Raw genomic sequence first — 57,671 nt, 5'->3', positions numbered from 1 at the left:
GGGGCCCCCTACGTCGTCAAGGACGACGGTCTGGCCGCGGGCAAGGGCGTCGTGGTGACCGAGGACCGCGCCGTTGCCGAGCGGCACGCCCGGGAGTGCGGCCGGGTCGTCATCGAGGAGTTCCTGGACGGCCCCGAGGTCTCGCTCTTCGTGCTCACCGACGGCGCGCACGCGCTGCCGCTGCTGCCCGCCCAGGACTTCAAGCGCGCCTACGACGGCGACCACGGCCCCAACACCGGCGGTATGGGCGCCTACGCCCCGGTTCCGTGGGCCCCGGCCGGCCTGGTGGACGAGATCATGGAGTCGGTGGTCCGGCCGACCGTGTCCGAGATGAACCGCCGCGGCATCCGCTACCAGGGACTGCTGTACGTGGGTCTGGCGCTGACCTCCAAGGGTCCGCGCGTGGTGGAGTTCAACGCCCGGTTCGGCGATCCGGAGACCCAGGCGGTGCTGGACCGCCTGGCCACCCCGATCGGCGCGGTACTGCAGGCCACGGACACCGGCGGCCTGGGCGCGATCGGCTCGCTGAACTGGAAGAAGGGCGCGGCAGTCTCTGTCGTGGTCGCGGCCGAGAACTACCCGGGCGACCCGGTCAAGGGCGACCTGATCGGCGGCTTGGAGGCCGCGAACGCCCTCGAGGGCGCCTACGTCCTGCACGCGGGCACCGCCTGGGACGGCGTGCGCGACATCAAGTCCAACGGCGGCCGTGTTCTGAACGTGGTCGGTACCGGGGCGGACCTGCGCCAGGCCCGTGAACGCGCCTACGAGGCCGCGAGCCTGATCGAACTGCGCGGCTCCTTCTACCGCACCGACATCGCCGAACGCGCTGCCGCGGACGTCTGACACCGCGCGGGTCCAACACCGGGGAGTATCACCAGATGAGTGGCTTCGTCACCGTGCCCGAACCCGTCGAGGTTCCGGGGCTCACCCACCTGCACACCGGCAAGGTGCGCGATCTGTACGCGACGGCCTCGGGTGATCTGGTCATGGTGGCCAGTGACCGGGTCTCAGCGTTCGACTGGGTACTGCCCACGGAGATCCCCGGCAAGGGGCGCCTGCTCACCCAGCTGTCCCTGTGGTGGTTCGAGCGCATCGGTGACCTGGTGCCCGGCCACGTCCTCTCCGACGTCCCTCCCGAGGGCTCCCCCGCCGACTGGGCGGGGCGCACGCTCATCTGCCGTCGGCTGGACATGGTGCCGGTGGAGTGCGTGGCCCGCGGCTACCTGGCCGGCTCCGGGCTGGCCGAGTACCGGGTGGACGGCACGGTGTGCGGGGTACCGCTCCCCGACGGCCTGGTCGACGGCTCGGAGCTGCCTGAGCCGGTCTTCACCCCCGCGACCAAGGCCGAGGTGGGCGACCACGACGAGAACGTGCCGTTCGCATTCGTGGCGGAGCGGCACGGTGAGAAGCTCGCGGCGGAACTGCGCGACCTCACGCTCGCCGTGTACCGGCGCGGCCGCGACGTGGCGCGGGAGCGCGGCGTACTTCTGGCCGACACCAAGTTCGAGTTCGGCAGAGACGCCTCCGGCGGCCTGGTCCTGGCCGACGAGGTGTTCACCCCCGACTCCTCCCGCTACTGGCCCGCTGACGAGTGGGTTCCGGGCCGGGCGCAGCCCTCGTTCGACAAGCAGGTACTCAGAGACTGGTTGACCTCTTCGGCGTCGGGGTGGGACCGGGCCGCGGAGACGCCGCCGCCCCAGCTTCCGGACGACGTGGTGGAGCGCACTCTGTCCCGTTACACGGAGATCTACGAGCGTCTGACCGGGAACAAACCCTCCCTGTAAACCAAGTCGCGCAAGTGATTCCGCGCACGAGGTCGCCGATCGGGCCCCGGAAGCACGTATGGTGGTGGAGTCGTATGCAACACCGGAGTAACGGACACCCCTGCGTACGGCCCCTGGTCTCTCCCTCCGGCGCCATGCCTCTTTGGCCGTTTGGCGGGACTCTATCCGCGATCTGCGGGTATACCACTTTCTGGGCCGGCTGGCGCGCGTAGTTGCTATAGAGTCATCGCGAACCGACCGGTTTACTGGCCGTGCAGGTCACACGCAAGTTGGTCGCAACGTTCCAGGGGAATCCCGCGTCTAAACGCACATAGGTGAAACCCGACGAGGGTGACCTTTCTACACATCTGCCTCACGAAGGAGCACATGAGCATGGGCCAGGAGGTTCGTTACCGCGTCCGCGGCGGACGCCCCCTCAGTGGTACGGCGTTCATCCAAGGCGCGAAGAACGCCGTCCTGCCGATGATCGGGGCCGCCCTGCTGGCGGCCAAGGGCCGTACTGTGCTGCGGAACGTCCCGGTCATCGAGGACGTCTACCGCGCACTTGAGCTCGCCGAACACGTGGGCGCGAAGGTGTCATTCCACGAGGCCGAGCGCACCGTCGTCATCGACGCGTCCGGCCTCAACGACCCCGAGCACGCCGTTCTGCCCGCCGACATCGCGGCCCGCTTCCGCGGCTCCGTTCTCTTTGTCCCGGCGCTGATGCACCGCACCGGTCAGGCCCGCATCGAGGGCGTCGGCGGCTGCAACCTCGGCAGCCGCAACCTCGACTTCCACTACCGGGGCTTCGCCCGGCTGGGCGCCAAGGTCACCGAAGACGCCGAGCTCAACCACATCAACGTGGAGGCCAGCGAGCTCCGCGGCGGGCACCTGTACCTGGACACCCCGTCCCACACCGGCACCGAGAACCTCATCATGGCCGCGGTGCTGTCCCCCGGGACCACGGTGATCGAGCACGCGGCCCTCGAGCCCGAGGTCATCGACGTCATCGACTTCCTCACCGCCATGGGCGCGAAGATCAGCGGTGGCGGCACCGGCCTGATCACCGTCGAGGGCGTCGAGGAGCTCACCGCCGTCGAGCACACCATCATGGCCGACCGCATCGACGCCGGTGTGTTCGCGATGACCGTCGCCGCCACCGGTGGCGAGGTCAGCCTGGTGGGCGCCAACCTGGACCACCTGGGTGTGGCCCGCTGGAAACTCGAGCAGATGGGTGTCGGCTTCTCCCAGGAGGGCGCCGTCCTGCACGTCCAGCGGGACCCGTCCGTGCCGCTGCGCCCGATCAACGCGGTCACCTCGCCGTTCCCGGGCTTCGCGACCGACCTGCAGTCACCGCTGATGGCGCTGGCCACCCTCGCCGAGGGTGAGAGCTACATCCACGAGGCCATCTACGACGGCCGCTTCGCGCTGGCCGACGAGCTCAACAAGATGGGCGCCAAGATCGAGGTCGAGGGCACCCGCGCCATCGTGCACGGTTCCACGAACCTGCGCGGCGCCGAGGTGGTCGCGCACGATCTGCGTACCGGTGCGGCCCTGGTTCTCGCCGGACTGGTCGCTGAAGGTGAGACAATCGTGGCGCCCGGTTATCTCGTGGACCGCGGTCACGCTCAGTTCGCATCGCGCCTCGCCGCGCTGGGGGCTGACGTGGAGCGCGTCAGCGTCTCGTAGGGGCTGTAAGCGCAGTTCGAGCCGGGGTGGGGGGCCTCCTCCCACCCGGGCTTTCAGCGTTGATATGGAAAACGATCTTCTTTGGCCCCGCACAATGGGTACGATCTCGGCAATCATGCCGTGACAGAGATCGGGTCGGGAAACCAGTGGGCGCACATAGTGAAGAGCGTGGAATGGTAGCGGGGAGCAACCCGAGGTGAGTGCCCAGCGTACTGGCGATTTGACGATTGGCGTCATAGGTCCCCATGAGATGGTCGAACGGGTCATGCTCATGGGGCCCGGGTCCACAGGACCCCTCAACGCCAGACTGATCGCCGCCGCGTACCGAGATGAGCAAGAGGCGACGGACAAGGTCGTCAGACTGGGTTCGGCGATCGATGCCTACCTTTTCGCCAGCCCAGTCCCTTACGAGTTCGCGCGTAAGGCGGGTGTTCTGACCATGCCCGCGACTTTCGTGCCACTCGGCGGGGCGAGCCTGCACGAGGCCCTGCTCCGAGCGACCCTGGACGAGCGGTACGACCCGACCAGAGCAAGTCTGGACGTACTCGGCCGATCCGACGTGGTGGAGGCCTACTCCGAGGTCGACCTGCCCGTGGACGGTATCCACGTGCACGAGGAACTGACCAACACCGCCCAGCTCACCTCCTTCCACGAAGGGCTGTGGCGGCGCAAGGCCACCAAGATGGCGATCACCTGCGTGCGCGGGGTCGCCGAGCGGTTGGAGGCCATCGGCGTACCGGTGATCCGGCTCCGTCCCACCAACGCGGGTGTGCGCAGCGCACTGCAGACCGCCGGCCTGCTGGGTGCGCACCACCGTTTGGAAGAGGCCCAGCTCGGAGTGGTCGTCGTGGACGTTCCCACGTTGCGCGACTCATCCCGGCGGTCCACACCCCGTTACTGGCGCGAGGAGTTGCGGCTGTCCCTGCACCGCCTGCTGCTCCAGGAGGCGCACCGGATCAACGCGACGGCGCACCGGCTGGACGACCACTCGTTCATGGTGACCGCCACGCGGGGTTCCCTGGTCACCGCGACCGAGGGTTTCCGGCAGCCGCCCTTCGTCGAGCGGATCAAGGCGGAGCTCGGCATCGCGATCGAGGTGGGCATCGGCATGGGCCGGACCACCCAGGACGCGGAGTCGCACGCCCGTGCCGCGCTGAACCGGGCCCAGGCCTCGAGGCAGAGCTTCGCGGTCGACCGTGAGGGCCGTTCGCTGGTTCCGGCGCAGCGTGCCCCTGCCCGGCAGTCTTCCGAGCCCCTGCGCACCAAGGGGCGCGAGACGCTGGTCCGGTTGTCGGAGAAGATCGCCGAGGAGGACGGTCCACTGGTCGTGGACGCGGAGAACGCGGGGCGCATGCTCGGGGTCACCTCCCGGACCGCGCGCCGACTGCTCCGCACACTGGTGGAGGAAGGGCTGGCCTGGCCCCTGCCGCCGAACCGCACCCTCCAGCCGGGCCGTCCGCGTCAGCTCTACCGGCTGATCGTGGAGAAGCTGGACAAGGACGCCGCGGGCAAATAGCCCGCACGCTCAGTGGCCCCGCACGTGCAAAGGCACGGTGCAGGCGCACGGGGCGAAAGCCCGCCCGACGGGGGCGGCCCTGCGCGGGGCCGCCCCCGTCGGCGTGTCGGGACCCCTCCGTCAGCGCCGCTTGGAGTAGGCGGTCGCCACGGACAGGAACACGTCGTTCTCCTCGGGGGTGCCGAGGCTGACCCTGGCACCCTCACCGTCGAACGGGCGCACGGAAACGCCCTTCTCGGCGCACGCGGCGGCGAAGTCCGTGGTGTCCTCATCCACGCGCAGCCACACGAAATTGGACTCGGTGGGGGGAACTGTCCACCCGGAGGCCATGAGGGCGTCACGGACGCGCTCACGCTCCTTTACGGTTGCCGCGACACGCTCCAGGAGCTCCTCCTCGGCGTCAAGGGACGCGATCCCGGCCGCCTGGGCGAGGTGGTTGACCGCGAAGGGCACGAGCGTCTTCTGGGCCGCGGACGCCACGTGCGGGTGGGCGACGACGAAGCCAAGGCGCACGGCGGCCAGACCGTAGGCCTTGGAGAAGGTCCGCAGGACCGCGACGTTGGGGCGGCCGCCGTACAGGTTCAGGCCGTCGGGGACCTCGGGGTCGCGCACGTACTCGCGGTAGGCCTCGTCGAGGACGACGAGCACGTGGTCGGGGACCCGGTCGAGGAAGTCGACGAGCTCCCGCTCCCGGACCGCAGTGCCGGTCGGGTTGTTCGGGTTGCACACGATCACCATGCGCGTCTTGTCGGTGATCGCGGCAAGCATCGCCTCGAGGTCGTGCGTCTCGTCCACCAGCGGCACCCGGACCGACGTGACACCGGAGAGCTCGGCCAGCACCGGGTAGGCCTCGAAGGAGCGCCAGGCGTAGACGACCTCCACACCCGGCTCCCCGACGGCTGCCAGGAGCTGCTGGAGCAGGCCTACGGAACCCGCGCCGAGCGTGACGTGGTCCTCAGGCACCCCCAGGTGTCCGGCCAGCTTGGCGACGAGGTCCGTCGCTCCCGGGTCCGGGTAGCGGTTCAGCTGGGCCGTGGCCTCCGTGATGGCCTCACACACGGACGGGAGCGGGCCGTACGGGCTCTCGTTGGAGGACAGCTTGATGGAGCGCCCGTCGGGTCCGACGACCCTGAGACCGGGCTTGTAGGCGGGGATGGTTTCCAGGACCGCCCTCAGATATGGCGATTTCGACTCCGACACCATTGTCCTTCCTCAATACTTTGTGCTAACCCCGCGACACTCTCAGCAATGAGAGGTCCGGGCCGGTCACCGCTCCAAGCGGAAATATCGCACAAACGAGGAGATACCACCATGCGTTTGCGTCATAGTCCCGCCCGCTCCGCACGAACCGTGGTCCTGCCCGGCGCGATCGCCGCGGCGGCCGCGGTCACGTTGGCCGCCTGCGGCGGTGACGCCCAGGAGCAGAGCGACGACCCCAACGCGGAGGCGGCCGCGCAACTGCACGACGCCCAGCCGCTGAACGTCCAGGACGCGACCCTGCTGCCCGAGAGCAGCGAAGCCGGAACCTATTCCGAGCTTGTCACAGTGGAGTACTCGGAAGAGGTCCGGGCCACCACCGAACTGGACAAACCCGAGTGTGTGGACGCCGCCAACCGCTGGGGCGACCTGGACACCGTGCAGGACGCTCCCGCCTCCGTGGCCGCCTACGAGTGGGAGGAGGGCGCCGTCTCGCACATCCTGGTCGAGCTCGACGAGGACAGCGCCGCCGAAGCCCTGGCGACCGAGCCGCCGGAGACCTGCTCCGAGTACACCGCGACCTACGAGGACGGGAGCAGCTCCGACTACGGCGTCGCCGACCTGGACGTACCGCAGGTCGGCGACGAGTCCCGCGCCTTCACCATCCAGGTGAGCGACGACGACGGCGAGAACAACATGTACACCGTGATGTACCGGAACGGCGGCATGCTGGGCACCACCTCCGTCATGGGCCTGGGCGAGGCCGAGGACTACACGGACATGCTGGTGGAGTTCAGCGAGGCCGCCATCGAGCGCCAGGGACAGATGCTCGACTAGGCGGACGGGGCGCCGGACCGAGCACCGGCCCCGGATTCCCCCGGCAGCTCCTTCGCGAGGGTCCCCGGCTTCGCCCCGCCCCGGCCGTCGGCCTCGTCCAGCTTGGCCGCCTGGCGGGGCCGGGGCAGCCTGCGCGGCGGCCCCTGGAGGTCGAGCGTGGTCACGGCGCCGAAGGAGGCGACCACCGTGCCGCTCTCCCGGTCGAGGAGGACCGCGCGCACCCCGGTGTGCCGAGGCCCGCCGATCCGCACCGCGTAGACCACGTCCACACGGCTGCCGTGGCGCAGGCCGTCGTAACGGAGGAAGCGCCAGCAGCCGTGGCGCCAGGTCTCCTCGGGCTCGGTCCTGAGCATGACCTTGGCGTTGGTGCGCCAGACCTCGCTCCGGCGCAGGCGCCGGAGCGTGCGGCTTTGGGAGACCTCGCGCAGCGCACACGGCTCTCGGGTGCCGGCCCGGGACAGCACCTCGCGCAGTTCGGGACTGAGCAGGGCCAGCAAGAGCAGCTGCGCGACGATGACCGCCCCGTGGACGGGCGTGAGCGCGGCAGCCACCTCCCAGCCCGCGGGCGCGAGCCCGACCGTCGCGGCCGCCGCCACCGCCAGAAGCGAGGCGCGGGCCAGCGTGCGCCAGCCGATCGGTGCCCGGCTCAGCCCGCCGAAGCAACCGCAGCCCGCTTCGGGATCGCGGCGCCGGGCCACCAGCAGTACACCCACGGACCCCGCGAAGAACAGGGCGGTGAGAACACGGGCCGCCTCACCGAGGAGTCCGGTCGCGGTCAGCAACGCCACCGCGAGCGCGGCCTCCAGCAGGCAGGTGGCGAGCGTGGCGGGTCGGCGCAGCCGCTCGGGCAACAGGACGGCGGCTCCCGTGCCCGCGGCCTGCGGGCTGGCCTTCGCCGCCGCTCCCAGTAGGAGCAGGGCGGCCAACAGCGGGAGCTGGACCTCGCGGACCGCTTCGAGGATCTCCGGGAACATCGGTCATCCCTCCTGGTTCGCGACGGTCATGGTCGCGTTGAAACAACCCGCCTCCAGCCGCCCTCCGAGGGCGACGAAGGAGGTCATGGTGAGGGAGGCGAGCCGACCCGCGCTCTGGTTGCCGCAGGACGGACACAGGTCGCACAGCCAGCTGTCGGCTGCAGCGCAGTCGACGACGGGGACGACCGCGGTGTCCCGTGTGCAGTCGTTGCGCAGGCTGAGCGTGGCCCCGGTCGACAGCAGCGCCAGCGGCACGCAGGGGGTACGCCGGTCGCACCGTCCCTCGTGCCCCACCGGGTCGAGGGACGGGTAGGCGGCGCCATGGGCGAGGGCCCGCGGGTCGAGGTGGCTGGCACGCCCCCAAGCGGGGTCGTACCAGGTGGCGATACCGGTGACGGTCGTGGAGTACTGCCTGGTGGGCGGTCGGCTCGGGGTGGAGTTCAGCGGGTAGGGCGGTTGGGTGGTGGCCGGTCGCGCCGCCCAGACCTCGCCCTCCCGCCAGACACCCACCGCGTCGAACAGGTAGCCGGCTTCAAGGCGGGGGTGCCGGACGGCGATACGCCCGGAGGTCCGGTAGGGCAGGACCACGGTCAGTCGGGGGCGGCCGTGCCCGGGGTCGATCCGCACGCTGTCCCCCTCGCGGTCGACGATGACACCGGTGGCGCGGGCGGTCTGGGCCCAGACGCGCTCGGCGACCAGGCGGCCGTCGCGCGAGCACAGCACCACCGCGTCGTCACCGGGCCTGAGCTCAGTCGGAGCGGCCTCTCCGCCGCGCCAGAAGGTGGTGACCCTCTCGTAGAGGAAACGCTCCTCCCCCTGCGGTGTGGCCAGGCAGAGCATGTACGCCGTGGCGTCGACGACCACGCCGCGCGCGACACGGTGGTGGACCGGTGTGGGTTCGGGCGCGGCCTCGGCGCCGAGCACGGCAGCCGTGAACCGCCTGCGTTCCCGCCCTCTGTCCGTCATCAGTGGCATGTCCTTCGCGCCCCCTTGCCGCCCGACTCGTCCGTCAGTGCCCATTGTGACCCGCGCCCACCCGAACGGCCGGTCACACGCCGACCACGCACTCGTTCGTGTCGGTGACATGCCCTGGGCATTACACCTCGCAGACAGTGCACGGCGCGGTTTGTCGGCACGTGGCGCCCATGTTCCTGGGGATTTGCGTTCTCTGTGTGAGAGTGAGGGATAAGGGCGGCCCGGTGCCGCGGACACACAGCAACGGCGTGCGGGTCACCGCCGCACGCCGCGAAGGTCGGTGGTCGACGTGTCGGGAACGACCCGGACCCCCAGGTCCGACGAGTTCAGCCGCTACGTGTCCGAGCGCGGACCGGCCCTGCTGCGCATGGCCCGCTCCCTCACCAACAGCCACGCCGACGCCGAGGACCTCCTCCAGGCCGCGCTGGTCAAGACCTTCCTCGCCTGGGGCCGCATCGCCAACCCCAAGGCCCGCGACGGCTACGTCCGCCGCGCCATGGTCAACACCCAGATCTCCGAGTGGCGCCGCAAGCACCTGGACGTGTACCCCACGGATGAGATCCCCGAGCAGCGCGTGGACGACCCCACGTGGCGGAGTGACCTGGCCGACGTCGTGGGCCGGGCCATCGAACGCCTCCCGGAGCGCCAGCGCACCACCGTGCTGCTGCGCTACTACGACGACCTCACCGAGGCCCAGATCGCCGAGCGGATGGGCGTCACCATCGGCACCGTGAAGAGCGCGCTCTCCCGCGCGGTGGAGAAGCTGCGCACCGACGCCGACATCATCATCGAACGCACCACCACCTGAGCCGCCCCGCCGGTCGACCAGGCCCCGACCGGGCCACCAGGTTTCCCTGGGCCTGTGTGGCACCCGTGTGTTGCGGACAGCGACCGGCCAGCCATGGGCGCGCCCCACCGGCGCTTTGCGCGCGGCCGATTCGTACAGGTATTCGGATCGCGACTATCCCCTCGATTCCGCTCCGCTACTCCATGCCCTGTTCCCCGCCCTGCCGCCACTCCTGCCCGCCGGACCGCGATCCGGTCCGTCCGCAACCGTCGCCCCTTCCCCGCGGCGTCGTGCCCCCGGGTGATGATCGGCACCGCCCGAGCCCGCTCCGACCTCCAGGAGGAACCGCCGTGCGCACCACTCACACCCCCATGGACCGAGGGCCGGAAACTTCCGAGGAAGGGATCGACCTGCCCGAACTCGCCCCACCCAAGTGGCACCGGCACAGCAGCGCTGTAGCCGAGGCCTCCTGGTACCGGATCGCCCGCCGCATGCCGACACTGGTCGGCCAGGCTGCCGCCCTGGCCTGGCGGAGCGGCCCCCGCGACGTCGTGGCCACCGTCCTCTTCAACGTCGGCTCCGGTGCCGCCACCGCCTGGGCGCTGATCACCACCACCTCCGTACTCGCCGAACTCTTCGCGGAGGTGCCCACCCATGACCGGGTAGCCGCGGCGCTCCCCTCCCTGGCACTGCTCGCCCTGGCGCTGGTCGCCCGAGGCGGCTGCGGTGCCCTGGCCGGCCGGGCTCAGGCCCGGCTGGCCCCCAAGGTGGTCCTGGCCGCCGAGCGGCGCCTGCTGCTGGACGCCACCTCAGTAGAGCTGCGGGCCTTCGACGACAGCGACTTCCACGACCACCTGTTCCGCTCCCACACCCGGGGATGCGACGAGGCGGGCGCCCTGGTCCGGCAGACCGCCGACCTGCTCACCGGACTGGTGGGCATCGTCGCCGCGGCCGGGGTCCTGACCGCCCTGCACCCGGTCCTGGTCCCGCTCCTGCTGCTGGCGATGGTGCCCCAGTGGTGGGGTGCGGCTGTCGCCGCGCGGATGCGGTACCGAATGATCCTCGCCTTCACCGAGGGGCGCCGCCGAAAGTACATGCTCGAACAGCTCATGACCGCCCGGGAGAGCGCGGCCGAGGTGCGTTCGTTCACGATGGAGCGCCGCCTGCTCGTCGAGTTCGACCGCATCGCCCACCGTGAGCTGGACATCCACTTGGGGCTGGCCACGCGCCAGTCCGCCGTGCGCCTGGCCGGGGACACCGCGAGCGGGCTCGTGACGGCGGCGGTGTTCGCCGCGCTCGCCGCGCTGCTGGTCCAAGGTGTGGTGCCGATCGCGGTCGCCGGGGCCGCCGTCGTCGCCGTACGGGTGGCCCAGGGCGCGCTGAGCAACGCCCTGTACGCCGTAACCAGCGTGTACGAGTCAGGGCTGTACTTCTCCGACTTCGTCGCCTTCCAGAACGAGGCCCGCACCAGGCTGCCGCGCCCAGGACTGGCGCCCGCCCCAGCGGAGTTCGAACGCATCGAACTGCGGGACCTGACGTTCCGTTACCCCTCCGGGGAGGGACCGGCCCTGGAAAACGTGCACCTCACCCTGCACCGGGGACAGACCGTGGCGCTGGTCGGGGAGAACGGTTCGGGCAAGAGCACGCTGGCCAAGCTGCTGTCCGGGCTGTACACGCCCCAGCACGGCAGCGTGTGCTGGGACGGCACCGACCTGGCCGGGGTGGACGGGGTGAGCCTGCGCGGGCGAATCTCCGTGATTGCCCAGGACCACACGCACTGGCCGCTGACCGCGCGCGGCAACACCGTCATGAGCAGCACCGACTGCCCCGAACGCTTCGCCCGCGCAGCCGGGGCCGCACAGGCCGACAGCGTGGTCGCGAACTTCCGGAACGGCTGGGAGACGCTCCTGGACAAGCGATTCGCCCACGGCGTCGAGCCCTCCGGAGGACAGTGGCAGCGGTTGGCCGCGGCCCGCTCCTTCTACCGGGGTGACGACGGCACCGAGGTCCCCCTGCTCATCGCCGACGAACCCACCGCCGCCATGGACGCCCGCGCCGAGCACGGCTTCTTCGCCTCCGTGCACGCGCATGCCCGCCGTACCGGCGCGACCGTCGTGTTGATCACGCACCGGCTGGCCTCGGTACGGATGGCCGACCACATCGTGGTGCTCGACAAGGGACGTGTGGTCGCCCAGGGCACCCACACGGAGCTGATGTCCGAGGACGGCCTGTACCGGGAACTGTGGGAACTCCAGGCCAGTGCCTACCGGACCCCGCCCGCACCGCGGAAGCGCACCCCCTGACCCCAGGTGGGAGGGGTGGGCACGCGTCCGGCCCCTCCCGTCCAGGACATTCGTTTTGCGCAGTCCCCCCGCGCTCTGTAGGCTGGTCGCAGCCAGGAGGATTCGCCTAGAGGCCTAGGGCGCCGCACTGCTAATGCGGTTGGGGAGCAATCCCCTCGAGGGTTCAAATCCCTCATCCTCCGCGCTCAGACCCGGGACCTGCGCACAGCGCGGGCCCCGGGTCTTTTTGTGCGGGTAGAACGGGCACAGGCGCAGGGTCCCCGGTTCGCTGTCAGGACCGCGGGGTCGTCCCGCCCCCGTCCGGGGGTCCGAGTGTGGCGATGATGGCCGCCGCCTCGGAAAAACCGAAGGCGGCGATGGTCTGGGCCTTCAGCCGGTCCAGGACCGGGTCCGGCTCGGTGCGCACCTCGGCGAAGGTCCCGGGATCGGAGAAGAGCTCCAGGGCGTGGGCGAGAGCGGCGTCCTGTTCGGGGGACAGGTCAGCACCACTCTCCCGGTACCGGGTCACGTGCTCGGTCCACAGCCGGCTACGCACGTCAGGCGACAACTCGGCGAAGATCGCCCGTCGGTAGTCCATGGAATGGGCCGAGAACGCGTCATAGGTCTCGGGCAGGCGATCGCGGTGGGCCTCGATCCACGCCTGGACCTCGCCTCCTTGGCGGCGTGGCTCTTCGGGTCTCTCCGCCATCATCCGCCTCCTCGTGGGAATCGTTCACGTCGGCTTCTACCTACCCGCACTCAGATTCCATGTACGGCGGCCCCGGCTTCCGACCATCCCGGGTTGAGGAGCTGGTAGAGGATGTGGTCCTGCCACTCTCCGGCGATCCTGAGGTACTGGGGCGCAATCCCGTAGGGCGCGAACCCGTTGCGGGTCAGGACCTTCTGCGACCCCGTGTTCCTGATGAGCGTCTCGGCCTGGAGACGGTGGAGCCCCAGCTGTTCGAAGGCGATGTCCTTGGCCTCGGACACGGCACCGCTGGCCAGACCCCGACCGTTGTGCGAACTGCCCACCCAGTAGCCGATACTCGCCGACTGGAAGGCACCCCGGACGATGTTGTTGATGTTGAGCCGACCGACGATCCGCCCGCCCGGCGCCAGGACGGCCAGCGGAACACCGCTGCCGTCCGCGTGACCCCGCAGCGCCCGTTCGAGAAGGGTCGCCTGCCACTCGCCGGTGAAGTAGTTGTCGCTGTGCAGGGGTTCCCACTCCGCGAGGAAGCCGCGGTTCTCCGTCAGTACCTCGGCGATCTCCTCCGCGTCGTCCAGTGTGACCAGCCGTGTGAAAGTCAACCGATGCCCTTTTCCGATGAGGTTGTCCTGCAGAAAGCGGCGGAGCCCACCGCCGCGCGGGCCGAAGACCCCCGGTCGCCCACAGCCACGAGTATCCAGCCCGGAGAGCCGACTAACCGAAGCCGCCCTCCGGGTCGGGGCCGCGCAGGCGCGACACGGCCAGCGGGACCCAGCCGAGCAGGGTGACCCCCGCGCCTACGGCCAGGGCGGTACGCACGTCCCAGACCTCGGCCACGGCACCCGCGTACAGGGCACCGACCGTGACGGCACCGGTCATCAGGAAGCGCATGGTCGCGGTCATCCGGCCCAGCATCCGGTCAGGGGTGAGTCGCTGGCGCAGGGTCGTCTGGATGACGTTGACCGTCCCGATCCCGAACTGGGAGAACGCCCAGACAACGCAGACCGCCCAGAAGTTGGCAGCGGTCAGGAAGGGCACCGCGAGAGCCCCGATACCGGTCGCGGCCGCGGACAGGACGAGAGCCCGGCCGGAACCGAACCGCTTGGTGAGGCGGGTCGAGACCACCGACCCGATGAGGACCCCCGCCGCACCGATCATGAAGAACAGGCCCGCCCGGCCCTCGTTGAGCCCGAGGTCGCTGACGACCAGGACCGGCGCCATGACGATGAGCGGGCTCAGGCCCAGGTTGAGCACCGTCGCGGACAGGGCCATCGGGCGCAGGAGCTCGTGGCCGAACACGTACCTCAGGCCCTCGTTGATCTCCCCGAGGAGGCGGCGGTCACTCGGAGCGGGACGCGGTTCGCGGACCCGGATGGCGGCCGTGGCCAGTGAAGACGCGCACTGGGCCAGGCCGTCGAGCAGGACGACGACGGGCGCGCCCAGGAACTGGACGAGGTATCCGCCCATCCCGCGTCCGGCGAGGATCGACGTGGAGTTCACGCCGGTGAGCGCGGCGTTCGCGGGCATGAGCCGCTCCCTGCCGACGAGGACGGGCAGGAACCCCTGCTGGGCGATCCGGGAGAAGAGTGCTGCGGCCCCGCCCAGGAGGGCGCACACGTAGAGCTGGGTGAGGGTGAGTACGTCCAGCACCCAGGCGAGCGGGATCGACAGCAGGATCAGGCCGTGCAGGAACTGGCTGACGACGATCACCGGCCGGCGCCGGAGGCGGTCGCTCCACACCCCGGCAGGCAGGCCGGTGACCAGGTAGGCGGCGGTGGTGAGGGCGCCCAGGAGACCCACCTGTCCGGGGGTGGCGTCCAAGGTGAGAACCGCGAGCAGCGGCAGCGCCAGGGCTCCGACCTCGGTACCCGTGTCGGCCATGGTCCGGGCGGCGAAGAAGCGGCGGAAGTGGGCGGACGCGAACGGTCCGCGCGTGGGTTCGGGGGCTGTCGTGGTCATACCGGGCATGGTGCGGCGCCGTACGACCGGTGCACCATGGGTTCGGACATGGCCGAACCGGAGGCGCGATGATCGAACTGACCTTCAGCACCGAAGAGATCTCCGGCAGCCGGTTCGCCGTGTCCCCGGTGTGGGAGGTCGTGGCCGCACGCATCCAGCTGACCAGGGCCGCGCCCGACCCGGTGCACCGGGTGTGGGCCGGAGAGGTCACCGACCGCGTGCGGTCCGAGGAAAGGGCATGGCCCCTCTTCGCCGAACTGGTCAGCCCTGGCGCACGGCTCGTGCCAGCCCTGGTGTGTCCGGTGCCCTCGCTCGCCATGCCCGACCTGGCGGTGGACTTGGCGTCGGTGCGCGCCCAGTCCGCGGAGTTCGTGCGCGCCTCACTCGAGTTGGTTCCCAACGCCCGCGGCCCCGAGGTGGACCGGCTGCGGGCCAACCCGGAGGACGGGTTGCGGCGGTTGGCCGACGAGATCGAGGCGTACTGGGAGGTGGCGCTCGCCCCCTACTGGCCCCGCGTGCTCTCGCTGCTGGAGGGCGAGGTGCTGTACCGCGCACGCCGCCTGGCCGAAGGCGGGGTGCGGCACGCGGTCGCCGACCTGGATCCGCGGATCCGCTGGCGGGACGTGACGCTCCGGATCCCGAGCAAGATGGCCGACGGTCCGCGCGACCTGCGAGGCGAGGGCCTGGTGCTGACACCGTCGGTGTTCGTACATCCGGGCGTCTGGCACATCCTGTCGCCGCTCGCCCCGCCGACCGTGCGCTACCCCGCGCGCGGTGTGGGCAACCTGTGGGAACGGCGGACGTCCTCCGTGCCCGAAGCACTGACCGGCGTACTCGGCCGGACCCGGGCGCTGCTGCTGTCGGAACTGGACACCCCCGCGAGCAACGGCGACCTGGTCCGGCGCACCGGGCGGTCGAAGGCCGCCGTGTCGGAGGCGCTAACGGCGCTGCGCCGGGCGGGCGTGGTGAGCGCCCACCGGACCGGCCGTTACGTGCTCTACGCGCGTACCGGCGTCGGGGAGAGCCTGGTCGACGGGGTTCGTCCCGGCCCTTGAACAGCCCGCGTCCCGGCCCGTTCCGAGGGGCGGGCTTTTCGGTGCCGCCCCCTCGGGTAGGGCGGCACCATGATGGAGCGCCTACCCCCGGGACCGGACCTGATCACCCGCCTCCAACTCGACGCGCTGCGGAACCCCAGGCGGGGAGCGATCTACCACGGGGTGCTCACCGGGACGCTCTTCGGCCTGTTCATGGGCATGTTCACGCTGCTCATGGGCCACGCCCGGCCTCTGGAAGCCGTTGTGATCTTCGTGATCATGGGTGTGTTCTTCGGTCTGGCGATGGGTCTCTCGACCCGGATGGGGGGCGGGGTCGAGCAGCATTTCCCGATCGGAACCGACCCTCAGCAGGCCGTGGACGCTTCCGAGCTTCTCCTGCTGGGGCGGCTCGGGAACGACCCGGTGACCAACGAGCTGGCCCGCAAACAGGCCGAGTCGGTACTGGCCTCCCGCGTGAGCCCGTGGATCCTCGTCCCGTTCTTCCTACTGCTCTGGCTCGCCTTGTGCGGCGCGGCGGTGTGGACCTACCTGAATCAGGGACGGGAATTCCCCTTCGCCGTTCTCACGCTGGTGACCGTTCTGATCCCGTTCTCCCTAGCGGCTACCGTCCCCTGGGGTCTCAGGTACCGGCGCCGGGTCCGCGCGTTCCTCGCCGCCGCACGGAATCAGAAGGAGGCCGAGTGAAGCGAGCGTCAGAGCAACCTCCGCAGTACGACCTCCAGACGCGCGCCCTGTTCCACAACGTCCGGCACCCCAGGCGGCACGCCCTCTACCAGGGTGTGGTTGCCGGGGCATTCTTCGCGACCATGATGGGCGTGACCATCTACGGATCGGGGCGCCTGTCCGCAGTGGTCGCGGTTCTGGCGGCTCTAGCCTTGGGCGCGGTCTTCGGGTTCGTCATGGGTTACGTCTTCCGGAGCCAGAACCGGGACATGGCGGTAACTCTGGGGTTCCCGGTCGGCACCCACTCTGAGAGGGCGGTGCGCGCCTACGAACTCCTGCTCCTGGGCCGTCCCGGAGACGACCCCGTGACCAACGAGGTCGCCCGCAAGGGGGCGGAGAAGACCTTGGCCTCACGCAGCGGCGCTTGGTTCACCGTCCCGTTGTGCCTGGTGATCGCCGTCCTGGTCGCCGGGATGGGGGTTCGGCAGTACCTCGACCCCGGGCCCGTGTTCCCCAGTGTCTTCTACTGGGTGCTCAGCGTGCTGCTGGTGGCGGGGGCCGCGATGTCGGTGCCGTTGAACGCCCGCCTACGCCGTCGGGCACGCGGTTTCCTGCGCGGGATGGAGGACCGTGACCGCGCCGGGTGAGGCAAAGAACAGTGCAACCTCGGCGCGCCGATGTTTGGTCCGCCCGGTGAACGGCCAGGTGGGGGGCGAGGACCAACCACAGGGGGAACACCATGGCTCAGGAAACACCGGCACTCCGCGTCTTCGCCTCGCCCGACCGCTACGTGCAGGGCCGGGGCGCGATGGAGCGGCTCGGCGTTCTGGTGGGAAACCTGGGGAAGAAGCCCCTGGTGCTCACCGACGACGTGGTCCGGGACCTTGTCGGCGCCACTCTGGAGCGCTCCTTCGAGGAGGCCGGGGTCGGCCTGGCCTTCGAGCGCTTCGGGGGTGTCCCCACCAAGGCCGAGTCCGAGCGCGTCGCCGAGGTCATCGACCGGAACGGCCACGACGTGATCGTGGGCCTGGGCGGGGGCGCGGCGATCGACGCCGCGAAGGCCGCGGGTGACAACGCCGGGGTGCCGTGGGTGAGCGCAGCGACAGTCGCCTCCACAGACGCGCCCACCTCGGCGCTCTCCGTGGTCTACACGGAGGAGGGAGCCTTCGAGGCTTACCGCTTCTACGACCGCAACCCCGCGCTGGTGGTGGTCGACACCCAGCTGGTCGCGCAGGCACCCGCGAAGTTCCTCGCCGCAGGGGTCGGCGACGCCCTGGCCACCTGGATCGAGGCCCGTGCGCTCCGGGGCACCGACGCCCGAAACATGGTCGACGGACTCCCCACCCGGGCGGGGACCGCCCTGGCCCAGCTTTCCTGGGACATCCTGTGGGAGTCCGCGCTGCCCGCACTGGACGCCGTGGAACGGGACCTGGTGACGCCGGACGTCGAGGCGGTCGTGGAAGCCACCACCCTGCTGTCCGGCCTGGGTTTCGAGTCGGGAGGCCTCGCGGCGGCACACGCGGTGCACGACGGACTCACCGCGGTCGACGAGACCCACCACATGGCGCACGGCGAGAAGGTCAACATCGGTTCGCTCACCCAACTGCTCCTGGAAGGCGCGGCCACCGCGGAGGTGGAGGAGTTCGCCGAGTTCACCGCCCGAGCGGGCCTGCCCACGACGCTCACCGAGGCAGGTTTGGGCGATGCCGACGACGCCCTGCTGGACCGCGTCGTCGAAGCCGCGATGGCCCCGGAGGAAACCATCCACAACCTGCCGTTCGCCCCGTCCCACCGGGACGTACGGGACGCGCTGCGGGCGGTGGAGGGCGTCGGCCGCCGAGTGCGCGAGCGCGCTGGTCTGGGCGGCCCCGAGACCCCCTGAACCCGCACCGGAAACCATTATTTCAACCTTTGAACGGTTCGAATAACAGGACTATTGCGAAAATGAATCGATCGGGAAATCGACGTCGGTGACATTAGTCACGACCAGCCACTCTGAACGCCCTGTGGTTCACATCACTCGGAGTTACGCCGCAAAATGGTCAGGATCCACCAGATCCAACACCATCGATGCAGCTCAACACTCCCGAGCCGCAGCGCAGTAAAGGAGGGCGGCCGTGGCCGCAACCACAGAGAAGCCCCCCGGCCGGGCGATGTCCGCGCTTTTGGCGTCCCTACGAGGGATCGAGCGCGTGGGGAACAAGCTCCCGCACCCCTTCTGGATCTTCGCAATCCTGGCCGCTTTTGTTGTCGTGTTGAGCGCGGTGCTCAACCGGCTGGGTGCCTCCGCCGTTTCCCCGGTCGACGGCGAGAGCATCGAGGTCCAGAGCCTGCTGTCCCCCGAGGGCATCAGGGTGATCTTCGGTGAGGCGGTCACCAACTACGTCAACTTCCCCCCGCTGGGTCTGATCGTGGTCATGATGCTCGGCGTCGTCGTCGCCGAGCAGACCGGGCTCATCAACGCCCTCCTCCGCGGGAGCGTGACCCGTGTCCCGGCGAAGTACATGACCTTCACCGTGGCCATCATGGGGATTCTGGGCAGCATCGCCAGTGACGCCGCCTACGTCGTCCTGATCCCCCTGGCAGCCGTCGTCTTCCAGGCCGTGGGCCGCAGCCCCACACTGGGCATCGTGGTGGCCTTCGTGTCCGTCTCCGCCGGTTGGAACGCCACCCTGGTGGTCGCGCCCACCGACGCCCTGCTGGGCGGCATCACCACCGAAGCCGCCCAGATCATCGACGGTGACGTCGTCGTCACCCCGCTGGCCAACTACTTCTTCAACGCCGCCAGCGCGGTCCTGCTCGCAGTCCTCATCACCCTGATCACCGAGCTCATCCTGCGAAAGCGCACGGAAGGGCTGGACGACGTGTCCACCGGCTCGGACGCCATCGGCGACTTCGAGCTCAAGCCGGAGGAGCGCCGCGGCCTGCGCTGGGCGGGGCTGGTGCTGCTGGGTACCGCGGCCCTGTACGTCCTCGCGCTCGTACCCGAGAACTCCTGGTTCCGCGGTGCGGACGGCACGGTCATCGAATCGCCGCTGGTCTCGGACATCGCCGTGGTCCTCGCCGTGGTGTTCCTGCTCGTGGGCACGGTCTTCGGCATCTCCGTGGGCACCGTGACCAAGGCCGCCGACATCCCGACGTACATGGCCAAGGGCGTGAAGGACCTGGCCCCGGTCCTGGTGCTGTTCTTCGCGGCCTCCCAGTTCCTCGCCTACTTCTCCTGGTCCGGCATGGCCGAGGTCCTGTCCATCCGGGGCGCGGAGTGGCTCGAGTCGCTGAACGTGCCCACGGCGGTTCTGTTCGTGGGCTTCATCCTGATGGCCACGACAATGAACCTGCTCATCACCAGCGGTTCGGCGCAGTGGGCCCTCATCGCCCCCGTGTTCGTACCGATGCTGATGATTCTGGGAGTCAACCCGGAGACCACGCAGGCCATGTACCGCATCGCGGACGCCTCTACCAACATCATCACGCCGATGAGCCCGTACTTCGTGCTGGTCCTGGGCTTCATGCAGCGGTACCGGAAGGACAGCGGTATCGGCACCCTGGTGTCGCTGACCCTGCCCTTCACCGTGACGATCCTTACCGTCTGGACGCTGTTCTTCCTCGGCTGGTACGCGCTGGGTATTCCGCTCGGCCCGGGCGTGCCGATCGGTTAACGGGCGTTCCGGTCCGATCGGACGCCGTACGCACTGAGGGTCCCCGCTCCGAGGAGCGGGGACCCTCACCCGTAGAGCCGAGAAGTCCCGTAGCCCGGGACCCCGTAGGTCCGCGGTAAGTGCGCCTAGTCCAGGCCCTTGCGGGCCAGCAGCGGACCCATGCCGGGCTCGCGGCCGAGGAAGTCGGTGACCGCCTCCATCGGGTCGACGCTGCCGCCCACGGACAGCACCTTCTCCCGGAAGCGGTCCCCGCCCTCGCGGGACAGGCCGCCGTTCTCCTTGAACCACTCGACGCTCTCCGCGTCCAGCACCTGGCTCCACACGTAGGAGTAGTAGCCCGCGCTGTAGTCGTTGGAGAACACGTGCATGAAGTACGTGCTCCGGTAGCGGGGGCGGACCTGCGGGTGCAGGGCACCCACCGCTTCCAGCGCCTTGGCCTCGAAGGACGCGGGGTCCTCCACGGTCTCGCCGGGGGCGAGGCGGTGCCACGACCAGTCGAGCAGCGCCGCGGCGAGGTACTCGAAGGTCGCGAAGCCCTGGTTGAACTGGCTGGCCGCGGTGAGGCGCTCCACCAGGTCGGCGGGTACCGGCTCGCCGGTCTCGTGGTGCTTGGCGTAGTTGGCGAGGATCTCCGGCCAGAGCGCCCACATCTCGTTCACCTGGGAGGGGAACTCGACGAAGTCGCGCGGCACGCTCGTGCCCTGGACCCTCGGGTAGCGCACCGCCGACATCAACCCGTGCAGCGCGTGCCCGAACTCGTGGAACGCCGTCTCGACCTCGTCGAACGTGAGCAGGGCCGGGCCGGAGGCGGGCTTGGTGACGTTCAGGTTGTTCACCACCACCGGCCGCTGGTCCAGGTGGGTGGACTGGTTGACCAGGTTGTGCATCCACGCGCCGCCGCGCTTGGTCGGCCTCGCGTAGGGGTCCAGGAGGAACAGGCCGAGCGGGGTGCCGTCGCCGTCGAACACCTCCCAGGTGCGCACGTCGGCGTGGTGGCCGCGGAGGTCGGTCCGCTCGCTGAACGTGATCCCGTACAGCAGGGTCGCCGCGTGGAAGACACCGTCCTCGATCACCCGGCCGAGCTCGAAGTAGGGGCGCAGGACGCTCTCGTCGAAGTCGTAGCGGGCTTTGCGGACCTGCTCGGTGTAGAAGGGCCAGTCCCACGGCGCGATCTCGTGCCCGGCGTGCTCGGCCAGCGCCTGGGCCTCCTTGTCGACGTTGCGCCGGGCGGGGACGACCAGCTGGGCGAGCCGCTCCTCGACCGCGTCGACGGTCTTCGCGGTCTGGTCGGCGACCTTGTACGCCGCGTGGTCGGCGTAGCCGAGCAGCTTGGCCTGCTCGGCGCGCAGGGTCGCCATGCGGGCGGCGATCTCGAGGTTCTCCGGCGCGCGCTCCGCGCTCAGCTTGTACAGCCGTTCGCGGGTGGAGCGGTTGGTGAGCTGGGCCAGCGCCGGTTGCACCGTGGTGTTCAGTAGCGGCAGGACGTACTGGCCGTCCTTCTCGAGCGCGCTGACCTGGGCCTCGTCCAGGCCGTCGAGTTCCGCGGCGTCGTCGACGACGAGGGAGGCCTCTCGGGTCGCCCGGATGACGTTGATCCCGAAGTCCGTGGCGAGCCCGGCCAGCTCCGCGTTCAACTCCCGTAGCCGGGCCTGCTCCCCGTCGCCGAGGTTGGCGCCCGCCTTGACGAAGTCCGAGCGGTACCGCTCCAGCAACCTGGCTTCCTGCGGGTCATCGGTGGTGACCTGCTGGATACGGGCCCACAGGTCCCGGTTGAGCGAGATGGCGTCCGCGTGCTGCGCGGCGCGGGGGGCGATCTCCTTCTCGAGCTCCTCGATGCCGTCGGTGGCGTCAGAACCGGCCAGGGTGTGGAAGACCGCTTCCATCCGCCGGAGGGTCGCACCGGAGCGCTCCAGCGCCGCGATGGTGTTGTCGAAGGTCGGAGGCTCCGGGTCGCTGGTGATCGCCTCGACCTCGGCGAGCTGCTCGGCCACACCCGCCTCGAAGGCGGGCAGGAAGTGCTCTTCGCGGATCGCGCCGAAGTCGGGGAGCCCATAGGGGAGCTCGCTGGGTGCCAGGAACGGGTTGTCCGTCAAGGGGTCGTGCTCCTCGTGTGTCGGTGGCGGACGTTCGTGCCGTTCTATCCTGTCGCCCGCCACCTGTCACCCGCGTTTGTCCTGCCCCCACACGCGCCGAGGCCGCTCCCGCGGACACCGTGCCGTTCCCCGTGGAATCAGTTCCCGACCACGTGCGGGTCCGGCTCCGGCTCCAGTTCGTCGGCAAGGGGGAGTTCGACGATGGGGACGGTACGGCCGGTGGCCTCACCGTCCCCCTCCGGGCTGTAGGAGAGCTGTCCCCCGCCAGCCCTGACGTCGTGGGCGGTGTTGAGCAGCATCAGCCGCGCACGGACCTCGGCGGGCGTGGGTGTGGCCGCCTGCTCCCCCATCACGTTGGTCATCCGCACGGCGTGCGCGGCGACCGCCACGGCGTCGTGGTTGACCAGTGCGTAGCCGTTGCTGAGCCCGGAGGGCTCCCCTTCGGGGATGTACTCCAGGTAGGCGTCACGGAAGTCCTGGTAGCCGTCCGGCACGGCGTCCGCCTCCGCCTCGGCGGTCTCCCAGCGGGTGTCGATCGCGGAGGCGTACACGAGGGAGATGTCGTTCTCCTCCACCAGCGCCATGGTCTCCTCGTCGTTGAGCACGCTCAGCCCGGTGACGCTGAACAGGATGCGCAGCTCGTCGGCCCAGCAGTTGTTCTGGGCGAGTGCCGCCAGGAACTCGTCGAGGTCGGGGGCGCGCCCGGCGAAGAAGATGGTGTCGACTTCTGAGTTGCAGACGTTCTGGGTCACGTCGTGGAACAGCCCGCTCGCCGGGGCGTCGCCGACGGTGGTCCCGTCGTACTGCTGGGTGGGTGCGTCGATGTGGTCGCCGAGCTGTTCCTGGTAGGCCTCGTTCAGTGTGGAGACGAAGAGGTCGGGTTCGGTCCGGTCGTGGACGACGAGGGCGCGGACCGGGTCGGGCAGGCCTTCGAGGTAGGCGTCGAGCGCCTTGACGTACTCGGTGTTGCTCGGGGCCACGCGGATCACCCCGGGCAGGGCGGGCTCCTCGTCGGTCCCTTCATCGTCCAGGCCGCCGGGTCCGTGGGCCAGGCCGTCGGCGGTGAGCGCCGAGGAGACCATGGGGATTTCGTGCTCGTTCAGGCGGTCCGCGACGTCGCGGGTGGAGTCGATGCTCACCCCCATACCGGTGACGGCGACCAGCGGCCGGTCGTCGTCCTCGGACATGTCGACGAGGTCGTCGACGACGGGTTCCCACTGGTTCTGCTGGCCGCCCGTGTTGGCCAGCACCAGCTGGATCTGCGGGGTCATGTCCGCGAAGGAACGGGTGTGGTTGGCCCGCATCACGGCCGTGTAGGCGCCCTCGAGGGAACGGCGCATCCGTTCGGGGTCCATGGGGCTGACGCTGTCGAAGGTGAGGGTCCCGAGGAAGGCGACGCGGACCACCGGTGTGTCGTCGTCGGACAGGTCGTCGACGCGGGCGTTCTCCTCGGCGATGAGCTCCTGGATGTCGGTGAAGTCCTCGTGGAAGACGTGGGATCCCTCGGTCACGCCGACGCACTGGCCGTCGACCTCGCGAACCCCGCTGCCCGGACCTCCGCAGGTGAACCGGTCCCACAAGGCGACGGTGGTCGCCACGAGGGCGATGACCACCACGCCCGCCACCCCCAGCAACAAGGCTCGTTTCGGATCCCTGCCGCCCGTGTCGGACATCTGCCGTCACCTCTCCTGACTTTCGGCTCAACGACTCATGATGCGCGATTTCCCGCGATATATGACCGCACGAATCATTCGTGACGCAGGCGTTATAGGAACTCCGTTCCCTTTGCTCCTTAAAATCACCGGAATCACTTTTGTTGCCTGAGTTCCCCACGGAGGTTGGGGAACGGCGTACCCCTACCGGCCCCGAAGCGCCCCGTGGTGAGATGAGGGGCGACGCGCGCGGAGGTGGCGATTGGCGGAGAACCCCGGTGTCCCCGGCCCTTGGGGAACCCGTGCCCTCCCGCGGTCGGCCCTTCCACCCGTCGGCACCCCCGACCTGCGCGGTCCATTCCGCTTCGTGTGGTGGCTGATCGCCTCCCAGCCCTGGCGCGTCCTGCGCGGATCCTTCTACGGCACCCTGTGGATGGCCGGTCTGATGATCCCGCCCTACGTGCTCTCCCGCGCCATCGACGACGGGCTGCGCGCGGAGGACGCCCGCTCCCTGTACTTCTGGGCCGGGGTCACCGCTCTCGTGGCCGTACTCACCGCGGCAGTTTCGATCCTGCGGCACCGGACGATGTCCATGGTCCGCATGGACGCCGCACACCGGACCATGCGCGCGGTCACCCGGCACTCCACACTGCTGGGCGCGGCCCTGTCCCGCCGGGTCAGCTCCGGGGAACTCTCCACCGTCCAGGCCGCCGACGTCCTCCTGATCGGCCATATCCTCACGATGACCGGACCCGGGGTCGGCGCGGTCATCGCCTACGCCGGGGTCTCGGTCCTGCTCTTCACCATCTCCCCGCTCCTCGGCGCCATCGTCGTGCTCGGCATCCCGGTTCTGGCGGTCGTCGTCGGACCCCTGATCGGCCGGTTGCACGGCCGTCAACGGACCTACCGCGAGCACCAGGGGCGGACCACGGCCCTGGCCGCGGACATCGTGTCCGGGCTGCGAGTCCTGTGCGGGATCGGCGGCAAGGCGCACTTCGCGGACCGCTACGCGAACCGTTCCGAGGACCTGCTGAGGCAGGGGTACCGGGTCAGCGAGACCACCAGCTGGTTCCAAGCGGTGAGCTCCTGCCTGCCCGTGGTCTTCCTCGGTGCGGTCACCTGGGTGTCCGCCCGCCTCGCCGTGACCGGGCAGATCACCGTCGGCGAGGCCGTCGCCGTCTACGCATACGTAGCGGTCCTCATCGTCCCGGTGTTCTTCTTCATCGAGGGGGCCAGCGCCCTGGTCCAGGGCTTGGTCTCCGTGCGGCGGGTGCTCAGACTGCTCACCCTCGAACCCCCGCTCACCGGCAGCGGCGCGGACCGCCCCGGCCCAGCGGAGGGTTCGGGCCTGACCGAACCGGCCTCAGGGGTGACCGTGCCCGCGGACCGGACCACCGCGCTCGTCGCCGCCCGCGCCGCTGACACCACCGCGGTCGTGGACCGGTTGGGCCGCTACACGGACTCGGACGCCCGCTGGGGCGGGGTCCCGCTGCGGGACGTGGGACTGGCCGAGGTCCGTGACCGGATCCTGGTCTCCGACAACGAGGCTTACCTGTTCGCCGGTTCCCTGCGCGAGGTCCTGGATCCGCACGGGACGCACACCGACACCGAACTCCACACCGCGCTCCACACCTCCGGGGCCGCCGACGTCGTCACGGCGATGCCGGACGGCCTGGACTCGGCGGTGGAACCGCAGGGCCGCAACCTGTCCGGCGGCCAGCGCCAGCGGGTCCGGCTGGCCAGGGCTCTGCTCGCCGAGCCCGAGGTCCTGCTGTTGGTCGAACCCACCTCTGCGGTGGACGCGCACACCGAGTCCACCGTCGCCGAGCGGCTGTACGAGGCGCGGTACGGGCGCACCACCGTGGTCGTGGGCACGTCTCCCCTCCTGCTGGACCGGGTGGACCGGGTGGTCTTCCTCGCGGACGGGGAGGTCGCGGCGGTCGGCACCCACGGTGAACTGCTCACTTCCCGGCCCGACTACCGAGCGCTGGTCTTCCGCGGCGCCGAGGAGGAAGGCGCTCCGGTATGAGCGAACGCCTACCCGTCGCCGACCGGCTCCAGGTACGCCGCGACACCGCCCGCCTGCTGCGCGAGGAGCGCGGCCGGGTGGTCCGGCTGATCCTGCTGACCTGCTTGGCGACCGGCGCCGGGCTGGTCGGCCCCTACCTTCTGGGCCGGATCATCAACATGGTGGAAGACGGCACCGCCGCACTCAGCACGGTGGACCTGCTGGCCGCCGGTGTGGTGGCGGCGGCCTGCGCGCAGCTCCTCCTGACCCGCTACGCCTACCGCGCCATCCACCGCTTCGGCGAGCACGTCCTGCGGCGGCTTCGCGAGGACTTCGTCGGCCGGGTGCTCTCCCTCCCCACCCGGGTGGTGGAGCGCTCGGGCACCGGCGACCTCACCACACGCGTCTCCGCTGACGTGGGAACGGTCGGCACCAGCCTGCGCGGGGCACTGCCCGACATCAGCGTGGCCCTCCTCCAGATCCTGGTGCTGTTGGTCGCCATCAGCTGGCTGAACCCGGTGCTGGGGCTGTGCGCCCTCATCGGGGTACCCCTGGTGTGGCCCGCCCTGCGCTGGTACCTGAGGCGGTCCCGGGAGGCCTACCTGGCGGAGGGGGCCGCGCTCTCGACCGCGCTGGAGGGCGCCACCGCCACCGCCGAGGGCGGCCGCACCGTGGAGGGCCTCGGTATCCAGAAGGACCGCCGGGATGTGACCGACCGGGACGTGGGCGGCCTGTACCGGTCGCGCCGGGGACCCTGCGGCTGCGGTCGGTCCTGTTCCCGATCAGCGAGTCCGTCCTCGTACTGCCCACCTCCCTGGGCCTGCTGGTGGGCGGCCTGATGTACCTGAACGGCGGAATCAGCCTCGGGGTCCTGGTGACCTGCCTGCTGTACGTCCAGCAGCTGGTGGACCCCATGCTGAGCATCACCCAGAGGATCGAGGAGCTCCAGCGCGCCGGGGCCTCGTTCGCCCGGCTGCGGGGCGTGCAGCAGCTGCCGGAGGAGTCCTCGGACACCGCCCGGGCCCCCGAGGACGACCGGATCGAGCTGTCCGGCGTCCGCTACGCCTACGTGCCCGGCCACGACGTGCTGCTCGGCATCGACCTCAGCGTGCAGCCCGGCGAACGGCTCGCGGTGGTGGGTCCGTCCGGCGCGGGCAAGACCACGATCGGCCGCCTGCTGTCCGGTGCGGACGTCCCCGGTTCCGGCCGGGTGCTCCTGGGCGGGGTTCCCGTCGCGGAACTCTCCCCCGAGGTACTGCGCGAGCGGATCGTGCTGGTCAACCAGGAACACCACGTGTTCACCGGGACGCTGCGGGAGAACCTGGCGATCGCCGCCTCGGATGCCGACGACGAACGGCTGCTCGCCGCGCTGGGCACGGTGGGCGCCGACTGGGCCCGGGGTCTGCCCGAAGGGCTGGACGCCCGGGTCGGGTCGGGCGGGGAGGCCCTGGACCCGTCCCGGGCACAACAGGTGGCGCTCGCCCGCGTGGTGCTGTTGGACCCGCACACGGTGGTGCTGGACGAGGCCACTTCGCTGCTGGACCCGAGGACCGCGCGGCAGGCGGAGCGGTCTCTGGCGGCGGTGCTGGAGGGGCGCACCGTGATCGCGATCGCGCACCGCCTGCACACCGCGCACGACGCTGACCGCGTGGCCGTGGTGGAGGACGGGCGCATCACCGAGCTGGGTTCGCACGAGGAGCTGATCGCGGCCGACGGGGCCTACGCCGCCCTGTGGAGCTCCTGGCACGGCACCGGTTAAGGGACGCCCGGCCGGTGGTCACGCGGGGGTGAGGAACTCCAGCCGGTTGCCGTTGTTGTCGTGGGTGTGGAACCGGCGGTAGCCGGGGAAGTTTTCGTCCCAGACGATCTCGTATCCGGCGGCGATCACGCGCTCGGCGAGGACGTCGAGCTCCCGGACGAGGATGCCCGGGTGGGCCTTGCGCTGAGGAGCGAAGTCCTTCTCCACTCCCAGGTGGATCTCCACGGAGTCGGCGCGCACCCACAAGCCACCGCGCGCGGCCAGGACCGGGGGCTTGGGGATCTCGACGAAGCCGAGGACGTCCACGTAGAAGGCCCGGCCGGCGTCCTCTTCACCCGGGGGCATGGAGATCTGGACGTGGTGCAGCCCGAAGCCGAGTCCGGTGGCGGTGTCGGGGGCGGGAGTGGGTGTGGTCATGGGTACCTCTCTCGTGGTTTCGGGGGATCGCTTCTTCGGAGGGGTCTGTGTCAGTCCAGCGCCGCGTTGCCCGCCCGGGCGCGGGCGAACACCTGGCGGAAGGCGGCAATCGCAAGGGTCAGCCAACAGGCTGCGGTCAGGAGCACCCACCCGACGGAGATCAGGACCGCGGCGGCCGGTGCGGCTGCCTCGACGCCACGCACCGCCGCCAGTCCGTGGGTGACCGGCAGGATCTGGGCGGCCCACTGGAGCGGGACCGGCCAGAACTCCACCGGGACCATCGCCCCGCAGATCGCGGTCGTAGACATCACCGCGACCGCGCTGATGACGTTGCGGGCCTCACCGAAGAGCAGCGCGGCCGCGCCGAGCACCAGGGTGAGGCAGTAGGTGCCCAGTACCGTCAGCAACACGATCCCGACCAGCACCGGCACCTGCCACCACGACCAGACGATCCCGAACAGGGGCGGCAGGGCCAGCACGGCGATCGATGTGGTGACCACCGCCGATGCGGGCTTTTGCAGACTGCGCCCGAAGAAGTGCAGCCCGGGCTCGACCGGGGAGGCGGCCAGCAGCCCCATAGTCCCCGCGTGACCGTCCCAGCAGGTGGAGGCCACCGCCATGGTCGTCTCGGTCACGCAGGTCATGATCGCGGCACCGAGAACGATGTACAGGGTGTACTCCGGGTCCGCGACGAGCAGGCCGATGGCGGTGTAGAAGACGACCTGGCACAGGAGCCGGACCAGCCAGCCGAACAGCCAGGTCTTCCACGTGTAGGAGTGGCGGAAGTCGGCCCGGGCGATGACCGCGCTCTGCCCCACCGTGCGCGCGGCCTGGACAGGAGTGATCACTGTTCTTGCCCTTTCAGTCGCGGGACAGGGTGCCCTCGGCACGGGCGCGCCGGAGGAATCGGACCAGGGTGAACGAGCCGAGGGCCAGAGCGGTCGCCCCCAGGGCGAGCACGGCGAACAGTCGCGGGACGAGCGACTCGACCGGTTCGGGCAACAGGGAGTCGCGGAACAGGTCGGCCGCCCAGGACAGGTACAGCACTCGGCTCACCCCTTCCACCCAGCCGGGGTAGAGCGCCACCGGCACCATCACCCCGGCCAGCAGGAACATGGGCATGGACAGGGTGTTCTGCACGATTCTGGCGTTGGGCGCCGCGATGAACAGCGCCGAGAGCGCGGTGGCGGTGGCGGCGGTGCCCAGGGCAGTGGCCACCATGGCCAGCACGAACACCACGGGGTGGTGCAGGGTGATCCAGTGGCCGAACCCCAGTCCGGCCACGGCGATGGCCAGCGCGAACGCGGGCAGCGATATGAGCATCGCACCGCACAGGCGGCCGAAGACCAGCGACGGCAGGGAAGCCGGCGAGGCCACCAGCGGCTCCAAGCGGCCGTTCTCCCGATCCTCGCTGATCATCTCCCCGGAGAACATCAGGGCCGCGGTCCACAGCGACATCAGGGTGGGGGCGACCACGGCGTAGGCGGCCAGGTCCGCACGCCCCGAGTACAGCACCATCGACATCAGGATCGCCGTGGTGAACGGGGTCCCGACCAGGGTGAAGTAGGTGTCCGTACTGCGGGACATCGCCCGGGTCTGGAAACCGAACCCCAGGCTGAAGGAAGTCAGTAGGCGCCTCACGTGTCGACCGCCATCCCCCGTCCGCCGACCAGGTGCAGGTACACCTCTTCCAGGCTCGGGCGGCTGAGGGAGACGTCGCGGACCTCGGCGTCGACCAGGGTGCGCTGCACTGCAAGCGTGGCTTCCGGGGCATCGGTCTCCACCCGTGTCACCCCGCCCTCGGCATCGGTCACCGAGACCACCCCGGGCAGTGCGGCGAGCCGCTCCCGCACCGGCACCGGCACGTCGCGGACGTCCACGCGCTCGTAGGCGGAGACGAGGTCTCCGACGGTCTGCGGGGTCTCGGTCATGACCAAGCCGCCCTGGTCGATGAGGGAGACGCGGTCGCTGAGCGCGGCGGCCTCGGCCATGTCGTGGGTGGTCATGAGGATGGTGGTGCCGTGGCCGCGCAACTCGCCTACCAGGGCCCGGAAGTCGCGGGCGGCCACCGGGTCCATACCGACGGTCGGTTCGTCCAGGATCAGCACGCCGGGGTCGGAGACCAGGCCTCGGGCCAGGTGCAGGCGCTGCTTCATGCCCCGGGAGAAGCCGCCGACCCTCTCCTTGGCCCGGTCGGCCAGGCCCACCCGTTCCAGGAGCTCCTCGACCCGCTTGCGCCGCCGGGCCCTGCCCAGCCCGTACACCGAGGCCCAGAAGTTGAGGTTCTGGCGTGCGGTGAGGCGGTCGTAGGCGCCTTTGTCGCCGCCGAACACGATCCCGAGCGAGCTCTTCACCTTTGCGGTGCGGGTGACCACGTCGTGGCCGAGCACCCGGACCGTGCCCGAGGTGGGGAGCAGGACCGTGGAGATGATCTTGCACAATGTGGTCTTGCCCGCCCCGTTGGGGCCGAGGAGTCCGTGCACCTCGCCCTCGGGGATATCGAGGTCGACGCCGCGCAGGGCCTCCAGATCGTCACCCCCCTTGCGCTGGTAGACGCGTCTGAGGCCGGAGATCTCGAGGGCACTCACGTGCTTGCTCCTCCATGGGGTGGGGTGCGGGGGCCGGGGGCGGGAACGGCAGCGGCCCCATCCTTCCCGTCCCGGCCGACACCCACAACGCGTTTTCGAGTCGCGCCGCGAAGCGTTGTGTCCACCGCCGATCCGGCGAACTGTCCGAGGGAACCGGGACGATGGCTGCTCCCGTCCGCACAGCCTCGCTCAGGAGCACCCCGTGACCGATACCGACGACCTCCGCTGCGCCTGGGCCCGGGACACCTCCGAGCTGATGGCCGCCTACCACGACACGGAATGGGGATGCCCCTCGCACGACGACCGCTACCTGTTCGAGATGCTCGTTCTCGAGGGCGCCCAGGCAGGTCTGTCCTGGTCCACGGTGTTGAACAAACGCGAGAACTACCGGCGGGCCCTGGACGGCTTCGACCTCGAGCGGATCGCCTCCTACGGGCAGACCGAAACGGAGCGGTTGCTCGCCGACCCGGGGATCATCCGCAACCGGCTCAAGATCGCCTCTGCGGTACGCAACGCCCAGGCCTTCCTGCGAGCGTGCGAGGCATTCGGGAGCTTCGATGCGTACCTGTGGGAGTGGGTGGACGGAACACCGGTGGTCGGCCGCTGGAACGAACCCGGGCAGGTACCCGTCACCACCGAGCTCTCGGACCGGCTGAGCCGCGACCTCAAGCGGAGGGGATTCAACTTCGTCGGGAGCACGATCGTCTACTCGTACCTCCAGGCCACCGGGCTGGTCGAGGACCACCTGACGGGCTGCCCCGCCAAGCCCGCCTGAGTACTCTCCGTGGCGAACCGAACCTTCCCGTACACTGTACTGTACAACCTACGAAGGGCAGGACCATGACCTATCTCGTCACCGGGGCGACCGGCACCGTCGGGAGCGAAATCGTCCGTCAACTCGTGGACGCGGGGCATCCCGTACGTGCGCTCACCCGGGACCCGGCACGGGCCCTCGCTCAGGGGAACGTGCCCGACGGCGCGGAAGCGGTCCGCGGTGACCTCACCGACCCCGAATCGGTCCTGCCCCACCTGAAAGGTGTGGTCGGCCTGCACTTGATCACCTTCGGCGGGGACGACTTCGGCCCGCTGGAGACCGGCCCCCGCCTGGCCGAACTGGCCGAGGCCGCGGGCGTGCGCCGGGTGACGGTACTGTCCGACTTCTACGAAGGCGGTGTCCAGGAGGCCCTGCGCACGAGCGACCTCACCTGGACCTTCCTCAACCCGGTCGAGTTCATGGCCAACCTCCGCGACCACTCCGAGGAGGTCCGCACCGAAGGCGTACTGAGGTCAGCGGACGACCACCCGAGCGCCATGGTGCACGAGGCCGACATTGCCGCGGTGGCGGTCACCGCCCTCACCGAGGAGGGCCACGGCGGACAGACGTACCTGATCAGCGGCCCTGAAGCACTCACCCCCACGGAGCAGGCCCAACAGTTGTCCACTGCGACCGGTCAGGAGGTCACCCCGGTCCAGCTCTCCCTCGAGGAGACCGCCCAGCGCATGCGCGCCCAGGGGCACGACGAGGAATACGTGGCCTTCGCCGTGGACCTGGCCGCCAACCCCCCTGAGGTGGGCAGCCAGGTCCAGGACACCGTCGAGCGCGTGACCGGCAGGCCCGGGCGCACCTTCGCCCAGTGGGCCGAGGAGCACGCGGCGGAGTTCCGGCCCGAAGGCTGAGCGGCCCCGGCAGGCACCTGCGGGCACCCTGCTGGCCACGGCAGGTACTCGGTGCGGCATCCCCGGACACCCCCGTGGGCACCGGGTCCACCGCTCCCCGGAACAAGGGCTGTGGCACTCCCGTCGGCCCTGGTGCTTGGCTACGGTGACGCCATGACCACAGACCAGCCGCGCGGAGCGGCAGCCGTCATCACCAACAGCCGCGGCGAGTACCTGCTCCACCTGCGCGACAACATCCCCGGCATCGCCTGGCCCGGACACTGGGGTGTCCTCGCCGGTGGCTGTGAGGAGGGCGAGCCCCCCAGGGAGACCATCGTCCGGGAACTCCAGGAGGAGGCCGGGCTGGCCGTCGACGGACTCACCGAACTGTGCGAGGCCCTCGACAGCCGCGGCTCCGGACAGCTCCTCACCTTCTTCACCGCCACCTGGGACGGCGACGCCCGGGCCCCGCACCTCACCGAAGGCCAGAAGCTCGACTGGGTCGCCCCCGAGCAACTGGGCACTCTGCTGATGCCTGACCTCCTCCGCGAGGTTCTGGAGCACCAAGGCACCAAGCCCCTCTGACCCGGCCTCCTCCAGCGCCCCCGGCTAGGCGCCTCCTCCTGGTGGCTCACGAACCGGCCTCCCCCGCAGACCTCCGGCGGGCCGCACAGTCACCGCCGACCCAACAACCTCGGCTTCCTTCGCCCTCAACCCCTAGCCCCCACCGCCCTTGGCGACCGATCCCCTGACCTGCCCAGACAAGAAATCCCAGAAAACTTTATGCCATAAGGAATCATCGCCCCGGGCCGCGCATTCCCTTATTCGTACGCTGTACTGTACGTAGTACGAACCGGGAGGACCCCCTATGGCACGGGCAACATCCACACCGACACGGGCAACGGCACCCTCACCGACAGCGGTGAGCGCACGGGGGCTCGGCAGGAGGTTCAAGGACAAGTGGGCTCTGCGCGGGTTCGACCTGGAGGTCGGCCGGGGAAGCGTCCACGGCCTGCTCGGACCCAACGGGGCCGGGAAGTCGACGGCCGTCCGCGTACTCACGACCCTGCTCCGGCCCCATGAAGGCGCGGCCGAGGTCGCCGGGCACGACGTGGCCGCCCAGGGACCCCAGGTCCGCTACCGGATCGGGCTGGTCGGCCAGCACGCCGCCGTCGACGAGATCCTCAGCGGACGCCAGAACCTGGAGCTCTTCGGCCGCCTGTACCACCTGGGCGGCCGCGCGGCCGCCCGCAGGGCCGACGAACTCCTGGAGCGCTTCGGCCTGACCGACACCGGCAAGCGGCCGGTCAGCACCTACTCCGGCGGAATGCGCCGCAGGCTCGACCTGGCCGCCGGGATGATCCTCAGCCCGCCCGTCATGTTCCTCGACGAGCCCACGGTCGGCCTCGACCCGCGCGGCCGCGACGAGGTCTGGTCCGCGGTGCGCGGCCTGGTCGGCGGGGGCACCACCGTCCTGCTCACCACCCAGTACCTGGAGGAGGCCGACCAGCTGGCCGACCGCGTCTCGGTGATCGACACCGGCCGGGTGATCGCTGAGGGCACACCCTCGGAGCTCAAGGGCCGGATCGGCGGTGACCGGATCGACGTGGTCCTGCGCGACGAGCACTCCCTGGACGAGGCCGCCGCCCTGGTGGAGAGGGCCACCGGCCACAGCGTCCGGATCGAGAGGAAGGAACGCCTGCTCAGCGCCGAGGTCGACGACCGTGCGGCCGCCCTGACCCGGGCCGTGCGCGCCCTGGACGACAGCCGTGTGGCCGTGGCGGACGTCGTCCTGCGCCAGCCGACCCTCGACGAGGTCTTCCTGCACCTCACCGGCGCCGACCAGTCCACCGGAACGGACCAGCCAACCGCTACCGACCAGTCCCGAGCGACCAAGACGGAGGCAGGCCGATGAACGACGTCCACCACCCCGCGAACGCGACCGGCACCGTCCCGCCCGTTCCGGCGCCACCCGCCGTCTCCGGTCCCTTGGCCCGCCTGGGCTGGGCCGCCGCCGACGGCTGGACCGTCGCCCGGCGCGATGTCACCCACTGGCTGCGCCAGCCCTGGGAACTGCTCTTCGGGCTGCTCTTCCCGGTCCTCATGGTGCTGATGTTCGTCTACCTGCTCGGCGGTGCCATGTCGGTGCCCGGCGGCGGGGACTACACCGAGTACCTCATGCCCGGCATGTTCGCGATGGTCATGGTGTTCGGCCTCGGTGAGACCGCCACCGCCGTGACCACGGACTCCACCCGAGGGGTCACCGACCGGTTCCGTTCGATGCCCATGGCCTCCTCGGCCGTGGTCGTGGGCCGCTGCCTGGCCGATATGCTCCGCTCCACGATCACGCTGGTCATCCTGATCGGTTTCGGGATGCTCGTCGGCTGGCAGTGGCACGGCGGCGCCGCCGCTGCCCTGGCCGGGTTCGGGCTGCTGCTCCTGCTGCGGTTCGCCTTGGTGTGGCTCGGGATCTACGTGGGCCTGCTCATGCGCGGCCAGGGCGGCATCGCCGTCATCCAGACCCTGGAGTTCCCGATCGGGTTCCTGTCCAACGCGTTCGTGGCCACCGCGACCATGCCGGTGTGGCTGGGCACGGTCGCCGATTGGAACCCGATGTCGTCCACCGTGGCGGCAGCACGTGAGCTGTTCGGCAACCCGGCAGTGACCGGCGACAGCTGGATCACGCAGAACGCCCTGCTCATGGCGGTGGTCTGGCCGTTGCTGCTGGTCGCGGTGTTCGCGCCCCTGTCCGTGCACCGGTACCGGAACCTCAGCGGCTGACCTCTGCCCCGCACGCTCCCGCACGCGGCGCGCCCGGCGGTCCGGCCCTCGTCGGCCCGGTCACGGATCGCGTGTGGGAGCGGCGTTCCCCGGGCGTACACTGGCCCGTACGCCCTACGGCCCCAGTACCAGGACGGTCCGATGCCCCCGCAACCCAACAAGAGCGGCGACCCCGCGCGCAGCCTGGCCCTGCTGTGGCGCACCCAGGAACCCTCGAGCCGCCGCCGGGGCAAACCCGGTCTGAGCGTCGACCGGATCGTGCAGGCCGCCACCGAGCTGGCCGACTCCGAAGGGCTCACCGCACTCTCGATGCGCAAGGTGGCCGAAGCACTGGACGTGGGCACGATGTCGCTCTACACCTATGTCCCGGGCAAGGGCGAGCTCATCGACCTGATGGTGGACGCCGCCTACACCGACCTGGACACCGGCGACCGCTCCGGCACCTGGCGGGAACGGCTCCGGCGGATCGCCCACGGCAACCGCAAGCTGTACATCCGCCACCCGTGGATGCTCCAGACCGTCACGGTACGCCTCCTCGGCCCGAACCTCATCGCCAAGTACGAACACGAGCTCTCGGCCGTGGACGGGCTCGGCCTGACCGAGGTCGAGATGGACTCGACGGTCAGCCTGGTCAACGGTTACGTGGAGAGCACGGTCCGAGCGACCTTGGGCGCCGACCAGGTGGCGCGCGAGTCCGGCATGGACGACGAGGAGTGGTGGCGCACCTATGACCCGCTGCTGGCCGCCCTGGTGGACAGCACGCAGTACCCGACCGCCTCCCGTGTGGGTACCGCCGTCGGCCAAGCGCACCAAGCCGTCTACGACCCCGAACACGAGTTCTCGTTCGGCCTTGACCGGGTCCTCGACGGCGTGCAGGTCCTGGTCGACTCCCGCTCCACCGCCTCGGGCTCCGAACCGGACGAGTAGCCTGGAACTTTTCGGGCGGCTGGCGCGCCCCAACAGGCAGACCTACCCCGGGAGCTGTCGCGGATGTTCCTCACCTTCCTGCTCTGTGCCGTCGCCGCCTTCTTCTGCTGGCGCTTCTACGCCCGTCACGCGCGGCAGCGCCGTGCGCTCATCGCGGAGATCGACGAGGTCCGCGGGCGCTTCGAGGAGCCCGGTATGCGGTTGCTCCGCCTGCTCGAGTCCCTGGAACGCGACCTGGTGCTCATCCGCGGCGGGCACGTCGCCGAGGAGGCCGCCGAGATCATCGGGGACGACGAGGTACTGCGCGAGGCCGAGGAACTAGCGAGCCGGCACGCGGAACTCACCAAAGAACTCTCCGAGCACGGGCACAGCCACAGCCGCCGCGACCTGCGGGAGAGGGAGGAGTCCTGGCGGGAGCTGGCGGAGGCCGTCGGGGATTTCCTCCCGCGGCTCCAAGCGGAGGAGGCCCGTCTGGCGGCGGTGATCGCCCGGACGGGGCGCTTGCCCGCGCGAATGCAGGACGCGGACCGCCTCATGGGCGAGGTGGAGGCAGCGGGCGCCGCCGGGGAGGAGCGGGGTTTCGTCGTACACGGAGAGCTCACGGTGCTCTCCGACTCCGCCGAACGCCTCAGGGAGATCCGGTCGCTGGTCGACGGGCGGCGGCTCGTAGCAAGCGAGGAACCGCTCACCGCACTGCTCGGGGACCTCTCCGGCGCCAAGGCGGCGCTGCGCACCCTGGAACAGCGGAGGGAAGCCCTCTCCGAACGCGAGGCCGTCCTTCGGGGGGCGCTCGGGCGCCTGCACCGGCAACGCGACGAGGCTGAGGCGGTCCACCGCACCTTGGTCGCGGACTTCGCCCACGAGATCGGGCAGGACATGGGCGCGCGCATGGCGGCGGGCGCATCCGAGCTGACCGCCGCGGAACGGCACCTGGACGTCCTGGCGGCCGAGTTGAACAGCGCCGACGTGCACGGGGGCGAGGCCGCGGCGGAGGCCGCCGAGGCGGCTCAGGAACGGGCCGAAGAGGCCTTCGCCGCCCCGGCCGAGCGGCGGGACCGGGTCCGGGAGCTCAGCCGGACGCTGCCGGGATACCGGCGCTCCGGCATCGAGCACGCGGGGCGGATCGAGGCCCAGGCGCAGGAGTCCGAGGAGACCCGTCCGATCGTGCCGGTGGCGGTCCTGCTGCGGGAGCAGATGGAACGCTTGGACATGAGCTCGGAGAAGCCCGCCTGGCTCACCCTCGAACTGCGTGTCGCCGAGGTGGGCGCGTCCCTGAACCAGCTGGAGAGCGCCGTGCAGGAGGTGGCGCAGGCTGTGCGCTCCACCCGGGCGGAGCTCCGCCGCAAACTCGCAGCCGCCCGCAGGGTCGGCGACCCGTACGACCCGCGGGCCGAACGGATCGCCGCGGGTGTGACGTCCGTGGTCAGGGCCGCTGCCAAACGCCCCGCTCCCTGATCCGTCGCCTCTGCTGCTCCGCGGCCCCGGTGTCGCGCCCGCCCCGACCGGTGAGGCTGTCGGCGATCCTCTCCCGCTGGGCCAGCTCGTGCTGGTCGTCGTACTTGAACTTGGCGGCGGCCTCCTCCACGTGCAGGACCAGGCCGCGGATCCCGGAGAGCATGCGGCCGTACGGCGGGCCGTCGGGGGTGACGTCGGCGTGGTCGCCGTCGGGCTGGAAGTGGGCGAGCTGCCGCGCGAGCAGGTCGGCCTTGGCCCGGGGTTCGTCGAGGATCTCGGCCCGGCAGGTGAACCGCACCGCCGAGTAGTAGCTGGTGGGAACCCCGTCGCGCGGCTCGGTGCCGGGTTTGGCCCGCCAAGGGCCAGGGATGAAGGCGTAGTCGTCGATCACCGTGAAGGTGACCGGATCGCCGTCTCCGAGTGCCCGCCACACCGGGTTCGGGCGGGCCAGGTGGACGAGGAGGGCACCGGGTACCGGGGCGGCGTGGGTGGGTACGACGACGGGCGGTCCTCCGTCGGCCCCGTTGACGGCGAGCTGTCCGAAGTCCCTGCCCTGGGCGATCCACCCCCGCCACTCCTCGTCGCTGACCGCGGCGTCCCAGGGATGGATGAGCATGACAAAACCTCCCGTATGAATATGCGAAATACTACATACTCTTACGGGAGGTTTCCAGTGGTCATCCCGCCCGAAACAGGGGCGGACACGCGAATCAGGGGCGCAGGGCCGCTGCCTGCCTGGAGAGTTCGGTGATCTCGTCCCAGCGCCCCTCCGCGACCAGGGAGGCGGGGGTCAACCAGCTGCCGCCGACACAGCCCACGTTCGACAGGGCGAGGTAGTCCGCGGCGGACTCGGCGGTGATCCCCCCGGTCGGGCAGAACCGGAGTTGCGGCAGCGGCCCGGTGAGGGACTTCAGGAACTTCGCCCCGCCCGACGCCTCCGCGGGGAAGAACTTGAGCTCCGTCAGGCCCAGCTCCAGAAGAGCCATCGCCTCGGACACCGTGGCCACCCCCGGCAGGGACGGCAGACCGGTGTCGGCCATCGCCCGGGCCAGGTCGGGCGTGCACCCGGGACTGACCAGGAAGCGTGCCCCCGCCTTGGCCGCCGCGTCGGCCTGCTCGCGGTCGACGACGGTTCCCGCGCCCACCACGGCCTCGGGAACCTCCTCGGCGACGCGTTCGATCGCGGACAGGGCCGCCGGGGTCCGCAGGGTCACCTCGATGCCCGGCAGGCCGCCCGCCACCAGGGCGCGGGCGATCGGCACGGCGTGCTCGACGTCGTCGACCACCACAACGGGCATCACCGGGGCAAGGGCGAGGACGTCCTCACCGGTACGGGGGATCGTCGTCATGACTGTCTCCAAAAGGTCGGTCCTGCGGGGGTCGGTGCAGTGCGGGTCGGTACGGGGTGATGGCGGGGGCGCCGCCGACGCGTGGCGTTCGGTGGCGCCCCAAAGGCTCGAGCATCCGGAGAACAGCGCTACGCGCCGAAGACTCCGGCACCGGTCTCGGCCGGGCCGACCGACCCGCGCAGGGCGGCGAACAGCTCGCGCCCGGTACCCGTGGAGGAGTCCACCGTGGGACGGGCGTCCTCGCGGTCGCCGAGGTCGGCCAGGACCTCCAGTGTCCCCCGGACCGCGTCCAAACGGATGGGGTCGCCGTCGCGGACCTTCGCCAGCGGCCCGCCCGCGTCGGCCTCGGGCGAGACGTGGATGGCCGCGGGCACCTTGCCCGAGGCACCGGACATCCGGCCGTCGGTCACCAGCGCGACCTTCTGCCCTTGGTCCTGGAGGACGGCCAGCGGCGGGGTGAGCTTGTGCAGCTCGGGCATGCCGTTGGCGCGCGGCCCTTGGAAGCGCACCACCGCGACGAAGTCGCCGGTCAGCTCACCGGCGGTGAAGGCGGCCTGGAGCTCGGCCTGGTCGCCGAAGACCTTGGCGGGGGCTTCCACCACGTGCCGTTCCGCCGCCACCGCGGACACCTTGATCACGGCGCGCCCGAGGTTGCCCTCGAGCATGCGCAGGCCGCCGTCGGGGGCGAAGGGGTCCTCGACACCGCGCAGCACCGTCTTGTCCGCACTCTCCTCGGGACCGTCCACCCAGGTCAGCACGCCGTCGTCCAGCTGGGGGACCTGGCGGTAGCGGTTCAGGCCGGGGCCGGCGACGGTGCTGACGTCCTCGTGGAGGAGTCCGGCGTCGAGCAGGGTGCCGATGAGGTAGGCCATGCCGCCCACCTCGTGGAACCGGTTCACGTCCGCGGACCCGTTGGGGTACATGCGCGTGAGCAGCGGCACGGCTTCGGAAAGGGCGGCGAAGTCGTCCCAGGTGAGCTGGATGCCGGCGGCGCGGGCGATGGCGACGAGGTGCAGCGTGTGGTTGCTGGAGCCGCCGGTGGCCAGCAGGGCGACCACCGCGTTGACGATCGCCTTCTCGTCGACCTGCTCTCCGACCGGGGTGTGGTGCTCGGTGAGGGCGGTCTGACCGAGGACGCGCCGTCCCGCCTCCTCGGTCAGGGCCTCGCGCAGCGGGGTGCCGGGCTGTTCGAAGCTGGCGCCGGGCAGGTGCAGGCCCATGACCTCCATGAGCATCTGGTTGGAGTTGGCGGTGCCGTAGAAGGTGCAGGTGCCGGGCGAGTGGTAGGACTCGGACTCGGCCTGGAGCAGCTCGCGGCGGTCCACCTTACCCTGCGCGAACTCCTGGCGGACCCGCGCCTTCTCCTTGTTGGGCAGGCCGGAGTGCATGGGGCCGGCGGGCACGAACGCCACGGGCAGGTGGCCGAAGGAGAGCGCGCCGATCAGCAGGCCGGGCACGATCTTGTCGCACACGCCGAGCATGAGGGCGCCGTCGAACATGTCGTGGGACAGGGCCACGGCGGAGGCCATCGCGATGACGTCCCGGCTGAACAGGGAAAGCTCCATGCCGGCGCGGCCTTGGGTGATGCCGTCGCACATGGCGGGCACGCCGCCCGCGAACTGCGCGACGCCGCCAGCCTCGGAGACCGCCTTCTTGATCACCGCCGGGTAGGTCTCCAGCGGCTGGTGGGCGGAGAGCATGTCGTTATAGGCCGAGACGATCGCCAGGTTGGGTGTGACGTCACCGGCCAGGGAGAGCTTGTCGCCCACCCCGCAGGCGGCGAAGCCGTGTGCGAGGTTGGCGCAGCCCAGGGCGGTCCGGGTCGGACCCTCCCCCACCGCCTCGCGGATGCGGGAGAGGTAGGCGGAGCGGGTCTCGGCGCTGCGTTCGGCCAGTCGTCGGGTGACCTCGGCGACGACGGGGTGGGTGCTGCCACCGGAGTTCCTTGCATCCGGGGTTCCGCTGCCGGGGGTACCGGTGTCCGGGGCGCTGGTTCCCGGTGTGCCGTCGGCCGGGTTGCTGGGGGTGTGCGCGGTCATGGCTGCTCCTCTTCGTGCCACGTGCGGCCGGTTCGGCCGATGAGCCGGTGTGCGCCAGCGGGGCCGGCGCTACCGGCGGCATAGGCCTCCGGTGCGGTGCTGAGGCCGTTCCAGGCCTCGATGATCGGGTCCACCCAGCGCCACGCGGCCTCGACCTCGTCGCGGCGCATGAAGAGGGTGGAGTCCCCGGCCAACACGTCCATCAGCAGCCGCTCGTAGGCCTCGGGTGAGCGGGTGGCGAACGTGTCGGCGAAGCTCAGTTCCAGCGGGACCGGACGCAACCGCAGCGCTCCGGCTCCGGGGGTCTTGGTCAGCATGGTGAGGTGTATGCCCTCGTCCGGCTGGAGCCGGATGACGAGGCTGCCCGAGCCGGAGACCGATCCGGATCCGGGGAAGATGGTGTGCGGGACGTCGCGGAAGCGGATGACGATCTCGGAGCGGGCGTGCGACATGCGCTTGCCGGTGCGCAGGTAGAAGGGGACCCCGGCCCACCGCCAGTTGGCGACCTCGGCGCGCAGGGCCACGAACGTCTCGGTGGTGCTCCTCTCCGAACCGCCCGCCTCGTCCAGGTAGCCGGCGACCTCGTCGCCTTGGACCGTTCCACGGGTGTACTGGCCGCGCACGGTCTGTTCCGTGATGCGGTTGTCCGTGATGGGGCGCAGGGACTGGAGGACCTTGAGCTTCTCGTCCCGGACGGCCTCGCGGTCGTAGCTGGCCGGGGGCTCCATGGCGGTGAGGCAGAGCAGCTGCAGCAGGTGGTTCTGGACCATGTCGCGCATGGCCCCCGAGGTGTCGTAGTAGCCCCGACGACCGCCCACGCCCACGGTTTCGGCCGCGGTGATCTGCACGTGGTCGATCCACCGGGAGTTCCACAGGGGTTCGAGGAAGACGTTGGCGAACCGCAGGACGAGCAGGTTCTGCACGGTCTCCTTCCCCAGGTAGTGGTCGATCCGGTAGGTGCGCGACTCGTCGAAGACCGCACCGACCTCGTCGTTGATCGCCTTGGCGGATTCCAGGTCCCGCCCGAGGGGCTTCTCCATGACGACGCGGGACTCCGGGGTGACCAGACCGGCCTCATGGAGTCCTTGGCAGATGGCGCCGGAGATCATCGGCGGCACCGCGAGGTAGAAGACGCGGTCGCGGCCGGGGGTGAGCGCGGCGGCGAGGTCGTCCCAGCCGCCGGTGTTCCCGCCGACGTCCACGGTCACGTGGCTGAGGCGGCCCAGGAAGCGGCGCATGACCTCTGGCTCGGCGACCTGGACGGCGCGGTGGCCGCGGACGGCGGAGTCCGTCTTGTCCCTCAGGTCGGCGTCGGTGAGCCCGTCCCTGGAGACCGTGATCACCCTGGTGCCCCCGTCCAGGTGGCCGTCGCGGTCCAGGAGGTAGAGGGAGGGGAGGAGTTTACGCATGGACAGGTCACCGGTACCGCCGAAGACCACCAGATCGGTGGGGCGGGGCGCGGGCTGCTGCGGCATTCGGTTCGCTCCTGCGGAGTGGAAGAGGTGATGCGCGACGGGGGGCTGCCGAGGACGGGCGGACGGCGCTGCACGCACATGGGACACAGCGGTCCTGGAACACAGCGGTCCTGGGCTCCGGGTCGTTGACCGGAGGGTCATACGGCCCTGTTTCGACCTTAATCCCGCTATGGTAAAAATCCAAGCACACTTCAGAACATTAATTTACATAAGTGAACGGCCTTCGAGGCGCCCAGCTGAGTGAATGGTTCAATGAGGCATGGCCAGAACCCCCGGACGCTTGTCCTCCACAGCCACCAGCGGCCACATCCTGGAGATGATCCGCACCGGCAGCGCCACCAACAGGTCGGAGATCGCCCGCACGACGGGGCTCTCCCGCCCATCAGTCGCCCTGCGGGTCACCGAGCTGATGAACCACGGACTGGTGACCGAGGGAACCCGGGCCGTCTCCAGCGGCGGGCGGCCGCCCACACTCCTGGAGTTCAACGCGTCCTCCGGACTGATCCTCACCGGGGCCCTCGGTATGGCCCGCAGTCAGGCCGCCGTGTGCGACCTCGACGGACGGGTACTCCTGCGCACCCCCGGATCCCCCGACATGGAGCAGGGCCCCGACGCCACGGTTCCCTGGCTGCTGGATACCTGGGCCGAGCAGGTCGCCGAACTGGGCCGTTCACCGGAGGACGTCCGGGGCGTGGGCATCGGCCTGCCGGGCACGGTGGAGTTCCACACCGGGCGGGCCGAGGACCGCCCCTTCCTCGGCAAGTGGGCGGGTGTGGCCCTGGCCCCGATGATCGCCGAGCGCTTCCCCGCCCCCGTGATGGTCGACAACGACGTGAACGTGATGGCGCTGGGCGAGCACATCGCCGGCGGGCACGGGCACACCGACGACATGGTGTTCGTGAAGGTCTCCACCGGGATCGGCGCCGGGCTGGTCTCCGGCGGCAACCTGCTGCGCGGCGCGCTCGGCGCGGCAGGCGAGCTCGGCCACACACCCGTGCGCGACGGGGGCGGACTGCCGTGCCGGTGCGGCAACACGGACTGCCTGGAAGCCGTGGTGGGCGGTCGCCGTCTGCTGATGAGCGCCGCTGAACAGGGCCGGGAGGTCTCGGGGCTCAAGGAGCTGGTGGCGCTGGCCAAGGAGAGCGACCCGGTGGCGGTCACCCTGGTGCGCGGGGCCGGACGCCGCCTGGGTGAGGCCCTGGCGGGCGCCGTCAACCTGCTCAACCCGGAAGTGATCGTGCTCGGCGGCGACTTGTCCGAAGCCTACGACCACCTGGTGGCGGGGGTGCGCGAGGTGATCTTCCAGCAGTGCACCGCCCTGGCCACCCGCCAGCTGCGGATCGTTTCGAGCACCCTCTGGGACGACGCCGGCGTACGCGGCTGCGCGGCCATGGTCAGCGAGGAGATCATGTCACCGGAAGCCGTGAACAAGATCCTGGCCGGCTAGACAGCGGCGCCGAGGGTCACGCGGGCCACGGTGAGCGCTGGGTGGCCGAGGTGGCCGGGGGGAGCGGCCGGGCCCGGTGATCCGCATGGCCGGAGGAGGCCACGGCCCACAAGGACGGGAGCGTTTATCGGCCCCGGGGGCGGGCAAGCGGTACATAAGGGCGAAGTGTCGACAATACCCTCGATCCGCACTGACCTGCGATGGCGCCGTTTCCGCGAGCGCCCTGATTGTCATGACACTTGACAAGAAGTACCGAACTGCCGAATAGTCACGCACCCGAGTACCACCCGTCACCCCCGCACACCCCCGTCACCCCGTGGCCATGACCCGTGCGGTCCACCGCCCGGAAAGGTCTCCCGTGGAAATCGACACCCCCATTGTGTTCGCCCTCTTGCTGGGCGCCGGTATCAGCCTCGTCACCAGCGCTGCTGTCACCGCCCTGCACGCCGCGCAGATCCGCCGCGCCGAGCTACGCTCCACGAACCGCAGCTCCGCACGCAACCTCACCAGCGTCTTCATAGCGGAACGCGACGGCGACGGCGAGACCTCCGACTTCCTGCGCGACGCGGAGATCACGGTCATGTCGATGACCGACCGCAAGACCCGTGAGCGCCTCGCCGGGGTCCTCCGCCTGCTGCGCGAACACGATCTCCCCGAAGTCCAGCAGCTGAGCGGGATCAACGCCGCCACCGCCAAGCGGGTCCTGTGCGACCACGCCCTCGACATCCTCGGTGCGCACCTGCGCTCGGAGCGCCTGCCCGAGGTTCCCTCCGTGATGCGCAAGATGCTGAGCGTGGAGGGCGAGGCCCTGAGCATCCACTCCGGCGAGGCCCCGAAGCCCAGCGCACCGATAGAGAAGAGTTCGGTCACCCAGCGCCCCCGCCACACCGGCACCGGCACCGGCACCGGCACCGGCAAGGGCACCGGCTCCACCACCCGCAAGTCCACCAAGGCCGCCAAACCCGCCCCGAAGCCGTCGGGCAAGAGCGGCGGCCGCACCACCGGCACCGCCACCGAAGAGCCCACGAAGGAGAGCGCCTTCTGGGACGACTGATCCCGAGAAGAGGCGACATCGCTGGATTTTTACACCAGACCGCGCGCCAGCACTGAGAACCCGCGTTTCAGCGGCGGGTCAGAAGTGATTCTTGTGGGCACAGATGAGAAAATCGGGCACGAAAGCCTCAGCAGTCTGACACCCGGCGAAGGAATTGTGCGGCGCAATTGTGGTCAGGAACCGCGCGCATGGACAACCCGAGCGCGCACTCGGCGAGAACTTCACCTAGGATCGCTGCCACGCGCAGGTTCCGGTGTCTTCGGCAACCCCTGTACGCCGCTGCCCCCGCCTTCCCCACGAATGCGGCAAGCCCCCTCGGTGACTTTCCGGTCGGGATTCCGGACCGCCCGCGCGCATCCCCTGCGCGACCTCCGCCCTCCCCTGGAGACGGACGCGTGGCCCGCACGGGTCGGTGTCCGGCCGTTGGTGCGCCCAGCCGTCCGAACTCACCGAGATTGTCACGATGCCCGCTGACGAGAACTCCGCCGACCCCGGCGAGGACCACGCCCGAGACGAGACACCGGACCGCCCCGAGCCAGAGAGCCCAGAAGACCCGGAGAGCGCGGGGGAACCCGACACCGTCGTCATCGACACGGGCCAACCGGTAGAGACGTCCGGGGGCGCGGGAACAGGCTCCGAGGCCGAGGAAGCGCCGAACGGCGAACCGGCTCAAAGTCCAGCCGACGAGTCCGCCCAAGAGGCCGAGGACGTCGAGAACACCGAGGACATCCAGGCATCAGGGGACACGGAGGTGGCCGAGGGCGCTCAGGCGTCAGGTGACACCGAGAATTCAGGCGACACCGAGAAACCGGAGGATGCTGAGAAAGCCGGTGACGCCGAAGAGGCGGGGGTAGGCGGCACCGGGACCGGAGCGGCCGTGCGGACCAAGCGCAAGCGGCGCAGGCGCAGGGTGGTCCTGTGGGTCGCCGCCAGCCTGGCGCTGATCATGTGCGCCGGAGCCGCCACCGCGTACGGGTACTACCACTTCCTGCGCTCCGGCATGGTGCAGCACGACATCGACTCCCTGCTCGCCGATGAGGAGCGGCCGGAGAAGATCAACGACGCGGTCAACGTCCTCTTCATCGGGTCGGACGGCTACGAGGAGGACAGCCCCGCCTACACAGAGGAGTTCGAGGGCGAGCGCTCCGACTCCCTGATGCTCGCGCACATCTCACCGGACAACCGGGTCTCGGTGATCAGTTTCCCGCGTGACTCGCTGGTGCAGCTCCCGGAGTGCGACGCCTACGGCCAGACCGACGGCACCTACGGCTACTTCGGCATGATCAACTCCGCGCTGTACCACGGCGGACCGCCCTGCGTGCTCAAGACCGTCGAGACCCTCACCGATATCCGGGTCGACCACTTCGTCCACCTGAGCTTCGCGAGCTTCCGAGACGTCGTGGACGCCATCGGCGGCGTGGAGATGTGCATTCCGGAGCCGATGGAGGACGACCGCGCCAACCTCGACCTCGATGAGGGCCAGCAGACCCTCGACGGCGAACAGGCCCTGTCCTTCGTCCGTGCCAGGTACGAGATCGGAGACGGCGGTGACATCGGCCGCATCGACCGGCAGCAGATGTTCCTCGCCGCCCTCGCCGACCAGGCGACCAGCAGTGACGTCCTCACCAGCCCGAGCAAGCTGAACGGCATCCTGCAGGCCGTGGCCCAGCACAGCGCCACCGACCGCGAACTGACCCTGGACCGCATGGTGTCCCTCGCGGTCACCATGGCCGACGTGGACCTGTCCGACATCGAGTTCCACACCGTGCCTTGGTATCCGGCGCCGTACGACCCCAACCGGGTCATGTGGAACGAGGAGGACGCCGCCGAGCTGTTCGAAGCGGTACGCGAGAACCGGCAGCCGCCCGAGCTGCTCGCCGCGGACGACTCCTCCACTCCCCAGGAGCCGCCGACGGACGCGCCGACCCCCGCGGACATGGAGGGCTTGGCGGAGGACGCCGAAGACGCGGACACGGACGGGGACGGGGCCGAGGACGTCGATGACAGTCCCTCCGCACGCGCGGGCGAGGGCCGGGACGCCACTTCCAACCCGTGCGACGACGGCCTCGGCTTCGGTACTGACGAGGACGACGAGTAGACACCGCACCGGAGCACGGCCGCTGAGGCCTCCGGGCCGGAGCACACGGGAGGCCCCCGCCGCGGCGAGGGCCTCCCGTCGTCCGTTCCGCTCATACGCCTCCCCGCCTCCGGCCCAGGGGTGTCGTCTCGGCCGGAGGAGAGGGAGGGTGCCTCGGGCGGCGGGGACGCGTCCCTCCCGCCGGTACGCGCCGGGAAACCCCCACAGTTCCCTCTGGCGCCTCGGTCAGCGGGGTGGTCCCGCTCACCGCCCGAGGCCGGGTGCGCCCACCACGACCGGTGGGCGCACGTTCTTGGTTAGAGAACCAGCAGGTCCTCGTCGCCCAGCAGCGGGGCGTCGCCCAGCAGGTCCTCGTCGCCCAGCAGCGGGGCGTCGTCCACCGGGAGCTCGTCCGCGAGGGGCAGCTGGTCGGTGTCGACCTCCGGCTCGCCCAGCTCGGGCAGACCGTCGACGCCGACCAGGTCACCGCCGGGGGTGTCGACGGCGCCGTCCAGCACGTCGGTCCCGACGGCGGACATCGGCAGGGTCTCGTCGAGTGCCAGGGGCAGGCCCAGCTCCCCAACCCCGTCCGTGACGTCCTCGACCGCGCCTTCGACATCGGGCTCGTCGGCACCGCTCATCGGCAGGGTCTCGTCGACGTCCTGGGGCAGCAGAGTCGTCAGCCCGCCCGTGAGGTCCGCGTTCTCACCCGTGTCGATCCCCACGGGGTCGCTCATCGGGACGGTTCCGCTGAGCTGGTCGAGGTCGATCTCGTCCAGCTCCACCAGGTGGGGGTTGGCCTCATGGAACCCGCTGTCGACGCGGCTGCCCAGTTCGGTGGCCGTGTCGTCGACGACGGAAGCGGTCTCGTCCAGACCGAGGGAGAGGTCGGAGTCGCTCATCGGCAGCGTCTGACCGCTGTCCAGACCCAGTCCGTCGAGCAGGCCCAGCCCGCCCAGCAGGTCGGACACCGGGTCGACGGAGCCGGAGCTGAGCGGCAGGGTCTCGGCGGTCTCGTCGAGGTCGAGCGGACCGACGGTGGTGGCGTTGTCCTCATCGGCTTCGATGGGGGTCTCAGCGGACACGCCGTCTCCGACGACCGTGCCAACGGTGTCAGCGGCGTCAGCGGGCCCGGAGTGGTGCTGCAGGTCGGGCTCAGCGGAGATCTCACCGGGCTCGACCTTGGCCAGGTCTCCGACGGGCGAGGTGACGCCTTCGGTCAGCAGGGACGGGGCCTGGCCCCCCAGGTCGCCCAGGGGGAGGCCGTCCGTGGCACCGCCGAGCGTGTCGGCCCCCGCGATACCAGCGCCGAGGGCGACGAATCCGGCGGTGCCGGCGGCCATCAGCATGGTCCGGGCGGAGGTGCGGGCGGTGTGGAACATGAGAGTCCTTCCGGGATGTGCGTGTGTTCGGTTCGGGGTGCGGCGGGGCGGGTGTCGTGCCCCGCCGCGGGGCGGCCCATCTCCCTGGCCAGGGGAAACGGCCCTGATGGTGGCTTGTTCGGACGAGCTCTCCGGTCGGTGAACCTGTACGCCCCTGGTGGGAGCGGGTTCGGTTCGGGCCGGATCCAGTCGGTCGGTCTGGCGGACCACCGGCTGACGTGAACCTCGCGGACGAGGTGCGCGGCTCACGTCAACCCCCAGGCCTGCGCCTGGGAAGGCGTGCCAAGAAACCGGTCGCGCGGGGCTGGGAAGGCGTGCCAGCCGGTCGCGTGCGCCGCATCTCGCTCGGGGCGTGGTGCGCGGGCGCGGGTCCGGTGGGGTGGTCCGCTAGTCCGGGGAGAAGATCGGCTCGTCGGCGTCGTCGGCGGGTGCAGAGCGCAGGACGTGCCGGGCGGCCTCGAACAGGCCGGGGGCCGGTGCCGGAGCACCGGTGGCGGGCAGGAAACCGGCGACGGCCGGGGCGGTCGCGGTGCTGCCGGTGGCGGAGGCGTTACCGCTCGCCACGGGGGTGGGGACGTTCTCGGACTCGGGGGTGTCGACGTCGACGCCTTCGTCGCCGCCGCGTTCCCCCTGGTCAATTTCCGAAGAGGCGGTCGTGGCCTGGTCCTGTGTCTCGGTGAGGATTTCGGGGGCGGGCCGTTCGCCGACCTCGGACCCCTCGTCCTCCACCGGCTCTTCCTGGTCCCCACGGACCTCAGTTGAGGTGCTCTCTTCATCCGCGGCCGGTTCGGCGTCCGGCTCGGCGACGGGAGCGAGCTCCTCGGGCAGGTGCTCGGTGTGCGGCAGCGGGGTTTCCCGGACCGTGTCACGGACCTGCTGGACGGGTTCGGCGGCCTCGGCCTCGACCGACCGCGCGGCCTCCGAGGCGTCGTCCACCACCGTGCGGACCGCCTGCTCCCCTACGGTGCTGACCGCTCCGCCGATCGAGTCGCCGAGCGTCTCGGCCCCCTCCGTGACGGCGGTGCCGCCGGGAAGGGAAGGTTCGCTGACCGATACCTCTCCGGCGTGCGCGGGAGCGGCGGAGACCAACCACACGGTGAACAGGATCCCGGTGAGCAACCCGGCGAGCAGCAGGGCCCGGCGGAGTGGTTCCGGACACACGGCGGTACTGGCGCCGCTGGCGCCGAACGTACCGTGGTATCCAGACACCGGGGTTTCCTTCCGCCGTGGGAGCGAGTCCGCCCCGGCGAAGTGCCAGGGGTCGACAAGCTCGTGGGGGTCGTGTGAATGGCACCGGAAACACGGGGCTCCAGGTGCTCGACGCGAGGCCAGAGAGGCCTTCGGGCGCCGACTGACCGTGACGTTAGCATGAATTTCCGAGCCGCTGTCCTCGATTTACAAGGAATTCCCAGCACCTCCGACCAAGCTTCCGTGTAGCCAGATGTGGCAAATCGGGAAAAAACCAACGACAATTCGACTATTAGCCCTCAACCCCTCGACGGCTCTGCGGAGGTTGAACCACACATGACCGAGATCCCCCAGAGCCACCGGTCGCCCTCGAAACCCCTGGACCAGCCCCTCGCTGAGGTGCACTCACAGATGAACCCGGGACTGTCCGCCCAAGGGCGGGTGCATTCCCTGCTTCAGTCGGTCCTGACCATCGGTGGCGATCTGGATCTGGCGACCGTGCTGCGCCGGCTCACGGAGGCCGCCGCCCACCTGGCCGAGGCCAGGTACGCCGGGCTGGGCGTGATCGGTGAGGACGGGAGCTTCACCGAATTCATCCCGGTCGGGGTCTCCCGTGCGCAGGCCGAGCGGATCAGCCGCTTTCCGCACGGCAAGGGTGTGCTGGGCACGCCTTTGCACGAACGGAGCGTGCTCCGCCTGTCCGACCTGCGCGACCACCCCGACTTCGGCGGTTTTCCGGAGGGCCACCCCGGGATGTCGAGTTTTCTCGGGGTGCCGATCCAGGTGCGCGACGAGGTGTTCGGCAACCTCTACCTGACGGAGAAGGAGAACGGCGGGGAGTTCGACGAGGAGGACGAGGCCATCGTCACCGCGTTGGCCACGGCCGCCGGTGTGGCGATCGAGAACGCCCGCCTGTACGAGGAGACCCGGCTGCGCGAGCGGTGGCTGGCCGCCTCCACCGAGATCACCACCCGGCTGCTGTCAGGGGCCGACACCAACGAGGTACTCGCCTACATGGCCGCCCAGGCACGGGAGATCGGCGGTGCGGACACGGCCGTGGTGCTCCTGCCGGACCCTCACGCCCGCGGGCACCTGTTCGCGGAGATCGCCGACGGTCCGATCGCCCAGGAGATCATGGGTACCCCTGTGGAGATCCACGACTCCGCTTGCGGTTTGGTCTACGAGTCGGGCGAGCCCACGGCCATCCCCGACCTGCGGCAGGCCCACTGCCCGATGCTCACGCACCGCGGCTACGGGCCGGGGCTCCTGGTGCCCCTGGGCACACCGGGGAACACCCGGGGCGTGCTGCTGCTCGGCAAGCTGGCCGAGCGGGCCCCGTTCGACGGGAACATCCGCCGCATGCTGCACGCCTTCTCCGTGCAGGCCGGGGTGGCACTGGAACTGGCCGATGCCCGGCGCGACACCGAGCGGATCGTGGTCCTGGAGGAGCGGGACCGGATCGCCAAGGACCTGCACGACGTGGTGATCCAGCGGCTGTTCGCTTCGGCGATGACCCTGATGAGCACGGTCCGGCTGATCAACTCCAGCGAGGCCGAGGAGCGGGTCCAGCGCACCATCAACGAGCTGGACGGCACGATCCGGGAGATCCGGTCGACCATCTTCGACCTCCAGAACCCGCCGAGCAGACGGGACACGTCGCTGCGCGGGAGGATCCTTCGGATGGCGGAGAACACCGCGCACAGCCTGGGCTGCCACCCGGGAGTCAGCCTGGACGGGCCGATCGACGCGTCCGTGCCGGACGAGGTGGGCGAGCAGCTGCTGGCGGTCCTCGGCGAGGGCCTGACCAACGTCGCCCGGCACGCCCGCGCCACGGAGGTGCACGTCTCCGTCGCGGTGGAGGAGACTTCGGTGACCGGCCGCGCGACCACTCTGACGCTCACCGTTACCGACAACGGGGTGGGCCTTCCCGAGGAGGGCCGCCGGAGCGGTCTGCGCAACCTGGACCAGCGCGCCCAAGCCCTGGGCGGCGGGTTCAGCGCCGGAAGGGGCGAGACCGGCGGCACCGTACTCGTGTGGAAAGTCCCCGTCTCGGGACCGGAACTGGTCTGAGGGGCGCCGGAGAGCGCCGGGGAGAGGTTCGAGGGGCGGGCACGGGCGGAGCGGGAAGGCGGCCGCGACGGGGCCCGCTGTCCAGAGGCTGTGGAAGGCCGTGTGAGCGGCGGCCGACGGTAACCGTCGGTCTCGTCGAGGAGTGGCACAAGGGACGCAACTCGGCCGTGACGAAACTACGCAACGAAAGACAACCGCTGTGGGAGGGGTGCTCGAGGGCGCCAAGGGTGAAACGTTTTCCGCCCAGAGCCGCTCGACCGCCGCGTTGTCCACAACCCTGTGGAAGCCGGTGGCACACGCACCCCCTCCCCCTAACGTCGATACCGGGGGAGCATCCGCCCCCGCCCGCCCCGTGCTGCCCGCGTTCCAGCCAGCCCGCGGCCACCGGTCAGGGACGGGGCTCGGGCTCGGGCTCGGGGATCTCGGTATCAGAGTTCGGGGCGTCATCGGACGGGACGGTGAGCAAGCGGATGCCGTGCGCCGCCACCAGCGCGCACACCACAGCGACCAGCCCGCCCAGCCAGCCACCCGCGTAGGTCTCCCCCATGAACGCCACACCCACGATCGCCGCTGCGACCGGGTTGGCCAGGGTGGTGATGCCCAGCGGCGCCCCCAAGTCCATTCCCTGGTAGGCGGCCTGGGCCAGGAACACCCCGGCCAAGGCGATCACCGGGGTGGCGATGGTCGCCGGGTGCGAGAGCGCCACCAGAACGCCCTCGCCGAACGCCCACACGGTCGTCTTCACCGTCGCTGAGGAGACCCCGAAAGCCACGCCGGCGGCGCCCGCCAGCAGGTAGCTCCGCCGGGTCTTCGTCCGGGTCCGTCCCGCGCCCCAGCCGATCGCGGCGAGCAGGCCGATGGTCCCCACGCCCACGAGTATCGAGTCCTCGGGGGACAGTACTCCGCCGGCGTTGCCGGTGACCGTGACCGCGAGCAGCACCCCGAGCGCCACCATCGTGTAGGCGGCGCCGTGCCACTCGGCCCGGCTCACCCTGCGGTTGCCGAGCTTGGCCGACCAAGGGATACCGAAGATGAGCACGAGAACACCCAAGGGCTGTACGACGGTCAGCGGCGCGTAGCTCACCGCAGCCACCTGGAAGCCGGCACGACCACCGTTGAACACCAGGGACACCCACCAGAGCGGGTGCCGGAGCAGCGCGCCCACCTGGCGCCGTCCGGTCAGCGGTTCGGGTACACGAACGGCGAGCCTGCGCTGGGCCACGGCGGCGGCCGTGTAGGCGGCACAGGACAGGACGCCGAAGGCGATCCCGAGCCACATTCCGTACGACATAAGGGTCATGGGCACCATCCTCCCGGGGCCGCACCGGAAGGTCGAACGGGGGTGGTGCCGGACCCGGGAGGATGCCGGGCCGGCCCCTTAGGCGGTAACGGGCCGACACCTCTACGCGGAGGTGTCCCCGAACAGTGGTGCCCCTAGACGGATACGGCCCGGGGCCCGGCGCCCCTGGACTCCTTGGCGAAATACCGGTTGGCGGCAGGCAGGAAGGCCATCACCGTTGCAACCACAACGGCCACGGCATAGACGAGCGTGTGCGCGATCCGGACGAAGAGCGCGACCCCGTGGCCCTCATAGCCCAGTCCGACGAACACCCCCAGCCCGGAGAGCACCCCGATCCCCATGGAGATCAGCACTCCTGCCAGCCCCACACCGGTCATGAGCACCACGAGGGTGACCCGCGCCCAGCGGTACCCCTGAGCGAACCAGGCGACCAGCAGCGCGGAGAAGGTGTAGAGCAAAGCGCGCGCGACCAGCGCGAGCCACGGCACGGCTCCGCCGTCGGCCAGGCCGGGCGCGACAGCCAGGGACGTCTCGGTGATCCCCGCCGCGATCGCCACCGCCCACAGGATCGTGGCCCAACGCACCGGGTTCGGAAGGGTTCTCTGCATGGAACCCAGCCTTCCGTGCCGCGGGCGCCGTTTCCATGGTGGTGATACCACCACCTTCCGTGGTGCGTACTCCCCTCAAGCCCCACCAGCACCGGCCTTCGGGCTCCGCTGCCCCTTCCTCTCCCCTTCACGCCGTCCCTTCACCCCGGTCCTTCCCGGGTTCCGGCGGGGACCGCACCCCGGTAGAGGGCCGACACCACCCCCTCGATGTCGGGCTCGCGCAGGGTCAGGTCCGCCACCTCGTGCTCCCTGGCGACCTCGGCGATCACCCGGGCCGGGTTTTCCGCCAGTTCCAGCCACTGGCGCGGTCCTTCCACCCGGACCGTTCGCGCGCCTTCCACTTGGATCGCGGCGGCCGGGGCCGCCAGATCGACCACCAGCACACGCGGGGTCGGGACGGTGGCGCGCAGTTCGGGCAGGTCGCCGTCGAAGGCCAAGCGCCCCCTGTCGATCACCATCACGCGTTCGCACAGGCGCTCCACGTCACCCAGGTCGTGGGTGGTGATGAGGATGGTGGTGCTGCGCTCACGGTTGATCTTCAGCAGGAACTCGCGGATGGCCGACTTGCTCACCACGTCCAGGCCGATGGTCGGCTCGTCGAGTACCAACAGGCGCGGGGCGTGCAGCAGGGCGGCGGCCAGGTCGCCTCGCATCCGCTGGCCCAGACTGAGCTGGCGGACCGGGGTGTCCAGGAACGGTTCGAGTTCCAAGAGTCCGGTGAGTTCGGCCAGACGCTCGGCGTGGGCACCGGCGGGCACCCGGTACAAGTGCCGGGTCAGAGAGAGGCTGTCGCGCAGCGGCAGGTCCCACCACAGGGTGGTGCGTTGGCCGAAAACGACCCCGATCTCCCTGGCCAGGCGGGTTCGCCGGCGGGACGGTTCCATCCCGGCGACCCGGACCCTGCCCACGGAAGGGGTGAGGATGCCGGTGAGCATCTTCATCGTGCTGGACTTCCCTGCTCCGTTGGGCCCCAGATAGCCGACGATCTCTCCGGGACGCACGGTGAAGGTGACGTCTTGGACGGCGCTGACAGTGCGCTTGGTCCGGCGGAGGAAGGGGCCCTCGGACAGGACGAAGTCGCGGCCGAGCCCGACCGCCTCGATGATCGGTTCCGTTTCCGGCCCATGCGCGGGCCCGGCGGTGTTGTCGTTGGCGGGCATCGGTCAGCTCCCGGTGGATCGGTAGTGGCGCAGCCCGAGCCGCCACACGAGGGCGGCCCCGGCACAGACGAGGACGGCGATGACCGGACCCGCGTAGCGCAGGAACTCCGGCATGCCGAGGGGGTCGGGCCGGTCGAGTACGAGCAGGGCGGGCTGCCAGCTGACGAAGGCCAGCGGCACCACGTAGGTCACCGAACGGACCAGACTCTTTCCGTAGATGGCGAGGGGGTACTCGGTGAGCGCCTGCCCGCCGTAGGTGAGGGAGTTCGCGGCCTCGCGGGCGTCGGTGACGAAGAACTGCAGGCAGGCGCCGATCAACCACACCGCGCAGCAGATGGCGGTCCCCGACACCACCAGGACGGGGACCATCAGCGCCCGCCCGAGGGTCCAGTCGATATCGCTCATGACCAGCGCGACCACCAGCACCGCCAGGGCGGGGACGAGCTTGCCGAGACGGCGCGGGGAGAACTGGTCGGTGGCCAGCTGGATCAGGGGCGAGACCGGCCGGACGAGCATCGTGTCGAAGCTGCCCGTGCGGACGTGGTCGCCCAACCGGTCCACCGACCCCATGAGGAGTTCGGCGCCGCCGAAGGCCGTAGCCGCCAGCGCGTACACGAGCAGTCCCTCGTAGACCGTGAACCCGACCAGGGTCCCGGCGTGCCCGAAGACCACGAGCACGGCGCCCATCTCGGCCAGCGTGCTGAGAGCCAGCCCGACGGTGAACAGGGAGAGCGCCATGGGGTACCGGGTGACGGCGCGGCACCAGGTCCAGGCGAGCAGAACGTACGTGTGGAGGGCCCGCCGTGCCGCACTGAGGCGGTTCGCCGCACTGGCGGGGCGCGGTGTCGGTCCGGGCCGCTTCGGGGAGAACGTGTCAGCCACCCTGGACCACCACCTTTCGCGCGGCCAGGCGGGTGAGGTAGGCGCACAGGGCCAGCAGCACCGCCGCCCAGCCCGCCTGCAGCAGCAGACCGCCGAGCGCACTCCCGCCGGGCAGCGTGTCCTTGCCGAGCAGGATCTCCGCGGGGATCTGCACCATCGACGCCCACGGGAGGAGCCGGAGCACGTCGCCGATGGCTGTGGGAAAGAGCGTGAGCGGCAGGAGCATCCCCGCGAAGACCGGCCCGGTCGGTCCCATGACCGCCCACACGCCCCGGGTGTCCACCAACCAGAACCCCACCACCGAGTACAGGTAGCGCAGGGCGAAGCCGACCACCGTGGCCAGGATGAACGAGACCAGCGTGAGCGCCCAGCGCAGACTGTCGCCGGGGAGCGCCAGGGAGAACAGGACCGCACCGATCGCGAAGGTGGGCACACTGCGGAAGACGGTGTCGAAGGTGACGCGGCCGAAGTCCTGCGCGAACCACCAGCCGAGGAGGGGCATCGGTCGGAGCAGGTCCGTGCCCACGGCCCCGGTGCGAATGCGTTCACTGAGGTCGAGCGCGGGGCCCATGATGGCGAGCGGCGCCATCAGCGCCTGGGCGACGTACACCTGTGTGACGGCGTCCGAGGCGTCGTAGCCGTTGATCTCCGGGCGGGCCGCGAAGAGCGCGAGCAGCACCATGGCGTTGACGGCGCCGAAGACCGAGTTGGTGAAGATTCCGGCGACGGTCGCCGCACGGTAGGTCGAGTAGCGGCGCAGCCCGCGGGCGTACACCGCGAAGTAGACACGCACGAGCGTGGCTCCCCTGGCAGGTCGAGAACGTGCAGAAGCATCCGGTCTCGACCGAGGGAGCCCCCGGGAAGGGCATGGGGCCCGGAAGGGATTTCGGGGAGACACGGGTTCGGCACGTCCCTGGTCCGACTGGCCAGGTCCGGGTCGCCGCGAAAGTGCGACGCTAGCACAGCGCGGAAACGGCCACCACGGCTTCGCCGGCGTTGGCCGGAGACGGTCGGTGGCGGTGAGCGGTGGCGGTGAGCGGTGGCGGTGAGCGGTGGCGGGCAGCACGAGGCTGGCGCGGGTGGGGTCCCCCCAATTTCAAGTCTGACCGGCCACGCCGTCTCACACCATGGGCATTTGTCGACCTGTGGATAACTCGACGAGGTCCGGCTGAACCGGACACAGGGCGAGGCGCGGGCTCCTCCGGTTCCTTGGTCAGCCGCGTCCGGCGAAGGGCATCTCCCGGGCCATCACGGTGATCGTCGGAACGTTCACGTCCGGGGGGAGGGACACGATGTGCGCGATCGTGTCGGCGACGTGGGTGGCGTCGATGGTGGGTTCCGGGCGCACAGAGCCGTCGGGCTGGCGCGCCTTTGCGCCGATCCCTGCGGTCATCGCGGTGGCGGCGTTGCCCACGTCGATCTGTGTGCAGGAGATCCCGTGCCCGCGCAGGTCCAGGTTCATGGATGCGGTGAGGCCGCTGACCGCGTGCTTGCTCACCGTGTACGCCACGCTCGTCGGCCGCGGGGTGTGCGCAGAAATGGAGCCGTTATTGATGATCCGCCCTCCCCGCGGCTCCTGAGCCTTCATCATCGCGGCGGCCTCCCTGGCGCAGTTCAGTGAGCCGGTGACGTTGGTGTCCAGGACCTCACGCCAGGCCTCGTCCTCGATTTCATCCACGGAAGCAGCGGGGCCGAAGACCCCGGCGTTGTTGAAGAGGACGTCCACCCGGCCGAAGCGCTCGCGGACCACCCGGAACAGCTCCCGAACGGACTCCGCCGAGGTCACGTCCGCCTCGACCACCACCGCCCCGGGGCTGCCGTCCGCAGTCTCCTCCAGGGTTTCCCGGCGACGTCCAGCCAGCACCACCGAATGCCCGTCCTCCAGCAACCGCCGCGCGGTCACCCGTCCGATCCCGGCGCCAGCTCCGGTGATCACGATGACCTTGTGGTCGTTCGCGGTGTGCCTGGCAGTGTCCACGGTCGGCTCCCTCACTCGCTCTGGGATGTGGAGCCTATCGACTGAAGCTGCCGCTGCCCTTCGTGGGCTGGGTTTCGGAAGCTGGGTGCTGGGGGTGCGTAGTGTTAGCGGCGGAGTGGCGCGGTTTCCCTGCGGGTGCGGGTTTCCCCGTTTCCTGCCGCTTGATGGTGGCCGTCTCCGCTGCGCGCGTCAAGGTCGTCGCCGTCGAAGCGCTGGCGCGCTATCGGAGGCGCTCCACCTTGACCCGCTTCGCTACGACGG

48 protein-coding genes, 1 tRNA gene and 1 pseudogene (1 of these 50 running past the window's edge) are annotated in these 57,671 nt (G+C 70.3%); 26 read left to right on the top strand and 24 right to left on the bottom strand.

The features are described from left to right. The 4 genes from purD to ACYVDG_RS16850 all read left to right on the top strand — a co-directional run. A protein-coding gene (gene purD / locus ACYVDG_RS16865; protein WP_460753006.1) for a phosphoribosylamine--glycine ligase crosses the window boundary here: on the top strand, positions 1-843 show its 3' portion. Its footprint begins 408 nt before the window's first position; only the last 843 of its 1,251 coding nucleotides appear in the window; its start codon lies off the left edge, out of view; its stop codon occupies positions 841-843. A gap of 35 nt (positions 844-878) precedes the next feature. Further along, positions 879-1,784: a phosphoribosylaminoimidazolesuccinocarboxamide synthase gene (locus tag ACYVDG_RS16860; RefSeq protein ID WP_460753003.1), complete on the top strand. Its 906-nt coding sequence runs from the start codon at positions 879-881 to the stop codon at positions 1,782-1,784. 372 nt (positions 1,785-2,156) lie between these two features. Beyond that, positions 2,157-3,452 (top strand): UDP-N-acetylglucosamine 1-carboxyvinyltransferase, encoded by a 1,296-nt coding sequence (gene murA, locus ACYVDG_RS16855; protein ID WP_460752999.1) that lies wholly within the window; start codon positions 2,157-2,159, stop codon positions 3,450-3,452. 250 nt (positions 3,453-3,702) lie between these two features. Beyond that, positions 3,703-4,968, top strand: a complete 1,266-nt coding sequence (locus tag ACYVDG_RS16850; protein WP_460752996.1) for a transcriptional regulator — start codon at positions 3,703-3,705, stop codon at positions 4,966-4,968. Between the two features lie 120 nt (positions 4,969-5,088). Here ACYVDG_RS16850 and hisC read toward each other — a convergent pair whose 3' ends face one another. Then, positions 5,089-6,171 (bottom strand): histidinol-phosphate transaminase, encoded by a 1,083-nt coding sequence (gene hisC / locus ACYVDG_RS16845; protein WP_460752993.1) that lies wholly within the window; start codon positions 6,169-6,171, stop codon positions 5,089-5,091. Between the two features lie 108 nt (positions 6,172-6,279). Between hisC and ACYVDG_RS16840 the strand changes: the two genes are divergently transcribed. After that, a complete protein-coding gene (locus ACYVDG_RS16840) occupies positions 6,280-7,002 on the top strand; it encodes a hypothetical protein (protein WP_460752988.1) in 723 nt (240 codons plus the stop codon). On the opposite strand, the gene ACYVDG_RS16835 is transcribed toward ACYVDG_RS16840, so the two are convergent. After that, positions 6,999-7,976 (bottom strand): MauE/DoxX family redox-associated membrane protein, encoded by a 978-nt coding sequence (locus ACYVDG_RS16835; RefSeq protein ID WP_460752984.1) that lies wholly within the window; start codon positions 7,974-7,976, stop codon positions 6,999-7,001. The two genes, ACYVDG_RS16840 and ACYVDG_RS16835, sit on opposite strands and share 4 nt — an antisense overlap. A gap of 3 nt (positions 7,977-7,979) precedes the next feature. Then, positions 7,980-8,942: a hypothetical protein gene (locus ACYVDG_RS16830; RefSeq protein ID WP_460752981.1), complete on the bottom strand. Its 963-nt coding sequence runs from the start codon at positions 8,940-8,942 to the stop codon at positions 7,980-7,982. A gap of 289 nt (positions 8,943-9,231) precedes the next feature. On the opposite strand from ACYVDG_RS16830, the gene ACYVDG_RS16825 reads away from it, so the two are divergent. From ACYVDG_RS16825 to ACYVDG_RS16815, 3 genes are all read left to right on the top strand, one after another. After that, entirely contained in the window at positions 9,232-9,759 is a 528-nt protein-coding gene (locus ACYVDG_RS16825) for a SigE family RNA polymerase sigma factor (RefSeq protein WP_460752978.1), read from the top strand. A 350-nt stretch (positions 9,760-10,109) separates the two neighbouring features. Beyond that, positions 10,110-12,041, top strand: coding sequence for an ATP-binding cassette domain-containing protein (locus ACYVDG_RS16820; RefSeq protein WP_460753161.1), 1,932 nt, complete (start codon positions 10,110-10,112; stop codon positions 12,039-12,041). Positions 12,042-12,136: 95 nt separating this feature from the next. Continuing rightward, positions 12,137-12,223 (top strand) — tRNA-Ser (locus ACYVDG_RS16815). A gap of 89 nt (positions 12,224-12,312) precedes the next feature. Here the strand turns inward: ACYVDG_RS16815 and ACYVDG_RS16810 are convergent. The 3 genes from ACYVDG_RS16810 to ACYVDG_RS16800 all read right to left on the bottom strand — a co-directional run bounded on the left by ACYVDG_RS16810 (position 12,313) and on the right by ACYVDG_RS16800 (position 14,688). Further along, positions 12,313-12,729, bottom strand: coding sequence for a bacteriocin fulvocin C-related protein (locus tag ACYVDG_RS16810; protein ID WP_460752975.1), 417 nt, complete (start codon positions 12,727-12,729; stop codon positions 12,313-12,315). A 50-nt stretch (positions 12,730-12,779) separates the two neighbouring features. Next, positions 12,780-13,331, bottom strand: a complete 552-nt coding sequence (locus ACYVDG_RS16805) for a GNAT family N-acetyltransferase (RefSeq protein ID WP_460752971.1) — start codon at positions 13,329-13,331, stop codon at positions 12,780-12,782. 112 nt (positions 13,332-13,443) lie between these two features. Then, complete coding sequence (locus ACYVDG_RS16800; protein ID WP_460752968.1) at positions 13,444-14,688, bottom strand: MFS transporter; 1,245 nt, start codon at positions 14,686-14,688, stop codon at positions 13,444-13,446. A gap of 68 nt (positions 14,689-14,756) precedes the next feature. Here ACYVDG_RS16800 and ACYVDG_RS16795 point away from each other — a divergent pair, with 68 nt between their 5' ends. The 5 genes from ACYVDG_RS16795 to ACYVDG_RS16775 all read left to right on the top strand — a co-directional run bounded on the left by ACYVDG_RS16795 (position 14,757) and on the right by ACYVDG_RS16775 (position 20,065). Beyond that, complete coding sequence (locus tag ACYVDG_RS16795) at positions 14,757-15,743, top strand: ArsR/SmtB family transcription factor (protein ID WP_460752965.1); 987 nt, start codon at positions 14,757-14,759, stop codon at positions 15,741-15,743. A 69-nt stretch (positions 15,744-15,812) separates the two neighbouring features. Further along, the gene (locus ACYVDG_RS16790) at positions 15,813-16,427 is read left to right on the top strand and encodes a hypothetical protein (RefSeq protein WP_460752961.1); all 615 of its coding nucleotides are present in this window, start codon (positions 15,813-15,815) and stop codon (positions 16,425-16,427) included. Then, positions 16,424-17,053: a hypothetical protein gene (locus ACYVDG_RS16785; RefSeq protein WP_460752958.1), complete on the top strand. Its 630-nt coding sequence runs from the start codon at positions 16,424-16,426 to the stop codon at positions 17,051-17,053. The genes ACYVDG_RS16790 and ACYVDG_RS16785 overlap by 4 nt, the downstream gene beginning before the upstream one ends. Before the next feature lie 92 nt (positions 17,054-17,145). After that, a complete protein-coding gene (locus tag ACYVDG_RS16780; protein WP_460752952.1) occupies positions 17,146-18,288 on the top strand; it encodes a glycerol dehydrogenase in 1,143 nt (380 codons plus the stop codon). A 271-nt stretch (positions 18,289-18,559) separates the two neighbouring features. Continuing rightward, positions 18,560-20,065 carry an AbgT family transporter gene (locus ACYVDG_RS16775; protein WP_460753159.1) on the top strand — a complete coding sequence of 502 codons (1,506 nt, stop codon included), beginning with the start codon at positions 18,560-18,562 and terminating at the stop codon, positions 20,063-20,065. Positions 20,066-20,190: 125 nt separating this feature from the next. On the opposite strand, the gene ACYVDG_RS16770 is transcribed toward ACYVDG_RS16775, so the two are convergent. Next, a complete protein-coding gene (locus tag ACYVDG_RS16770; protein WP_460752948.1) occupies positions 20,191-22,158 on the bottom strand; it encodes a M3 family metallopeptidase in 1,968 nt (655 codons plus the stop codon). A gap of 137 nt (positions 22,159-22,295) precedes the next feature. Then, positions 22,296-23,831 carry an ABC transporter substrate-binding protein gene (locus tag ACYVDG_RS16765; RefSeq protein ID WP_460752943.1) on the bottom strand — a complete coding sequence of 512 codons (1,536 nt, stop codon included), beginning with the start codon at positions 23,829-23,831 and terminating at the stop codon, positions 22,296-22,298. A gap of 241 nt (positions 23,832-24,072) precedes the next feature. Between ACYVDG_RS16765 and ACYVDG_RS16760 the strand changes: the two genes are divergently transcribed. Both ACYVDG_RS16760 and ACYVDG_RS16755 read left to right on the top strand, forming a co-directional pair. Next, on the top strand, positions 24,073-25,839 hold the full coding sequence (locus tag ACYVDG_RS16760; RefSeq protein WP_460752941.1) for an ABC transporter ATP-binding protein: 1,767 nt from the start codon (positions 24,073-24,075) through the stop codon (positions 25,837-25,839). Next, positions 25,836-27,577: pseudogene (locus tag ACYVDG_RS16755) on the top strand (ABC transporter ATP-binding protein). The gene ACYVDG_RS16760 and the pseudogene ACYVDG_RS16755 overlap by 4 nt, the downstream one beginning before the upstream one ends. Before the next feature lie 18 nt (positions 27,578-27,595). Here the strand turns inward: ACYVDG_RS16755 and ACYVDG_RS16750 are convergent. Genes ACYVDG_RS16750 through ACYVDG_RS16735 form a run of 4 tightly spaced genes read right to left on the bottom strand, consistent with a single transcriptional unit; the run spans position 27,596 to position 30,582 of the window. Next, on the bottom strand, positions 27,596-27,994 hold the full coding sequence (locus tag ACYVDG_RS16750; protein ID WP_460752936.1) for a VOC family protein: 399 nt from the start codon (positions 27,992-27,994) through the stop codon (positions 27,596-27,598). A 50-nt stretch (positions 27,995-28,044) separates the two neighbouring features. Next, positions 28,045-28,842: an ABC transporter permease gene (locus ACYVDG_RS16745; RefSeq protein WP_460752933.1), complete on the bottom strand. Its 798-nt coding sequence runs from the start codon at positions 28,840-28,842 to the stop codon at positions 28,045-28,047. A 13-nt stretch (positions 28,843-28,855) separates the two neighbouring features. Then, complete coding sequence (locus ACYVDG_RS16740) at positions 28,856-29,581, bottom strand: ABC transporter permease (protein ID WP_460752926.1); 726 nt, start codon at positions 29,579-29,581, stop codon at positions 28,856-28,858. Between the two features lie 50 nt (positions 29,582-29,631). Further along, on the bottom strand, positions 29,632-30,582 hold the full coding sequence (locus ACYVDG_RS16735) for an ABC transporter ATP-binding protein (protein ID WP_460752923.1): 951 nt from the start codon (positions 30,580-30,582) through the stop codon (positions 29,632-29,634). Between the two features lie 202 nt (positions 30,583-30,784). On the opposite strand from ACYVDG_RS16735, the gene ACYVDG_RS16730 reads away from it, so the two are divergent. The 7 genes from ACYVDG_RS16730 to ACYVDG_RS16700 all read left to right on the top strand — a co-directional run bounded on the left by ACYVDG_RS16730 (position 30,785) and on the right by ACYVDG_RS16700 (position 37,401). Next, on the top strand, positions 30,785-31,357 hold the full coding sequence (locus ACYVDG_RS16730) for a DNA-3-methyladenine glycosylase I (protein WP_460752919.1): 573 nt from the start codon (positions 30,785-30,787) through the stop codon (positions 31,355-31,357). 65 nt (positions 31,358-31,422) lie between these two features. Further along, positions 31,423-32,259 (top strand): NAD(P)H-binding protein, encoded by an 837-nt coding sequence (locus ACYVDG_RS16725; RefSeq protein ID WP_460752915.1) that lies wholly within the window; start codon positions 31,423-31,425, stop codon positions 32,257-32,259. A gap of 153 nt (positions 32,260-32,412) precedes the next feature. Beyond that, positions 32,413-32,823: an NUDIX hydrolase gene (locus tag ACYVDG_RS16720; RefSeq protein ID WP_460752912.1), complete on the top strand. Its 411-nt coding sequence runs from the start codon at positions 32,413-32,415 to the stop codon at positions 32,821-32,823. 283 nt (positions 32,824-33,106) lie between these two features. Next, positions 33,107-34,153, top strand: a complete 1,047-nt coding sequence (locus tag ACYVDG_RS16715) for an ATP-binding cassette domain-containing protein (protein WP_460752909.1) — start codon at positions 33,107-33,109, stop codon at positions 34,151-34,153. Further along, complete coding sequence (locus tag ACYVDG_RS16710; RefSeq protein WP_460752906.1) at positions 34,150-35,019, top strand: ABC transporter permease; 870 nt, start codon at positions 34,150-34,152, stop codon at positions 35,017-35,019. Before ACYVDG_RS16715 ends, ACYVDG_RS16710 begins: the two co-directional genes overlap by 4 nt. 141 nt (positions 35,020-35,160) lie before the next feature. Next, a complete protein-coding gene (locus ACYVDG_RS16705; protein WP_460752903.1) occupies positions 35,161-35,946 on the top strand; it encodes a TetR/AcrR family transcriptional regulator in 786 nt (261 codons plus the stop codon). Between the two features lie 63 nt (positions 35,947-36,009). After that, the gene (locus ACYVDG_RS16700) at positions 36,010-37,401 is read left to right on the top strand and encodes a coiled-coil domain-containing protein (protein WP_460752900.1); all 1,392 of its coding nucleotides are present in this window, start codon (positions 36,010-36,012) and stop codon (positions 37,399-37,401) included. Here the strand turns inward: ACYVDG_RS16700 and ACYVDG_RS16695 are convergent. From ACYVDG_RS16695 to zwf, 4 genes are all read right to left on the bottom strand, one after another. Beyond that, positions 37,370-38,017, bottom strand: coding sequence for an FMN-binding negative transcriptional regulator (locus ACYVDG_RS16695; protein ID WP_460752897.1), 648 nt, complete (start codon positions 38,015-38,017; stop codon positions 37,370-37,372). The genes ACYVDG_RS16700 and ACYVDG_RS16695 overlap by 32 nt on opposite strands. A 94-nt stretch (positions 38,018-38,111) precedes the next feature. Beyond that, positions 38,112-38,750 (bottom strand): bifunctional 4-hydroxy-2-oxoglutarate aldolase/2-dehydro-3-deoxy-phosphogluconate aldolase, encoded by a 639-nt coding sequence (eda, locus tag ACYVDG_RS16690; RefSeq protein WP_460752894.1) that lies wholly within the window; start codon positions 38,748-38,750, stop codon positions 38,112-38,114. A 128-nt stretch (positions 38,751-38,878) separates the two neighbouring features. Beyond that, complete coding sequence (edd, locus tag ACYVDG_RS16685) at positions 38,879-40,789, bottom strand: phosphogluconate dehydratase (RefSeq protein ID WP_460752891.1); 1,911 nt, start codon at positions 40,787-40,789, stop codon at positions 38,879-38,881. After that, positions 40,786-42,264: a glucose-6-phosphate dehydrogenase gene (gene zwf / locus ACYVDG_RS16680; protein ID WP_460752888.1), complete on the bottom strand. Its 1,479-nt coding sequence runs from the start codon at positions 42,262-42,264 to the stop codon at positions 40,786-40,788. The genes edd and zwf overlap by 4 nt, the downstream gene beginning before the upstream one ends. 259 nt (positions 42,265-42,523) lie before the next feature. Here zwf and ACYVDG_RS16675 point away from each other — a divergent pair, with 259 nt between their 5' ends. The 3 genes from ACYVDG_RS16675 to ACYVDG_RS16665 all read left to right on the top strand — a co-directional run bounded on the left by ACYVDG_RS16675 (position 42,524) and on the right by ACYVDG_RS16665 (position 46,863). Continuing rightward, positions 42,524-43,711, top strand: a complete 1,188-nt coding sequence (locus ACYVDG_RS16675) for an ROK family protein (RefSeq protein WP_460752885.1) — start codon at positions 42,524-42,526, stop codon at positions 43,709-43,711. Between the two features lie 358 nt (positions 43,712-44,069). Further along, entirely contained in the window at positions 44,070-44,765 is a 696-nt protein-coding gene (locus ACYVDG_RS16670) for a hypothetical protein (RefSeq protein WP_460752882.1), read from the top strand. 463 nt (positions 44,766-45,228) lie between these two features. Continuing rightward, positions 45,229-46,863: an LCP family protein gene (locus tag ACYVDG_RS16665; RefSeq protein ID WP_460752878.1), complete on the top strand. Its 1,635-nt coding sequence runs from the start codon at positions 45,229-45,231 to the stop codon at positions 46,861-46,863. 296 nt (positions 46,864-47,159) lie between these two features. Here the strand turns inward: ACYVDG_RS16665 and ACYVDG_RS16660 are convergent, their stop codons facing one another. Both ACYVDG_RS16660 and ACYVDG_RS16655 read right to left on the bottom strand, forming a co-directional pair. Further along, a complete protein-coding gene (locus tag ACYVDG_RS16660) occupies positions 47,160-48,224 on the bottom strand; it encodes a hypothetical protein (RefSeq protein ID WP_460752875.1) in 1,065 nt (354 codons plus the stop codon). 387 nt (positions 48,225-48,611) lie between these two features. Then, complete coding sequence (locus tag ACYVDG_RS16655; protein ID WP_460752872.1) at positions 48,612-49,433, bottom strand: hypothetical protein; 822 nt, start codon at positions 49,431-49,433, stop codon at positions 48,612-48,614. 315 nt (positions 49,434-49,748) lie between these two features. Between ACYVDG_RS16655 and ACYVDG_RS16650 the strand changes: the two genes are divergently transcribed. After that, positions 49,749-51,482, top strand: a complete 1,734-nt coding sequence (locus ACYVDG_RS16650) for a GAF domain-containing sensor histidine kinase (RefSeq protein ID WP_460752868.1) — start codon at positions 49,749-49,751, stop codon at positions 51,480-51,482. 388 nt (positions 51,483-51,870) lie between these two features. Here ACYVDG_RS16650 and ACYVDG_RS16645 read toward each other — a convergent pair whose 3' ends face one another. From ACYVDG_RS16645 to ACYVDG_RS16620, 6 genes are all read right to left on the bottom strand, one after another. Beyond that, positions 51,871-52,773 (bottom strand): DMT family transporter, encoded by a 903-nt coding sequence (locus ACYVDG_RS16645; protein ID WP_460753154.1) that lies wholly within the window; start codon positions 52,771-52,773, stop codon positions 51,871-51,873. A 143-nt stretch (positions 52,774-52,916) separates the two neighbouring features. Continuing rightward, complete coding sequence (locus ACYVDG_RS16640; RefSeq protein ID WP_460752863.1) at positions 52,917-53,390, bottom strand: hypothetical protein; 474 nt, start codon at positions 53,388-53,390, stop codon at positions 52,917-52,919. 140 nt (positions 53,391-53,530) lie between these two features. Continuing rightward, positions 53,531-54,550 (bottom strand): ABC transporter ATP-binding protein, encoded by a 1,020-nt coding sequence (locus ACYVDG_RS16635; RefSeq protein WP_460752859.1) that lies wholly within the window; start codon positions 54,548-54,550, stop codon positions 53,531-53,533. Positions 54,551-54,553: 3 nt separating this feature from the next. Further along, complete coding sequence (locus ACYVDG_RS16630; RefSeq protein WP_460752856.1) at positions 54,554-55,432, bottom strand: ABC transporter permease; 879 nt, start codon at positions 55,430-55,432, stop codon at positions 54,554-54,556. After that, positions 55,425-56,225, bottom strand: a complete 801-nt coding sequence (locus ACYVDG_RS16625; protein WP_460752852.1) for an ABC transporter permease — start codon at positions 56,223-56,225, stop codon at positions 55,425-55,427. The genes ACYVDG_RS16630 and ACYVDG_RS16625 overlap by 8 nt, the downstream gene beginning before the upstream one ends. Before the next feature lie 420 nt (positions 56,226-56,645). Next, complete coding sequence (locus ACYVDG_RS16620) at positions 56,646-57,410, bottom strand: SDR family oxidoreductase (RefSeq protein WP_460752848.1); 765 nt, start codon at positions 57,408-57,410, stop codon at positions 56,646-56,648. Between the last annotated feature and the right edge of the window lie 261 nt (positions 57,411-57,671).

It is taken from the genome of Nocardiopsis oceani (assembly GCF_054777395.1).
This window is presented reverse-complemented; position numbering and strand designations above follow the sequence as displayed.

Coding starts and splice junctions, on each gene's coding strand:
- zwf (WP_460752888.1), bottom strand. CDS start 42,264: ATGCCGCAGCAGCCCGCGCCCCGCCCCACCGATCTGGTGGTCTTCGGC.
- ACYVDG_RS16725 (WP_460752915.1), top strand. CDS start 31,423: ATGACCTATCTCGTCACCGGGGCGACCGGCACCGTCGGGAGCGAAATC.
- ACYVDG_RS16820 (WP_460753161.1), top strand. CDS start 10,110: ATGGACCGAGGGCCGGAAACTTCCGAGGAAGGGATCGACCTGCCCGAA.
- ACYVDG_RS16700 (WP_460752900.1), top strand. CDS start 36,010: ATGTTCCTCACCTTCCTGCTCTGTGCCGTCGCCGCCTTCTTCTGCTGG.
- ACYVDG_RS16720 (WP_460752912.1), top strand. CDS start 32,413: ATGACCACAGACCAGCCGCGCGGAGCGGCAGCCGTCATCACCAACAGC.
- ACYVDG_RS16675 (WP_460752885.1), top strand. CDS start 42,524: ATGGCCAGAACCCCCGGACGCTTGTCCTCCACAGCCACCAGCGGCCAC.
- ACYVDG_RS16775 (WP_460753159.1), top strand. CDS start 18,560: ATGTCCGCGCTTTTGGCGTCCCTACGAGGGATCGAGCGCGTGGGGAAC.
- ACYVDG_RS16705 (WP_460752903.1), top strand. CDS start 35,161: ATGCCCCCGCAACCCAACAAGAGCGGCGACCCCGCGCGCAGCCTGGCC.
- ACYVDG_RS16800 (WP_460752968.1), bottom strand. CDS start 14,688: ATGACCACGACAGCCCCCGAACCCACGCGCGGACCGTTCGCGTCCGCC.
- ACYVDG_RS16645 (WP_460753154.1), bottom strand. CDS start 52,773: ATGTCGTACGGAATGTGGCTCGGGATCGCCTTCGGCGTCCTGTCCTGT.
- ACYVDG_RS16795 (WP_460752965.1), top strand. CDS start 14,757: ATGATCGAACTGACCTTCAGCACCGAAGAGATCTCCGGCAGCCGGTTC.
- ACYVDG_RS16660 (WP_460752875.1), bottom strand. CDS start 48,224: ATGTTCCACACCGCCCGCACCTCCGCCCGGACCATGCTGATGGCCGCC.
- ACYVDG_RS16850 (WP_460752996.1), top strand. CDS start 3,703: ATGGTCGAACGGGTCATGCTCATGGGGCCCGGGTCCACAGGACCCCTC.
- ACYVDG_RS16750 (WP_460752936.1), bottom strand. CDS start 27,994: ATGACCACACCCACTCCCGCCCCCGACACCGCCACCGGACTCGGCTTC.
- ACYVDG_RS16860 (WP_460753003.1), top strand. CDS start 879: ATGAGTGGCTTCGTCACCGTGCCCGAACCCGTCGAGGTTCCGGGGCTC.
- ACYVDG_RS16635 (WP_460752859.1), bottom strand. CDS start 54,550: ATGCCCGCCAACGACAACACCGCCGGGCCCGCGCATGGGCCGGAAACG.
- murA (WP_460752999.1), top strand. CDS start 2,157: ATGGGCCAGGAGGTTCGTTACCGCGTCCGCGGCGGACGCCCCCTCAGT.
- ACYVDG_RS16830 (WP_460752981.1), bottom strand. CDS start 8,942: ATGACGGACAGAGGGCGGGAACGCAGGCGGTTCACGGCTGCCGTGCTC.
- hisC (WP_460752993.1), bottom strand. CDS start 6,171: ATGGTGTCGGAGTCGAAATCGCCATATCTGAGGGCGGTCCTGGAAACC.
- ACYVDG_RS16665 (WP_460752878.1), top strand. CDS start 45,229: ATGCCCGCTGACGAGAACTCCGCCGACCCCGGCGAGGACCACGCCCGA.
- ACYVDG_RS16640 (WP_460752863.1), bottom strand. CDS start 53,390: ATGCAGAGAACCCTTCCGAACCCGGTGCGTTGGGCCACGATCCTGTGG.
- ACYVDG_RS16790 (WP_460752961.1), top strand. CDS start 15,813: ATGATGGAGCGCCTACCCCCGGGACCGGACCTGATCACCCGCCTCCAA.
- ACYVDG_RS16695 (WP_460752897.1), bottom strand. CDS start 38,017: ATGCTCATCCATCCCTGGGACGCCGCGGTCAGCGACGAGGAGTGGCGG.
- ACYVDG_RS16715 (WP_460752909.1), top strand. CDS start 33,107: ATGGCACGGGCAACATCCACACCGACACGGGCAACGGCACCCTCACCG.
- edd (WP_460752891.1), bottom strand. CDS start 40,789: ATGACCGCGCACACCCCCAGCAACCCGGCCGACGGCACACCGGGAACC.
- ACYVDG_RS16835 (WP_460752984.1), bottom strand. CDS start 7,976: ATGTTCCCGGAGATCCTCGAAGCGGTCCGCGAGGTCCAGCTCCCGCTG.
- eda (WP_460752894.1), bottom strand. CDS start 38,750: ATGACGACGATCCCCCGTACCGGTGAGGACGTCCTCGCCCTTGCCCCG.
- ACYVDG_RS16710 (WP_460752906.1), top strand. CDS start 34,150: ATGAACGACGTCCACCACCCCGCGAACGCGACCGGCACCGTCCCGCCC.
- ACYVDG_RS16810 (WP_460752975.1), bottom strand. CDS start 12,729: ATGGCGGAGAGACCCGAAGAGCCACGCCGCCAAGGAGGCGAGGTCCAG.
- ACYVDG_RS16765 (WP_460752943.1), bottom strand. CDS start 23,831: ATGTCCGACACGGGCGGCAGGGATCCGAAACGAGCCTTGTTGCTGGGG.
- ACYVDG_RS16740 (WP_460752926.1), bottom strand. CDS start 29,581: ATGTCCCGCAGTACGGACACCTACTTCACCCTGGTCGGGACCCCGTTC.
- ACYVDG_RS16650 (WP_460752868.1), top strand. CDS start 49,749: ATGACCGAGATCCCCCAGAGCCACCGGTCGCCCTCGAAACCCCTGGAC.
- ACYVDG_RS16840 (WP_460752988.1), top strand. CDS start 6,280: ATGCGTTTGCGTCATAGTCCCGCCCGCTCCGCACGAACCGTGGTCCTG.
- ACYVDG_RS16780 (WP_460752952.1), top strand. CDS start 17,146: ATGGCTCAGGAAACACCGGCACTCCGCGTCTTCGCCTCGCCCGACCGC.